At 68.5% G+C, this 56,418-nt stretch carries 52 protein-coding genes and 1 pseudogene (1 of these 53 only partly in view); 30 read left to right on the forward strand and 23 right to left on the reverse strand.

The genetic code is table 11. From position 1 onward, the window contains the following. Nucleotides 1–111: 111 nt before the first annotated feature. Nucleotides 112–1,149 (reverse strand): NAD-dependent epimerase/dehydratase family protein, encoded by a 1,038-nt coding sequence (locus tag AB0P03_RS10485; protein ID WP_363628434.1) that lies wholly within the window; start codon nucleotides 1,147–1,149, stop codon nucleotides 112–114. Nucleotides 1,150–1,458: 309 nt separating this feature from the next. Between AB0P03_RS10485 and AB0P03_RS10490 the strand changes: the two genes are divergently transcribed. The 5 genes from AB0P03_RS10490 to AB0P03_RS10510 are packed head-to-tail and all read left to right on the forward strand — an operon-like array spanning nucleotide 1,459 to nucleotide 5,304. Then, nucleotides 1,459–1,602 (forward strand): hypothetical protein, encoded by a 144-nt coding sequence (locus AB0P03_RS10490; protein ID WP_363628435.1) that lies wholly within the window; start codon nucleotides 1,459–1,461, stop codon nucleotides 1,600–1,602. Between the two features lie 16 nt (nucleotides 1,603–1,618). Then, nucleotides 1,619–2,758 (forward strand): cupin domain-containing protein, encoded by a 1,140-nt coding sequence (locus tag AB0P03_RS10495; RefSeq protein ID WP_363628437.1) that lies wholly within the window; start codon nucleotides 1,619–1,621, stop codon nucleotides 2,756–2,758. A 46-nt stretch (nucleotides 2,759–2,804) separates the two neighbouring features. Then, nucleotides 2,805–3,650, forward strand: a complete 846-nt coding sequence (locus AB0P03_RS10500) for an aldo/keto reductase (RefSeq protein WP_363628438.1) — start codon at nucleotides 2,805–2,807, stop codon at nucleotides 3,648–3,650. Further along, on the forward strand, nucleotides 3,631–4,473 hold the full coding sequence (locus AB0P03_RS10505) for a hypothetical protein (protein WP_363628439.1): 843 nt from the start codon (nucleotides 3,631–3,633) through the stop codon (nucleotides 4,471–4,473). The genes AB0P03_RS10500 and AB0P03_RS10505 overlap by 20 nt, the downstream gene beginning before the upstream one ends. Nucleotides 4,474–4,476: 3 nt before the next feature. Then, the gene (locus AB0P03_RS10510) at nucleotides 4,477–5,304 is read left to right on the forward strand and encodes a hypothetical protein (RefSeq protein WP_363628441.1); all 828 of its coding nucleotides are present in this window, start codon (nucleotides 4,477–4,479) and stop codon (nucleotides 5,302–5,304) included. A 16-nt stretch (nucleotides 5,305–5,320) separates the two neighbouring features. On the opposite strand, the gene AB0P03_RS10515 is transcribed toward AB0P03_RS10510, so the two are convergent. Next, nucleotides 5,321–6,034 carry an SDR family NAD(P)-dependent oxidoreductase gene (locus AB0P03_RS10515; RefSeq protein WP_363628442.1) on the reverse strand — a complete coding sequence of 238 codons (714 nt, stop codon included), beginning with the start codon at nucleotides 6,032–6,034 and terminating at the stop codon, nucleotides 5,321–5,323. Further along, the gene (locus AB0P03_RS10520) at nucleotides 6,031–7,329 is read right to left on the reverse strand and encodes a hypothetical protein (protein ID WP_363628444.1); all 1,299 of its coding nucleotides are present in this window, start codon (nucleotides 7,327–7,329) and stop codon (nucleotides 6,031–6,033) included. Before AB0P03_RS10520 ends, AB0P03_RS10515 begins: the two co-directional genes overlap by 4 nt. 454 nt (nucleotides 7,330–7,783) lie before the next feature. On the opposite strand from AB0P03_RS10520, the gene AB0P03_RS10525 reads away from it, so the two are divergent. The 9 genes from AB0P03_RS10525 to AB0P03_RS10565 are packed head-to-tail and all read left to right on the forward strand — an operon-like array spanning nucleotide 7,784 to nucleotide 16,301. Next, nucleotides 7,784–8,719 (forward strand): NAD-dependent epimerase/dehydratase family protein, encoded by a 936-nt coding sequence (locus tag AB0P03_RS10525; RefSeq protein ID WP_363628446.1) that lies wholly within the window; start codon nucleotides 7,784–7,786, stop codon nucleotides 8,717–8,719. Then, the gene (locus AB0P03_RS10530) at nucleotides 8,716–9,375 is read left to right on the forward strand and encodes a phytanoyl-CoA dioxygenase family protein (RefSeq protein ID WP_363628447.1); all 660 of its coding nucleotides are present in this window, start codon (nucleotides 8,716–8,718) and stop codon (nucleotides 9,373–9,375) included. Before AB0P03_RS10525 ends, AB0P03_RS10530 begins: the two co-directional genes overlap by 4 nt. Continuing rightward, nucleotides 9,372–10,382: a glycosyltransferase family 2 protein gene (locus AB0P03_RS10535; RefSeq protein ID WP_363628449.1), complete on the forward strand. Its 1,011-nt coding sequence runs from the start codon at nucleotides 9,372–9,374 to the stop codon at nucleotides 10,380–10,382. Before AB0P03_RS10530 ends, AB0P03_RS10535 begins: the two co-directional genes overlap by 4 nt. Beyond that, the gene (locus AB0P03_RS10540) at nucleotides 10,379–11,413 is read left to right on the forward strand and encodes a hypothetical protein (RefSeq protein ID WP_363628451.1); all 1,035 of its coding nucleotides are present in this window, start codon (nucleotides 10,379–10,381) and stop codon (nucleotides 11,411–11,413) included. Before AB0P03_RS10535 ends, AB0P03_RS10540 begins: the two co-directional genes overlap by 4 nt. Before the next feature lie 15 nt (nucleotides 11,414–11,428). Then, nucleotides 11,429–12,634: a polysaccharide pyruvyl transferase family protein gene (locus AB0P03_RS10545; protein WP_363628453.1), complete on the forward strand. Its 1,206-nt coding sequence runs from the start codon at nucleotides 11,429–11,431 to the stop codon at nucleotides 12,632–12,634. Between the two features lie 25 nt (nucleotides 12,635–12,659). Then, the gene (locus AB0P03_RS10550) at nucleotides 12,660–13,691 is read left to right on the forward strand and encodes an NAD-dependent epimerase/dehydratase family protein (protein WP_363628454.1); all 1,032 of its coding nucleotides are present in this window, start codon (nucleotides 12,660–12,662) and stop codon (nucleotides 13,689–13,691) included. Then, the gene (locus tag AB0P03_RS10555) at nucleotides 13,688–14,455 is read left to right on the forward strand and encodes an HAD family hydrolase (protein ID WP_363628456.1); all 768 of its coding nucleotides are present in this window, start codon (nucleotides 13,688–13,690) and stop codon (nucleotides 14,453–14,455) included. Before AB0P03_RS10550 ends, AB0P03_RS10555 begins: the two co-directional genes overlap by 4 nt. Continuing rightward, nucleotides 14,452–15,303, forward strand: a complete 852-nt coding sequence (locus AB0P03_RS10560; protein WP_363628458.1) for a glycosyltransferase — start codon at nucleotides 14,452–14,454, stop codon at nucleotides 15,301–15,303. The genes AB0P03_RS10555 and AB0P03_RS10560 overlap by 4 nt, the downstream gene beginning before the upstream one ends. Further along, nucleotides 15,300–16,301, forward strand: coding sequence for a glycosyltransferase family 4 protein (locus AB0P03_RS10565; protein WP_363628459.1), 1,002 nt, complete (start codon nucleotides 15,300–15,302; stop codon nucleotides 16,299–16,301). The genes AB0P03_RS10560 and AB0P03_RS10565 overlap by 4 nt, the downstream gene beginning before the upstream one ends. Before the next feature lie 6 nt (nucleotides 16,302–16,307). Here the strand turns inward: AB0P03_RS10565 and AB0P03_RS10570 are convergent, their stop codons facing one another. Then, on the reverse strand, nucleotides 16,308–17,144 hold the full coding sequence (locus AB0P03_RS10570) for an RNA methyltransferase (RefSeq protein WP_363628461.1): 837 nt from the start codon (nucleotides 17,142–17,144) through the stop codon (nucleotides 16,308–16,310). A gap of 504 nt (nucleotides 17,145–17,648) precedes the next feature. Here AB0P03_RS10570 and AB0P03_RS10575 point away from each other — a divergent pair. Further along, the gene (locus tag AB0P03_RS10575) at nucleotides 17,649–18,662 is read left to right on the forward strand and encodes a hypothetical protein (RefSeq protein ID WP_363628463.1); all 1,014 of its coding nucleotides are present in this window, start codon (nucleotides 17,649–17,651) and stop codon (nucleotides 18,660–18,662) included. A gap of 104 nt (nucleotides 18,663–18,766) precedes the next feature. Here AB0P03_RS10575 and AB0P03_RS10580 read toward each other — a convergent pair whose 3' ends face one another. The 10 genes from AB0P03_RS10580 to AB0P03_RS10625 are packed head-to-tail and all read right to left on the reverse strand — an operon-like array spanning nucleotide 18,767 to nucleotide 29,437. Further along, entirely contained in the window at nucleotides 18,767–19,015 is a 249-nt protein-coding gene (locus AB0P03_RS10580; RefSeq protein ID WP_363628464.1) for a hypothetical protein, read from the reverse strand. Between the two features lie 10 nt (nucleotides 19,016–19,025). Beyond that, entirely contained in the window at nucleotides 19,026–20,057 is a 1,032-nt protein-coding gene (locus AB0P03_RS10585; protein WP_363628466.1) for a DnaB-like helicase N-terminal domain-containing protein, read from the reverse strand. Further along, nucleotides 20,054–20,887, reverse strand: coding sequence for a hypothetical protein (locus AB0P03_RS10590; protein WP_363628467.1), 834 nt, complete (start codon nucleotides 20,885–20,887; stop codon nucleotides 20,054–20,056). Before AB0P03_RS10590 ends, AB0P03_RS10585 begins: the two co-directional genes overlap by 4 nt. Further along, a complete protein-coding gene (locus AB0P03_RS10595; RefSeq protein WP_363628468.1) occupies nucleotides 20,884–21,669 on the reverse strand; it encodes a DnaB-like helicase N-terminal domain-containing protein in 786 nt (261 codons plus the stop codon). The genes AB0P03_RS10590 and AB0P03_RS10595 overlap by 4 nt, the downstream gene beginning before the upstream one ends. After that, nucleotides 21,666–23,477 (reverse strand): TraM recognition domain-containing protein, encoded by a 1,812-nt coding sequence (locus tag AB0P03_RS10600; RefSeq protein WP_363628469.1) that lies wholly within the window; start codon nucleotides 23,475–23,477, stop codon nucleotides 21,666–21,668. Before AB0P03_RS10600 ends, AB0P03_RS10595 begins: the two co-directional genes overlap by 4 nt. A gap of 1 nt (nucleotide 23,478) precedes the next feature. Further along, complete coding sequence (locus AB0P03_RS10605; RefSeq protein ID WP_363628470.1) at nucleotides 23,479–24,972, reverse strand: type VI secretion protein; 1,494 nt, start codon at nucleotides 24,970–24,972, stop codon at nucleotides 23,479–23,481. Next, nucleotides 24,972–26,513, reverse strand: a complete 1,542-nt coding sequence (locus AB0P03_RS10610) for an SCO6880 family protein (protein WP_363628472.1) — start codon at nucleotides 26,511–26,513, stop codon at nucleotides 24,972–24,974. The genes AB0P03_RS10605 and AB0P03_RS10610 overlap by 1 nt, the downstream gene beginning before the upstream one ends. Continuing rightward, a complete protein-coding gene (locus AB0P03_RS10615) occupies nucleotides 26,510–28,330 on the reverse strand; it encodes a conjugal transfer protein TrbL family protein (RefSeq protein ID WP_363628474.1) in 1,821 nt (606 codons plus the stop codon). The genes AB0P03_RS10610 and AB0P03_RS10615 overlap by 4 nt, the downstream gene beginning before the upstream one ends. A 34-nt stretch (nucleotides 28,331–28,364) precedes the next feature. Further along, nucleotides 28,365–29,111: a hypothetical protein gene (locus AB0P03_RS10620; RefSeq protein WP_363628476.1), complete on the reverse strand. Its 747-nt coding sequence runs from the start codon at nucleotides 29,109–29,111 to the stop codon at nucleotides 28,365–28,367. Between the two features lie 8 nt (nucleotides 29,112–29,119). After that, complete coding sequence (locus tag AB0P03_RS10625; protein WP_363628477.1) at nucleotides 29,120–29,437, reverse strand: hypothetical protein; 318 nt, start codon at nucleotides 29,435–29,437, stop codon at nucleotides 29,120–29,122. A gap of 306 nt (nucleotides 29,438–29,743) precedes the next feature. Between AB0P03_RS10625 and AB0P03_RS10630 the strand changes: the two genes are divergently transcribed. The 4 genes from AB0P03_RS10630 (at nucleotide 29,744) to AB0P03_RS10645 (ending at nucleotide 33,250) form a co-directional block, all read left to right on the forward strand. Continuing rightward, a complete protein-coding gene (locus tag AB0P03_RS10630) occupies nucleotides 29,744–30,187 on the forward strand; it encodes a helix-turn-helix domain-containing protein (RefSeq protein WP_363628478.1) in 444 nt (147 codons plus the stop codon). A gap of 638 nt (nucleotides 30,188–30,825) precedes the next feature. Beyond that, nucleotides 30,826–31,860: a C40 family peptidase gene (locus AB0P03_RS10635; protein ID WP_363628479.1), complete on the forward strand. Its 1,035-nt coding sequence runs from the start codon at nucleotides 30,826–30,828 to the stop codon at nucleotides 31,858–31,860. 148 nt (nucleotides 31,861–32,008) lie between these two features. Next, entirely contained in the window at nucleotides 32,009–32,224 is a 216-nt protein-coding gene (locus AB0P03_RS10640) for a hypothetical protein (RefSeq protein WP_363628480.1), read from the forward strand. A gap of 657 nt (nucleotides 32,225–32,881) precedes the next feature. Continuing rightward, a complete protein-coding gene (locus tag AB0P03_RS10645) occupies nucleotides 32,882–33,250 on the forward strand; it encodes a helix-turn-helix domain-containing protein (protein ID WP_363628482.1) in 369 nt (122 codons plus the stop codon). A gap of 447 nt (nucleotides 33,251–33,697) precedes the next feature. Here AB0P03_RS10645 and AB0P03_RS10650 read toward each other — a convergent pair whose 3' ends face one another. Genes AB0P03_RS10650 through AB0P03_RS10660 form a run of 3 tightly spaced genes read right to left on the reverse strand, consistent with a single transcriptional unit; the run spans nucleotide 33,698 to nucleotide 38,849 of the window. Continuing rightward, the gene (locus tag AB0P03_RS10650; RefSeq protein ID WP_363628484.1) at nucleotides 33,698–34,510 is read right to left on the reverse strand and encodes a hypothetical protein; all 813 of its coding nucleotides are present in this window, start codon (nucleotides 34,508–34,510) and stop codon (nucleotides 33,698–33,700) included. 26 nt (nucleotides 34,511–34,536) lie between these two features. Further along, nucleotides 34,537–36,669 carry a PQQ-binding-like beta-propeller repeat protein gene (locus AB0P03_RS10655; protein ID WP_363628486.1) on the reverse strand — a complete coding sequence of 711 codons (2,133 nt, stop codon included), beginning with the start codon at nucleotides 36,667–36,669 and terminating at the stop codon, nucleotides 34,537–34,539. Continuing rightward, nucleotides 36,666–38,849 (reverse strand): protein kinase, encoded by a 2,184-nt coding sequence (locus AB0P03_RS10660; protein WP_363628487.1) that lies wholly within the window; start codon nucleotides 38,847–38,849, stop codon nucleotides 36,666–36,668. Before AB0P03_RS10660 ends, AB0P03_RS10655 begins: the two co-directional genes overlap by 4 nt. A 517-nt stretch (nucleotides 38,850–39,366) precedes the next feature. Between AB0P03_RS10660 and AB0P03_RS10665 the strand changes: the two genes are divergently transcribed. After that, the gene (locus AB0P03_RS10665; protein WP_363628488.1) at nucleotides 39,367–39,978 is read left to right on the forward strand and encodes a hypothetical protein; all 612 of its coding nucleotides are present in this window, start codon (nucleotides 39,367–39,369) and stop codon (nucleotides 39,976–39,978) included. Between the two features lie 145 nt (nucleotides 39,979–40,123). Here the strand turns inward: AB0P03_RS10665 and AB0P03_RS10670 are convergent, their stop codons facing one another. After that, on the reverse strand, nucleotides 40,124–40,444 hold the full coding sequence (locus AB0P03_RS10670) for a hypothetical protein (RefSeq protein WP_363628490.1): 321 nt from the start codon (nucleotides 40,442–40,444) through the stop codon (nucleotides 40,124–40,126). A gap of 113 nt (nucleotides 40,445–40,557) precedes the next feature. Here AB0P03_RS10670 and AB0P03_RS10675 point away from each other — a divergent pair, with 113 nt between their 5' ends. After that, nucleotides 40,558–40,698: a hypothetical protein gene (locus AB0P03_RS10675; protein ID WP_363628492.1), complete on the forward strand. Its 141-nt coding sequence runs from the start codon at nucleotides 40,558–40,560 to the stop codon at nucleotides 40,696–40,698. Between the two features lie 100 nt (nucleotides 40,699–40,798). Here the strand turns inward: AB0P03_RS10675 and AB0P03_RS10680 are convergent, their stop codons facing one another. The 3 genes from AB0P03_RS10680 to AB0P03_RS10690 all read right to left on the reverse strand — a co-directional run bounded on the left by AB0P03_RS10680 (nucleotide 40,799) and on the right by AB0P03_RS10690 (nucleotide 41,606). Continuing rightward, nucleotides 40,799–41,020, reverse strand: coding sequence for a hypothetical protein (locus AB0P03_RS10680; protein ID WP_363628493.1), 222 nt, complete (start codon nucleotides 41,018–41,020; stop codon nucleotides 40,799–40,801). A 143-nt stretch (nucleotides 41,021–41,163) separates the two neighbouring features. Beyond that, the gene (locus AB0P03_RS10685; RefSeq protein WP_363628495.1) at nucleotides 41,164–41,394 is read right to left on the reverse strand and encodes a hypothetical protein; all 231 of its coding nucleotides are present in this window, start codon (nucleotides 41,392–41,394) and stop codon (nucleotides 41,164–41,166) included. Beyond that, entirely contained in the window at nucleotides 41,391–41,606 is a 216-nt protein-coding gene (locus AB0P03_RS10690) for a helix-turn-helix domain-containing protein (protein ID WP_363628497.1), read from the reverse strand. Before AB0P03_RS10690 ends, AB0P03_RS10685 begins: the two co-directional genes overlap by 4 nt. A 244-nt stretch (nucleotides 41,607–41,850) precedes the next feature. Here AB0P03_RS10690 and AB0P03_RS10695 point away from each other — a divergent pair, with 244 nt between their 5' ends. From AB0P03_RS10695 to AB0P03_RS10705, 3 genes are all read left to right on the forward strand, one after another. Continuing rightward, nucleotides 41,851–42,468 carry a helix-turn-helix transcriptional regulator gene (locus AB0P03_RS10695; protein ID WP_363628499.1) on the forward strand — a complete coding sequence of 206 codons (618 nt, stop codon included), beginning with the start codon at nucleotides 41,851–41,853 and terminating at the stop codon, nucleotides 42,466–42,468. Nucleotides 42,469–42,609: 141 nt separating this feature from the next. Continuing rightward, complete coding sequence (locus tag AB0P03_RS10700; RefSeq protein ID WP_363628501.1) at nucleotides 42,610–43,131, forward strand: hypothetical protein; 522 nt, start codon at nucleotides 42,610–42,612, stop codon at nucleotides 43,129–43,131. A 187-nt stretch (nucleotides 43,132–43,318) separates the two neighbouring features. Then, entirely contained in the window at nucleotides 43,319–44,596 is a 1,278-nt protein-coding gene (locus AB0P03_RS10705) for a tyrosine-type recombinase/integrase (protein ID WP_363628502.1), read from the forward strand. A gap of 817 nt (nucleotides 44,597–45,413) precedes the next feature. Here the strand turns inward: AB0P03_RS10705 and AB0P03_RS10710 are convergent. Beyond that, nucleotides 45,414–45,793: pseudogene (locus tag AB0P03_RS10710) on the reverse strand (flavoprotein); the annotation flags it as partial. 337 nt (nucleotides 45,794–46,130) lie between these two features. Here AB0P03_RS10710 and AB0P03_RS10715 point away from each other — a divergent pair. The 5 genes from AB0P03_RS10715 (at nucleotide 46,131) to AB0P03_RS10735 (ending at nucleotide 53,287) form a co-directional block, all read left to right on the forward strand. Further along, complete coding sequence (locus tag AB0P03_RS10715; protein WP_363628504.1) at nucleotides 46,131–46,766, forward strand: hypothetical protein; 636 nt, start codon at nucleotides 46,131–46,133, stop codon at nucleotides 46,764–46,766. A gap of 37 nt (nucleotides 46,767–46,803) precedes the next feature. After that, nucleotides 46,804–47,898 (forward strand): XRE family transcriptional regulator, encoded by a 1,095-nt coding sequence (locus tag AB0P03_RS10720; protein ID WP_363628631.1) that lies wholly within the window; start codon nucleotides 46,804–46,806, stop codon nucleotides 47,896–47,898. A gap of 276 nt (nucleotides 47,899–48,174) precedes the next feature. Beyond that, on the forward strand, nucleotides 48,175–50,022 hold the full coding sequence (locus AB0P03_RS10725) for an AAA family ATPase (protein ID WP_363628506.1): 1,848 nt from the start codon (nucleotides 48,175–48,177) through the stop codon (nucleotides 50,020–50,022). Continuing rightward, nucleotides 50,012–51,727 carry an ATP-dependent helicase gene (locus AB0P03_RS10730; protein WP_363628508.1) on the forward strand — a complete coding sequence of 572 codons (1,716 nt, stop codon included), beginning with the start codon at nucleotides 50,012–50,014 and terminating at the stop codon, nucleotides 51,725–51,727. The genes AB0P03_RS10725 and AB0P03_RS10730 overlap by 11 nt, the downstream gene beginning before the upstream one ends. A 132-nt stretch (nucleotides 51,728–51,859) precedes the next feature. Beyond that, nucleotides 51,860–53,287: a hypothetical protein gene (locus AB0P03_RS10735; protein ID WP_363628509.1), complete on the forward strand. Its 1,428-nt coding sequence runs from the start codon at nucleotides 51,860–51,862 to the stop codon at nucleotides 53,285–53,287. Nucleotides 53,288–53,626: 339 nt separating this feature from the next. On the opposite strand, the gene AB0P03_RS10740 is transcribed toward AB0P03_RS10735, so the two are convergent. Further along, nucleotides 53,627–54,976: an HNH endonuclease gene (locus AB0P03_RS10740; RefSeq protein ID WP_363628633.1), complete on the reverse strand. Its 1,350-nt coding sequence runs from the start codon at nucleotides 54,974–54,976 to the stop codon at nucleotides 53,627–53,629. Nucleotides 54,977–55,382: 406 nt separating this feature from the next. On the opposite strand from AB0P03_RS10740, the gene AB0P03_RS10745 reads away from it, so the two are divergent. Then, on the forward strand, nucleotides 55,383–56,418 hold the 5' portion of the coding sequence (locus AB0P03_RS10745) for a hypothetical protein (RefSeq protein ID WP_363628511.1). Its footprint extends 68 nt past the window's final position; only the first 1,036 of its 1,104 coding nucleotides appear in the window; its start codon is at nucleotides 55,383–55,385; its stop codon lies off the right edge, out of view.

Genomic DNA, 56,418 nt, shown 5'->3' on the forward strand with positions numbered 1-56,418 from the left:
TTGTCCCCCCCATCCCGTTTCTGTGTCCCTTTTTTTCCCACCCCCCCCCCGCCCTTTGGGGTGGGGGGGCCGGGCGCCGCCGCCGGTCCACCCCACCCCCTTATGCGTCGGTCAGCGCGGCAAAGCGGCTGCTGCCAGGATCTCCCGTTCGCGCTGCGCGTCGATTCCGTGGGCCGCCGCGCGCGGGTGCGGAACCGGCACGTTGCCGGCCTGGAGCCACTCCCAGGTGTCCCGCACCGTCTCCTCCAACGGGCGGCACCGGAACCCGGCGACATACGCCGATTCGGAGTCGACCAGCCAGACGCCCTCGTTCGTCCGCCAGAGCGGCAGCTCCGTCCACTGCCGGACGCCATGGTCCAGCAGCAGCCCGTCCGGCACCCACCGCAGTTCGCCCCGCCTGCCCGTGACCTCCACGCACGTCTCAAGGAAGCTGCCCATCGTGTCCCGCCCGATCGGCGCGGTCACGTTGTGGACCCCGCCCCCAGGGCGCTCCGCGACCTCGACCGCGAAGTGTGCGATATCGCGAACGTCGACAGGCTGGATCCCCTTGCCCACCGACCCAGGAGCCAGGATCTGCCCGCCGCGCTCGGCACGCCGAAGCCACCACGGCAGCCGCCCGACGTACTCGCCGGGTCCGAGGATCACCCCGGGACGCAGCAGCCACGACCGCTGCTCACCGAACGCCGCGAGCACCGCCCGCTCACCGCCGGCCTTCTGGCGTCCGTAGTAGAGATTCGGGCCCAGCCAGCCCTCCGGATCCCTGCCGTACTCGCTCCCAGCGTCCGCAGGACCGTCCATCAGCGGATCGCCCACCACGAGCGGGGAATCCGGCCACCCCGCGTATACCGACACCGTCGAGATGTAGACGTAGCGCTCGGTGGCACCCTCAAGCGCCCTCGCCCCCGCGAGTACCACCTTCGGCGGCTGCTCCGCCGCGGACGTGTCGATCACCGCGTCCCACGGGCCCTGCTCCGCCAGCCGCTTCAAGTCCTCGACCGACGTCCGGTCACCGGTCACCTGCCGCACACCCGGCAGCACCACACCGGACCGCCCCCGGTTGAACGTCGTCACGCTCCAGCCGCGTCCCAACGCCTCCTCCACCACGGCTTTGCCCAGAAACCAGCCGCCACCGATCACCAGAATGTCCATGGCCGAGATCCTGCCCGTAAGCGGCCCCCGTTGGCCACTCCGCCAACTCCAAGCCCCGGAGAAGCCGCAGCTCGCCGCCGTGATCGGCGACAGGATGGCACCCCGATGGCACCCCTGTGTGGACGGAGCGCCGAGATGACAGGCGGCAGACATGGCCCTGTCACGAACCGCTCGGAAGACTGGGGCGCTCAGCCACCCCGGGTGCCGCACTCACCGATCCTCGTCACTGGCACCGGACCCGGTGCCCGTGGGTGGCTGTCGCCCCTTCCGATCCCCGGAAGGCGGAGCACGAGGAGGAGAGGAGTCCCGATGGAGAGCACCGCGCCTGCGGTCCAGCCGGAGCAGGAGGGCGGCGGCCTGCTGGTCGCTGTCCGCAACATCCGGGCCGCACGGTCCCGGGCCGACGTGCCGTCCGACAACACCGGCGGCCGGTCCGACCAGAACGACACCTGAGAAGGGCGCCCACGAGATGCCTGAGACCGCCTCGTGGGCGGTGCGCCTGGGCGGGGACCAGTTCCTCGCCCAGGCGCTCCACCGCTCCTACGCCGTCGTCCCCGCCGAGGAGGCCGATCCCGGTCGGCTCCTGTCCTGGGACGACCTGAACTCGATCCTCGCCACCCACCGCATCGAGGCGCCCCGGATGCGGCTGTCGCTGGACGGGCAGACCGTTCCCGTCGGCCGGTACTCAACCCCCGCCACCAACCGGCGCGGGGCGGCCTGGACTCGGCTGCACCCGGCTGACCTCCATGCCCGGCTCGCCGAGGGCGCTTCTCTCGTCGTGGACGCGATTGACGAGATCCACCCGCCGATCCGCGCAGCCGCCGACGACCTGGAACGCTTCATCGGCACGCCCGTGCAGACCAACGCCTACGCCTCCTGGACCGAGCGGGAGGGCTTCGGCCGGCATTGGGATGATCACGACGTGGTCGTGGTCCAGCAGTACGGGGCCAAGCGCTGGCGGCTGTGGGAGCCGACCAGGCCGGTGCCCACCTACCGCGACGTCGACACGCCGGAGGAGCCCGAAGGCGAGCCCGTCGCCGACCTCGTCCTCCACCCCGGCGACGTCCTCTACCTGCCGCGCGGATGGTGGCACAGCGTCACCGCCGACCAGGGCACCGAATCGCTCCACCTCACCTTCGGGCTCGTCGCCCAGACCGGCGCCACCCTGCTCGAATGGCTGGCGGACGAGCTGCACGAGAGCACCGCCGTACGGGCGGACATCCCGCTCCACGCCACCGCGGAGGCCAAGGCCGCTTACCAAAGCGACCTGCGCACTGCGGTGCTCACCGCGCTGTCCGCCCCCGGCCTGATCGACCGCTGGGCCCGCTCCACCGGCACCACCCACCGCGGCCGGCCCGCACCGTCCCTGCCCTACGTGAGCGCCCTTCCAGCCGACCGGGAGATCGCGGTGCGGATCACCGCCCCGCGCGCCAGCCTCACCACCGATCCGGCCGCCGGGACCGTCACCTTGTCCGCCACCGGCACCGCGTGGGACTTCACCGAACGCGCCGCCCCGCCCTCCGGATCCTGCTCACCGGGAAGCGCGCCAGCATCGGCGAACTCGCCGACGCAGCCGGCCTGGAGGTCAAGGAGGTGGCCGGCCTGCTGACCGTCCTCCTCCACGGCCAGGCCCTCGCCGTCGTCAAGGCCGCGAGGTGAGCCCGGTCCTCGGCTTGGGGACCTACCGGGTGCGCGCCGCCGCCGACGCGGCGCGCACCGCCCTCACGGCCGGAGCGCAGTGGATCGACACCGCACCCAACTACGGCCACGGCCGCGCGCACTGCGGCCTTGCCCCCGTCCTCGCCGAATACCCGGAAGCCAAGGTGACGACGAAGACCGGCTTCCACTCGGACGGCCGCCACAGCCTCGCCCCCGCGGACGTCCGCGCCCAGACCGAGGAGTCCATCGCCGTCCTCGGCCGCGCCGACCTCATGTTCGTCCACAACCCAGAGCGGACCGACCGCGACCGGCGGGAGCTACACCACGCCGTCCGCGCCGCGTTCGCCGTCCTGGAGGAGTTCGCGCACGCCGGCCGCATCGGCGGGTACGGCGTCGCCACCTGGTCCGGCTTCACCGATCAGGCGTTCACCGTCGCCGAGCTGGCCGGGCTCGCCCGCGACGCCGCCGGGTCAGCGGACCACCACCTGGCCGGTGTGCAGATGCCGGTCAGTCTCGTCATGGTCGAGCCCCTCGCCCAGGCCCTCGACGGCACCGGCCCGCTCGTCCACGCACGCGACGCCGGACTCGCCACCTTCGCGTCCGCGCCCCTGCACGGAGGCGAGCTGCCCGGCCTGATGACACCCGAACTGGTGAACCTCATCAGCCCCGGAGCGACCCCGCACGCCGCTGCGTACCAGCTCATTGGCACCTGCCCGGCGCTGGACGTCGTCCTCACCTCGACCAGCAGCCGCCGGCACTGGGAGGATGCCAGGGATGCCCTCGCCCAACCGATCCCCGAACAGCGACTCCGGATGGTACTCGATGTCCTTTCAGCCGGATGACGACACCCGGCACGACCTGACCCACGCACACGGCAGGGCCGCCGAGTTCCTCGGCCTCGCGTGCACCGGGCCAGTCGTCTTCGGCACCTCCGGTACCACCATCGGCCGCCGAACCGGCGACCAGTGGCTCCGCGTCTCCAGAAGCAGCCGCAAACGGGCGCCCCGACCGACCGGCCAGGGCGCCCTCGGTGCCGAGCAGTTCGTCCCTGCCAAGGTTCCGCGTCCCCGGCTCCACACCACCCTGGACTGGACCGACGCCGCGTGGTTCTATCAGGCCGACGTCTTCGACCTCGTAGGCCCGGCGATATCCCCGACACCGGACCTCCGCAACGACCCCCACCTGGACGCCGCCTGGTGGACCACGCTCAAGGAGGCGCTCACCGGCATCGCACCCGCGCCCGGCACGAAGACCACCCCGCGCCAGAGCTGGATCGACGACGCTTTTCCCAAGTACCTCGGCATCCCTGCCCCGGCGAACGTCGAGCGGACCACCGGCCACGGCGACCTCCAGTGGGCCAACCTGACCGCCGCCCCGCTCAAGCTCCTCGACTGGGAACGCTGGGGCCTCGTACCGGTCGGCTACGACTCCGCCGTCCTCTGGGTCAACAGCCTCCTCGTCCCCGACGTCGCCGACCGCGTCCACGCCGAGTTCGCCGACATCCTCGGCACCCCCGCCGGACGCCTCGGCCAGCTCGTCGCCATCGCCGAGATGCTCCAGGCCGTCGACCGCGGGTACTACCCGGAGCTGGCTCCCCTCCTCATCAACCAGGCACGGGAGCTGACCGGGGTCACCCTGCCGCAGGGCTCCGGCCTCGTCCGGTAAACCGTGGATCTCCGGCGGGAGCCCGTCCAGCACATCCTGGACCAGGTTGAGCAGCGCCTCGACACGGTGCTTGACCGGGCCGGTCTCGTCCGCAAGCGCCGGTCGGTCGGGGCGGGCACCGACCGGGGCACCTGGGTCCGGATCGAACGCCGTCCGTGGACGAGGGCCCGCGAGCAGGGCTGGGCCGGCACCGAAGCCGCCGCCGCGCTGAGGGGTGTCGCGATGCCCCGCTGGGTGGGCTCGGCCTCCTGGCACGACCTGGACGACGAAGCCGTCTGGCGGGCGGACGAGACCTCACTGCTTCCCGGCGGCCCGGTCGGCACTGCCGTCCTGGCTGCCGACCCCGGTCTTCCGGATACCTGGTGGCACGCCCTGAACACCTCCTTGGACGCACTCACCGCGCAGCCCACGGGCAGGGTGGCGACGCCGGACACCGAGCCGATCACCCAGCAGCTGGTCGACCGGGTGATCCGCACCGCCTTCCCTCTGGCCGTGAACACGCAGGTACTTTCGTGCTCCGCGGCGCACGCCGATCTGAACTGGGCGAACGTCACCGGCCCCGCGTTCAGCCTGTTCGACTGGGAGAACTGGGGGCTCGCGCCGCGCGGCCTGGACTCCGCATCGCTGCTGGCCGCTTCCCTGGCCGTCCCGGCGCTCGCCGACCGTGTGCGCCGGGAGCGCCGGGCGGATCTCGAAAGCCGGGACGGCCAGGTGACGCGCCTGTTCGTACTCGCGAAGATCGCGGGGCCGCACGCCCACCCGGACGACCCCCGGGTAGCACCGGCCCGAGCCGAGGCAGAACAACTCCACCACGCGCTCCAGAATTCGTGACGGCCGTCCCGGCCTGTCACCAGTCGAGCGGCTCGCGCTCGTAGAAGAGTCCACCGGTGGGGCCGTCGTCGGGGAGAGTGGCGAGCCAGAACGGGGTGTCGGCCGCCTCCTCCGGGGTGCGGTCGGTCTCGCCGTAAGCCATGCGGGTGTTGGTCCGGCCGGGGGATGCGGCGTTGACGAGGATGCCGGTGTCAGCGAGTTCGGCGGCGAGGATCTGGGTGAGCGCGTTGAGACCGGCCTTGGAGACGCGGTAACTCACGTTTCCGGTGCCCATGTTGGTCTGGGAGCCGAGGTGGCTGGTGATGTTGACGATGCGGCCGTATCCGTTCTTGCGCATCTCCGGTACGGCTGCGGCTGCGAGTCGCCAGGCGCCGAGCAGGTTGGTGTCGATGCTCGCGCGGACCCGTTCGAAGTCGGGGGCAGCAGCGGCCTGGCCGCGGTCGACGGCGACACCGGCGTTGTTGACCAGGACGTCGAGGCGTCCGAGCGGGGCGGCTGTGTCGGCGACGGCGCGGGCGACGCTCGCCGGGTCGGTGACGTCCAGTTGGTGGGAGTGGACGACGAGCCCCCCGTTGGCGAGGGCGGTCTCCGCCTCGCGGCCGGCGAGGCGGTCGCGTACGCCGATGACGACGTGCATGCCGTGCTCGGCGAGCCGGGCGGCGATGGCGAGGCCGATGCCGCGGTTCGCGCCGGAGACGAGCGCGACGCGCTGTTCGGGGTGTGTGGTCATGCGGACAGTGTGGCGAGGAGCCGGTCGAGGCGCTCGGTTTTCGGATCCTTCCTGGCCATCGGGAGTTCGGCTCGGGCCGCGAGCGCTCGGGCCGTGTTGCGGTGCGACGGCGCGGTGGCGGCCAACTCGACGGCGGTTTCCAGGAGGTGGACGGCGTGGTCGGCGTTTCCGAGGGCGGTGTGGGTGCGGGCGCTCTGGATCGTGTAGGTGGCCATGTCGCGAGCCTTGGCGGAGGGCATGAGATCCAGCGCGGTGGTGAAGTAGGCCTCGGCGTGCCATGGGAGGCGCAGGTCCGCGTAGCAGGTGGCGGTCTGGGCGTAGAAGTCCGCTGTGTCGAAGTAGCCGGTCCAGGCCGGGTCATCGTCGGTGACGGCGGAGCGGGCCATCTGGGCTTCAGCTTCGGACAGCAGGCGTTCGCAGGCGGTTCGGTTGTTGCAAGCGGCTTCGGCGCGGGCTTGTCGCAGCAGCAGCATGGCCCGAGTTCTGGGGGTGACGTCACCGGAGCCCTCGACGGCGGCGCTTGCTAGCGCGAGCGCGACGCCGGGGAGGCCGTGGTCGTAGCACTGGAGACTGAGAGATTTGAGGATGTTGGCACCCAACGCCCGGTCATCGGCGCTGTGGGCGGCCCGCAGTCCGGTGGTCCAGTAGCGCTGGGCGGCGCTATCGAGTCCGGCGTCGAAGCTGGCGAAGCCGGCGAGTCGGGCGAGTTCGGCGTTGAGGCGAAGGAGACGCCTGCCGACCTTCTCGGTGTAGGACGACTCCTTGAGGAGGTCAGTGACCGTGGCCAGCTCGGTGTGGAGGAGGCAGCGAGCTCGTTGTCCGCCGAGTGCGGCCTCCAGCCGTCGCAGCCGAGGGAGCCCGCCCTCCAGGTCTTCGAGGAGTCGCTCGTCAACCTGCCCGCCGGCCAGCGCGACAGCCAGAGCGCCGGGCTCCTGGGTAAGCCACTGGCTGGCGAGAAGAGTGAGTGCCTGCCCGCCGAGCTTCATGAATCCGCGCCGGTCGGGCATCGCGTGCTCCAGGGTGTCGTCCAGTGCGTCGAGCGTGCCCGCCACGGTCCAGGGGAAACCCGTGCGAACCTGCCCGCCGTCCGGGAGCCACTTCGGCCAACCGAGCCGGTGCACCTCGCCCAGCCGCACGCCGAGCGCCGCAGCGAGGGCCTCCTGACTCTCGGCATCCGGCTCGACACCCCAGTTCTCCCACTTCCACGCCTTGCGGCGGTCGGCCGACCGCTTGGTGGAGTTGGCGACGATGTCGACGAGGTCCTGGAGGGTCCAGCCCTGCTCGTCCCGGACCACGCTGAGCGGGTGAACCAGCCGTGTACCTGTGTGTAAGCCGTTTGATCGGCCCATCGGCAACTCCCCCATGTGTTCACCGAATTGTAGCCGGTTGGCGACTGTGCGCTGATGGTACTCCCGAGACAGCTGAGGTCGGAATACGACACGGAGACGACAAAACCTCTCTTCACAAGGGCAGTTGGGCGGGAGTTAGCTAGTGCTCCCCCTTGAGGGTGCCCGGCCGCTGATCTGCGGCGGGGCACCCGGGGTGCGGCGGGGGACCACCTGATGACCCGGCCGCGCAGCGAGAAGACGTCACGACGACGGACCACTCGCGCCGATCGCGGAGAACACGGCACGCCAGCCGTGCCCGCATGCCCGCACACCGATTCGCCCGCCACGCCATCGCACCGCCGGGCGAGGCCGGCCTGCCCAACACTCCTTGAGGAACCTCATGCCAAAAAGGACCGCCGTCGTGACCGGCGGAGCCGGATTCATCGGATCCCACCTGTGCGACGCGCTGACCCACTCCGGGTTCGCCGTCATCTGCGTGGACAACTTCCTGACCGGCAGCCGCGACAACATCGAGCACCTGCTCGGCACCGAGAACTTCACGCTGATCGAACAGGATGCCAACGACAAACTGGCCGTCGCCGACGAGGTGGACGTGGTGTTCCACCTCGCCTCCCCGGCCTCCCCTGCCGATTACCTGCGCCACCCCATCCCGACCCTGTCGGTCGGCTCCATCGGCACGCTGAACGCACTGGAGCTGGCCAGGGAACGTGGGGCCCGGTTCGTCCTCGCCTCCACCTCCGAGGTGTACGGCGACCCGCACCAGCACCCGCAGACCGAGTCGTACTGGGGCAACGTCAACCCGATCGGCCCGCGCAGCGTCTACGACGAGGCCAAGCGCTTCGCGGAGGCCGCCACCGCCGCCTACCGCCGCGAGTACGGCACCGACACCGCGATCGTGCGGATCTTCAACACCTTCGGCCCGCGGATGCGCACCGACGACGGCCGCGCGGTGCCGGCCTTCGTCACCCGGGCCCTGGCCGGGCAGCCGCTCCGGGTGTCCGGGGACGGCCACCAGAGCCGCTCGCTGTGCTACGTGGAAGACACGGTGGCCGGGCTGCTGGTGGTTGCCGCGAGCGACCACCCGGGCCCGGTCAACCTTGGAACCGAGGACGAGCGCACGGTGCTGGCCCTCGCCCACCTGGTCCTGGACCTCACCGGTTCCGCCGCGGAGATCGAGTTCATCGCCCTGCCCGAGGACGACCCGGTGCGCCGACGACCGGACACCACCGTGGCCCGTGAGGTGTTCGGCTGGGTGCCACGGACGGCGATCGAGGACGGCCTGGCTGCCACCGTCGCCTGGTTCACCCAACAGCTCGCCGCCGGGGCCGCCCGGTGAGCGCGCCGACCGCTGCCGGCCTCGGCCGCCTGTGGGCGCACGGGTACGAGGTCGTCCCGGCCGTAGTCACCGATCCGCTGCTGGAGCGGTTGCGCACCGAGGCCGACGCCCTGGTGGCCGCCTTCGAGGGCGGCCACCGCGGCGAGGACTTCTGGCACTTCACCCGCGAGGGCGAGAGCATGCCGGTGCTCTACCGCGTCCACAACCTCCAGCGGCAGCCGGGCGCCCCGCTCGCGGCCGGGCTGTTCGCCACCGGCCCGCTGCACCACCTCGCCGAGAGCCTCCTGGGCTGCCCGGCGCGGGCCCGGGTCACCGCCATGATCGTCAAGATGCCGCACGTGGCCGCCGCCGTCCCCTGGCATCGCGACCGCACCGACGCCGAACCCGGCCGCGCCATCAACCTCAGCCTGTTCCTGGACGACTCGGACGCCTCCAACGGAGCCCTGGAGTTCGTGCCCGGCAGTCATCTGCTGGCCGACGACGCCGACGTGGAGCAGGCCCGCGAGGCCGGGCCCGTGCTGACGGTCGGCGCGCGGGCCGGCGACGTGGCAGTGCACGACGTGCGGGCCGTCCACGCCTCGCGCCCCAACACCACCGCGCGGCCCCGCCGCAGCCTCGTCATCGAGTTCGTCCCCGCCGACACGGAGGCACCATGACCAGCACCGCTCCCGAACCCCGCCGCCCGAAGGTCGCCACCGTCACGGTCGGCACCAACGAGGCGCGCTGGCTGACCGCCTGCCTGTCTACCGTTCTCGCCAGCCACACCCCCGACCTCGACCTCACCGTCTGGTACGTCGACAACGCCTCCACCGACGGAAGTCTCGCGCTGGTCCGCGACGACTTCCCCGCGGTGCAGATCATCGAGAACGACGCCAACCTCGGCTTCGCCCGCGCCAACAACGTCGGCATGCGCGCCGCCCTGGCCGACGGCGCCGACTACGTGTTCCTCGTCAACCCCGACACCCGGACCCCCGCCGACCTCATCCACCAGCTGACCGCCTTCATGGAGCAGTGGCCCGCGTACGGCATCTGCGGCCCCATGCAGTACACCTACACCGACGGCGGCACCGTTGCTCTGGACGAGCACAACGACTGGTCGCGCCTCGCGCTGAAACTGGGCGAGGCCGACGGCTTCGTGGGCGACCGCCCGAACCGGCCCTCCCCGGCCGGCCCCGCGCATGGCCGAGCCCCCGCCACCCTGGAGCACGCCTACGTCCAAGGCGCCGCCCTCTTCGTCCGCGCCGAAGTCCTGCGCACCCTCGGCCTGTTCGACCGGGTCTTCCACACCTACTACGAGGAGACCGACCTGTGCCGCCGGACCCGCTGGGCGGGCTGGCGGGTCGCCCTCAACCTGGACATGGGGATCCAGCACTACGGCGGCGGCGGAACCGGCGCGAGCACCTACCGGCGGGTGCAGATGCGCCGCAACCGGTACTACTTCCTGCTCACCGACGTCACCTGGACGTGGCCCGCGATCCTCTCCCTGGCCGGGCGGTGGCTGCGCCAGGACCTGGCGGGCCGCTCGGTCGGGGGCGACACCACCGTGGTCCGCGGGTGGGCGGAGACGGCCGCCGCCGCCTGGTGGCTGCTGCGGCTCGCCCCGACCATCGGGCGCCGCCGCCGTGCTCACCGCCGCCTGCGTGCCACAGGGGGTGCGCGGTGAGGGTGCTGTTCGCCGGGGACTTCCACTGGCAGGCTGGATCGGCGCACATGCTCGCCGAGTACGTGCGCGCCGCCCCCGCGCTGGACTGCGAAGTCGCCCTCGCCGGTCCGCTGTGCCGCCTGGACGACCAGGTCCCCGGCCTGCTGCCGGTCGTCGACGACCTCGCCTGGGGCACCCACCTGGTCCTGGTCTTCGAGGGCCGGCAGTTCCTGGACGAGCAACGGCTGGAGCTGTGCGAGCGCTTCCCGCGCGAACGCCGGATCGTCCTGGACCCGGACGCCCACTGGGGTGAGTACACCGTCCTCGGGGCCGACGACTCCGCCGGAGCCTACGGCCACCAGAAGTGGCAGCAGCTGTACCGGCAGCTGAGCGACGTCATCCTCCAGCCGCGCCTCGGCAAGCTCCCGGACGGCGCTCAGTTCTTCCCATACTTCGGGATGCCCAAGCCGGTGCACCGACCGGAGCGGGCACCGGCCGCGGCCTACGACCTCCAGTACGTCGGCGCGAATTGGTGGCGCTGGGACGCGCTCGCGGGCCTGGTCGAAGCGGCCCGGTCGACGAGGCCGCCGCTGACCCGGCTGCGGGTGGCCGGGCGCTGGTGGAGCGGCGACCCCCACCCCGAGCACCTCACCGCCACCGCCAACCGGCCCGGCTGGCTGGCCGAGCGCGGCGTGAAGGTCACCGGCCCCGTGCCCTTCGGCCAGGTCCTCACCCAGATGGCGAAGGCTGAGATCACCCCGGTCCTGGCCCGCCCCCTGCTCGCCCACCAGCACCTGCTCACCCCCCGCATGTTCGAAACCATCGCAGCCGGCACCATGCCCGCCCTACCGCCCGAACTCGCCTACACCAGCGGCCTCTACGGTGAGGAGATCGGTCCGTTCGTCCTCGGCGAGGCCCCCGCTGAGGACCTCGCACGGCTCCTGCGCGACGGCCCCGCCAACCGCCGACGCCTCGGCCGCATCCAGGACGAACTCCGCCGCGGCTTCAACTACCGGCGCGTCCTCGGCCAGCTCCTCGCTTTCACCCACTGATCCGGGAGGCCCCCTGTGCCCACGAACATCCTCATCACCGGCGTCACCAGCTGCGAGAGCCGAGGAGTCGAAGCCCTCGTCCGCTCCCTGGCCACCGAGCTGACCACCACGCCGGACACCACCATCACCATGCTTACCCAGACCCCTGACCTGGACGCCGAAGCGCTCGCGGGAAGCGGCGCCGACTGCACCGCTGACCCGTTCGTCGTCTCCCGCTCCTGGGCCACGATGCGGCCGGTCGAGACCGAGCCGCACCGCCGCGAACGCGCCGCCCGCCTCCTCAAGAACGCGGACCTGGTCCTGGCCACAGGGGGCGACCTGCACACCTCCGATTACGGCGTCTCCACCCGCTACCTCGCGGTGCTCGACCGGGCCCAGCAGCTCGGCGTCCCGACCGCGATGGTCGGCCAGTCCGTGGGCCCGTTCACCGACCCCGCCGAACAGGCCGCGTTCACCGCCACCGCCAGCCGCCTCGACCTGCTGACCGTCCGCGAGACCACCACCCTGGCCTATCTCACCGGACACCTGGCCTTGCCCGAACGTGCGGTGGTGCTCTCCGCCGACCCCGCCTTCCTCCTCGCACCGTCCGGCCCCAACCGCACCGCACAGCTGCTCGCCGACACCGGCCTGAACCCCGCCCAGGAGTACGTGTGCCTGGCGCCGAGCCGGGGCGTCACCCGCTACAGCCCGATCACCGACGCCCGGCACCTGAACGCGCTCACCCGCCTCGCCGCCACCCTGTGGCGCGTTAGGCGCCGCCCGCTGGTCCTCGTCCCGCACTGCCACGACTCCCGCGAGCACAACGACGACCGCCTCCTCGCCCGGCAGATCGCGGCCCGCCTCCCCGGCGTGCCGGTGCACGTCCTGGACGCCGACGACATCGGGGCCGCGGACTACAAGGCCGTCCTCGGCGGCGCGGAGCTGGTCATCTCCGAGCGCCTGCACGCCTCGATCGGCGCCCTGTCCAGCGGCACCCCGGCCGTCGCCCTCGGCCACTCCCCGAAGTTCGGCGGCGTCCTCGCCGACACCTACGGCCCCGCCGTTCCGGCCGACGACGTCCACCGTGACATCACCGCGTTCACCGCCGACCCGACCGCCGCCGAACACCTCGCGCGCCTGGACACCGACAAGCTCCGCGACCACCTCGCCACCCGGCTGCCCACCACGGTCGCGCTCGCCACGGCAGACATCGCCCGCGTGCGCGCCCTCCTCAACTCCTGACCCGCCCACCCGATCGGAGAACAGCATGGCCCAGCACCTGGTGACCGGCGGAGCCGGATTCATCGGCTCCCACCTCGCCGACCGCCTCCTGGCCGCCGGACACAAGGTCGTCGTCCTGGACAACCTCGACGGCGGCAAGAAGGAGAACGTCCCCGACGGCGCGACGCTCGTCGTTGGCTCCATCGCCGACCGCTCCACGGTGGACGACCTGTTCGCCGGCCACGCCTTCGACAGCGTGTTCCACCTGGCCGCGTTCGCCGCCGAGGGCATCAGCCACGCCGTCAAGGCCCACAACTACGAGGTCAACGTCCTCGGCAGCACCCACTTGATCAACGCCGCCCTGCGCACCCAGGTCCGGTACTTCTCCTACGCCTCCTCCGTCGCCGTCTACGGCACCGGCCGCGTCCCGATGTGCGAGGACGACCACCCACAGCCCGTCGACAGCTACGGCAACGCCAAGCTCACCATCGAGCGCGAACTGGCCATCACCGCGCAGATGCAGGGCCTGCCGTTCACCGCGCTACGGATGCACAACGTCTACGGCGAGCGGCAGAACATGGGCGACCCCCTGCGCAACGCGGTGGCGATCTTCCTCAACCAGATCCTTCGCGGCGAGCCGATCACCGTGTACGGCGACGGCAGCCAGCGCCGCTCCTTCACCTACGTCCACGACATCGTCGGGTGCTTCCTCGACGCCGCCGACACGTCCCGCCACTGGAACCGGGTGATCAACGTCGGCAGCCAACAGCCGTGCACCGTACTGGAGATGGCACGCGCGGCACGCGCCGCGATGGGCGTCCCGGAATACCCGATCATCCACCTGGCCACCCGCGAGGAAGTCCACGCCGCCTACACCAGCAGCGAACTAGCCCGCCTGCTGCTCGGCGCCTGGAAGGACACCCCGCTCGCCGAGGGCCTGGCCGCCACCGCCGCCTGGGCGAGGAACCACGGCCCCGTCAGCCCCCGCAGCACGCTCGCCCTCGAAGTCGTCGCCGACACCCAGCCCGAGTGGTACACCAACGCCACAGCCACCTCCCGAGAGGACGCCCAGCCGTGAACCAGGCCTTCACCCTGCCCCCGTCCGAGACCATCGCCACGGACGTCGGCGGCGTCCTCTACTACGACGAGCCGTTCGAACTCGCCTGGCTGCAAGGCGTCCTGGAACGCGCCGGCGAAGACGACCCGACGCTGACCATCGAACGCTTCACCTCCGAGATGCGGCGCTTCTACCTCCACAAGGCCGGCACCACCGCGAGTCCCGGCCTCTTCACCCCGGCCGGCGCCCACAGCTGGAACCGGGTCCGCCGCACTTGGCACGACCACGTCCAGCTGATCCCCGGCGCCTTCGATGCCCTGGACGCCCTCTACTCCGACCGTCCCGTGTGCATCGTGGCCAACCAGCCCCCCGAGTGCGAAGAGGTGTTCCGGGATATCGGGGTCGCCGACCGCCTGGCGCTGATCGCCCTCGACTCCACGATCGGCATCGCCAAACCCGACCCGGGGCTCCTCCGCTGGGCGATGGACCGGCTCGGCTGGCAGCCCACCACCACCCTGATGGTCGGCGACCGCCCCGACCACGACGCCGCCCCCGCACAGCGACTCGGCGTGCCGGCCGCCCTCGTCGCCCCGCCCACCGGTTGGACCGCCCCGCCCGGCACCGACCCGGCCCTCGTCACCGCCTACACGGCCGTACGGGCCGAACGCCAGGAGAGCCGCCAGCACCCCGCCGCGGACCACAGCCTCCACCTGCTGGACCTCGCCGACCTCGCCGAGCAGCTCACCGGCCGGCGGCGCCCCACCACGAAGGAGCTCAACAGGTGACCTTGCCCCTGACCCTGGCGGTGTGCAGCAACCGCCCCCGGCAGCTGCGGGCCGCCCTCCTCCGGTTCGGCCACCTCCTCGGCCCCGACGACCAGCTCCTGGCCGTCGTCGACACCACCGTGGACGCGGCCACCGCGCATTCGCTCGCCCAGACCACCCCCCGGGCGGCGCTGCTGTTCAACCGCGCCACGGTCGGCCTGTCCTACAGCCGCAACCTCGCGCTGAAAGAGGCACCGACCCGGCACGTCGTCTTCCTCGACGACGACATCGTCCCCGCCGCCTCCGCGGTCGAGGACCTGCGCGCCGCCCTGGAAGCGGGAGCCCACGTGGCCGGCACCCGGATCACCGCCGACCTCCAGGGCCGCCGGGCGCCCTGGTGGCTGACCGACGGCCAACTGCACTACCTCGGCTCCCACCACCCCGCCCGGCCCGCCAGCATCTGGGGCGGCTGCTTCGCCGTCGACCGCGACCACGCCCGCCTGCTCGGCATCGACTTCGACAGCCGCCTCGGCCGCGTCGGCACCAACCTCGCCTCCGCCGAGGACACCACACTGGTGCGTCAGCTCGCCGCGCTCGGCGCCACCACCACCGTCCTCCACGACACGCAGGTCCACCACCTGATCCCCACACGCCGGCTCCGAGTCGGCTACCTTCTGCGGCGTGCCTACTGGCAGGGCCGCAGCGAAGTCAGGCGGGGCACCGTCGCCACTGGCCTGCACAAGGAATGGGCGCGCAACCGCTCCGGCGGCCGGGGGCTTCGCCCCGCAGTCCTCGCCGCCCTCTACACCAGCGCGGTGCTGACCGGCATCGGCCACGAACTCCTCGACCAGGCCCGGAGACGCCCGTGAGGATCACGATGCTCAACCCGCCCTACCGGTACGGGCAGGACACCACCCAGTGGATCACCGTCCCGCCGCAGGGCTACGGCGGCATCCAATGGGTCGTCGCCACCCTCATCGACGGGCTGCTCGACGCCGGGTGCGAGATCCTCCTCGTCGGCGCGCCCGGCAGCACACCCCGGCCGGGACTGACCGTCTCCGACGCCACCACCTTCGACACCACCCTGGCCGCGCTCCGAGCGTTCGCCCCGGACGTGGTGCACGACCACACCAACGGACAGTTGCTGCCCGCCGAACCGCCTTGGCCGGCTGTCCGCACCCACCACCTCAACGGCGCGCCCGAGTACCGGGCGAACAACGTCTACCTCTCCCGAGCACAGCGCCAGGCCGCCGGCTCCGCGGACGCGCCGATCATCCGGCTGCCGGTCAACCCGGACCGCTACACCTACCGCGAGACGAAGGACGACTTCCTGCTGTTCCTCGGCCGCGTCTCCGCCCACAAGGGAGCGCGGGAGGCCGCCGCCTTCGCCCAGGCCGCCGGCCTCCCGCTGAAGCTCGCCGGACCGGCCTGGGAGCCCGACTACCTGCACGGCATCCTCACCGACTACCCCGACACCGCCGAGTACATCGGAGAGGTCGGCGGTACCCGCCGCACCGACCTCCTCGCCGCCGCCCGGGCCTTGCTTGCCCTCTCCCAACCCCTCGAAGGCCCCTGCGAAGGGGCATGGATCGAGCCCGGCGCCACGGTCGTCGCCGAGGCGGCCGTCAGTGGCACCCCCGTCATCGCCACCGACAACGGATGTCTCGCAGAGATCGCCCCGCACGTCGGACTCGCCCTGCCGGCCGACCAGTTGCCCAGCCCGGAGGAAGCCGCCACGATCCTGGCCCACCTCCCGGCCCCGGAACACCTCCGAACGACCGCCACCGAGCGGTGGGGCCACCACGTGGCCGCCGCGCGGTACCTGGAGATCTACCGCCGCGCCGCCGCGGGCGACACCTGGACCTGACCTCGATCAACGAGAACGCTTCCCGGCAGCGATCCGCTGCCGGGAAGCTTCGTACAACACCGCGGTCGCGGCGTTCGACGCGTTCAACGAACTGGCCGCCCCCGTCATCGGGATGCTCACCGTGAAATCGCACAGCTCCCGCCAGGTGCTGGACAGCCCACTCGTCTCGTTCCCGACCAGCAGCAGAACCGGCTGGGTGAGGTCGAAGTCGTAGACGTCCGCGTCACCCTTCTCGTCCGTGCCCACCAGCGCCAGCGGGCGACCGGCAGAACGCTGCTGCTCCACCCACGTCATCACCTCGGTCGACCCCGGGACGCGGATGGAGGGCAGGGAGAACAGACTGCCCGTGGTCGCCCGAACGGCCTTCGGGTCGTAGACGTCGGCGGCGTGCCCCGAGACGATCATCCCGTGCGCGCCGAAGGCGTCCGCCGACCGGATGATGCTGCCGATGTTGCCCGGAGTAGTCGGCCTGTCGAACAGTACGCCCAGGAAGTTGGGGCCGCCCTCGATCCGGCTCAGGTCGTCGGCCGGCATGCCGACCACCGCGATCACCTCCGGTGCTCCCTCGGTCTTCTCGCCGAGGTCCGCCAGCAGCTCGGGTGCCATCGCGATCCGCTCAGCCTTGACCGTCCGCAACAGCTCCTGGGCCCAACCCGACAGCTTCCGCCGGTCGTCGTACAGCAGTGAGTTGATCGGCCAGCCGTACTGGACCGCCAGCGAGATCGGCCGCACCCCTTGGACCAGGAACTCGCGGAGCTGATTCCGCTTCTTCCTGTTACCGAGCAGCGCCTCCCACTGCTGGAACCGGGCATTGCGAGAGGTGATCCGCTGAACCGCTGGCACCTGTCCTCCAAGATGAGCCGACAACGATGCGTTCCGACTTCGGCGGAGTCCGCACCAGCGCAGCAATAACCCTACACCTGGTACCAACACCTGTGCCGACAGCAGCTCCTGACAACATCTCATGTTCCAGCGCGCACCCTGAGGAGTCCGGCCGCTCTCCAGGCCCCTTACAGCTCGGCAGCGCCATCGCTGCTACATGCGATGGATCAGCCACATCATCCCGTCGATGGCGTACTGACCCACTGCGCCAGCTGCCCCGCAGACGAACCCGTACCGCACGACTCGAAGCCACCGACTGCGACTGGCCGCCTTGGTAAGCGTTCCCATCAGACCTCCATGTGAAAGCTGCCCTTCATCGGGAGCCTTGCGGCCCCGGTGTCCAGCTTCCAGCCCCGTAAGGCGCGAAGGTCAGAAGTTGCCTGGAGATGACCGCAGTTGACGCTAGTTGCGTGACATCCTTCTCCATGTCAAGCTCCATCAACTTTCGTCAACAGCGGAGGCTCGATGCCGATTCGGATGCCCGGGCAGGACAAGTTGCCCAATGGCCCGCACCGCCAGCTACTAGAAGCGGTGCACGAGCTATATAACAGTGCCGGATATCCTGGAATCCGAAAGATAAGTTCAGCCATTCGCGTCAACAATGACCTCCACGACACGATCAGCCATGAAGGAATCAGCAAGATCCTAGGAGGGGAAACACTCCCGCGACAGTGGCTTAAGCTTGATGCGCTAGTGCGGCAACTTCTCGCCTGTCACACAGAGCCAGTGGATGCCCCCGGCGAGGTCGCGCGCATCCGAGGACTATGGGTCGCAGCCATCGGCATGTCCGCACCCCACCCTTCAAACATTCAGCAACATTCAGAAGGCGCGAAAATCGTCGACTCAACTCACAAGTCAGGGGAGGTTCAGAAATTAACCCCAGATAGTTCCAACCACCTCAAGATCGACACGGTCACGATCACCATTCGACCGCCAGAGCGACGCAACTTCTTCGCCGCGGAGATCCGCCAACATCACAACCCCGACCAGGGTCAAAACTTGCATAACGAGTTCCTTGGCCTCATCAACAGCGCGGCCGAAGGATCCGGAATTAATTCGCGGGACTGGCATATGCGGTCAACAGGGGACGGAGTCATTGGAGTCATTCCCCCCGACACGCCGGAGCGCTACCTGGTAGACCACTTCACCAGGGCACTTGCGGCAGGCCTTCGTCGCCGAAACATTCGACATACCCCAGCAAGGCGAATGGGCATCGGCCTCGCAATCGGATTCGGCATAATCCGATTCGCTGATAACGGATTCACGGGCAGTCGACTTATAAATACCATCAGACTCCTCGACCATACGGAAATGAGGAGATCACGACAAGGCCTGACCCTGGCACTGGCTGATCGAGTATACGAGGACAGTATTACCGAGAACCTCACGAGCTTCCCCCGCGGGGCGTTCCAAAGGATCGCCGTCGACGCGAAAGGGATGTCGATCCCTGGATGGCTTCTCACCGATGACGAAATATAGGGACGCAGTCCCGCTGGCGGAAACCGTCTTCAACCTCCCAGGCCACCGCCACAGCGCGCCTCCGGGCGGGCCCGTGCAGGCCCGCCCGGCGCTGGTTCGGCCATCTATCTCACGCTGCGCCGTACTGCCTGATCAGCGAGACGCATGTTCTGCGCCATCAGGTCCAGTCCGGCTGCGACGTCCGCTCTGGTGACCTCCCACCAGCCGGCCCGGTCGTAGATCCACCAGGACTCCCGATACCGGGCGAAGTCGCGGATCGTCTCGCTGAGGTGCTGGGCTGTGCCGTCTGCGAGGGCGGCGTCCATGGCGGCGTGGCTAAGGTCGGCGAGCATGCCCGAGTCGATGTTGGTCATCGCGGTCCCCTCACGGCCGGATGTTCGGCTGGATGCTGGCCTGCTGGACCGGCGGCGGTTGCAGAAGCGGCGCCGGTTCCACTTGGGGGGTCGACGTGACGGTCCTGACGCCAAGGTCCACCTTCGGCTCCGGCCCGGAAGCCCTGGAGGTGACGTCGACGGCGGCGAAGTCCGCGGTGAGCTTCGTCCGGATGTCCTCGGCCATCATCTCCCCCGACAGTTCGACTGCGGCTCCGACGACGACGGCGGTGGTGGCGAGCCGGGCGAGGTAGTTGGGGCGCTCCTCGACGCTCACCTCTACCGCCGTCACCTCGTACGCCTGGGGGTCCTGCTGGTAGACCTCCCACTCGACGGTCAGCTGGTCGACCGGCTCACCCCGCTCGGCCACGACCGCGATCGCCTCGTAGACCTCGCGGCGCGGGCCCTCCTCGAACACCTCCGGGTACAGCCAGCTGACCTCGCGAACCTGCTCCGGGTGCTGGAGGAGATCCGCAAGGATGATGTCCTGACGCTCAAGACGGACCTCGACCCGGACTTCCTGGTCTCCGGCTGCCTTCACCCGGGGTTCGTACGGCGCCGGGGCCGGCTCGTTGAGCTTGGCCACCGGGGCGGCGTGCTCGGTACGCCGCATCGTCTCGGCGAGGCGGTCGAGCACCGGGTCCGGTCCGCGCAAGCCCGGGGCGGCCGTCCGAAGTCGGTCGACGTGAAGTGCGAGGTCCCGACGGACGGCGGCCTCCTGGACCATGCGGGCATAGCTCGCGATGGCCCGGGGCTGCGGCGCGGTGTCGGCGAGGCGGCGCAGGTAGTCGGCGGTGACTCCGGTGATGGCGGTGCGCTGGGCGATCAGCTCCGGCACCTGGGCGGCCGGGGCGCTCGGGTTGCTGGTGCGCGATTCGATCAGCGCGGTCAGGACGGCACGGTGGGTGGGATGGGCCATGCGGTCGGGGGCGAGGTGGGCGATGTCGTCCAAGCGCTGGCGGTCGCGGAGGGCGGCGCCGATCACGGCTTGTTCGGCGCGCAGTACAAGGTCGGGGTGAGTCATCGGGTTGTCCTCGACTTCGTACTGGTGGTGGCTTCGCGGTAGCGGCGGGCTGCGTCATCGGCGGCGGCCATCCGGGCGGCGGCGTCTTCGAGCCGTTCCAGCAGTTCCTCGTTGACGACGCGCAGCCAGGCGCCGCCGATGTCGACGGCCCACCAGTCGTCGGCGAACCTCACGTACTCGGGGATGCCGGGGCTGAGCGGCGCGGCGAGGCCGCGGGCCCGGGCGTCGTCCATCTGGGCTACGGTGAGCCGGTCGGGACTGCCGGCTTCGGCGGTGTCCGCGTGAGCTGCCAGCAGCCGGCTGGGGATGCCGGCCCAGGCATCGGCCCCGGTCCAACGTTCCTGGAGGTCCGGGGAGTCGGCGGCCCGAAACTCGGGCCCGCGGTGCCCAGTCCGGCAGGCCGTGGCGTAGACGGCGGTCGCATTGGCCACCACCGTGCGCAGCTCGACGTGCCAGTAGCGGGCCGCCTGGCCGACCTGTTGCTCCGGGGCCGCGCCGTAGATCTCTTCCCGCCAGACCTTGAGTGCCCACAGTTCTTCGATCAGCCCGGGGTGTTCGGCCCAGCAGCGTGGCAGCCTCGACTCCACGGCCAGCTCGTAGCGGTCGTGGAGCCAGGTCACCCAGTCGCAGAGGCCGCCCCAGGCCGCGATGCGCTCGGGGCCGGTCATGGTGTGCCACTCGACCAGCCGGGTACGAGGGCTCGCTTCGGCGGCGGCCGGCTGGGTACCGGTGGCCGGCCCGGTGGTGGCGCGGCTCCCGCGGGAGCGCCGAATGCGGGCGTGCGGGCGGTGCTTGACCCTGCCGATCGGCGTGATCGCGGGCTCGGTCATGACTGGTCCTGGAGGTGAGTTGGCAGGTGCGGGCTGACCTCGACGGGACGGTCCGGGAGTTCGGTGTACTGGAGACTCGTGTCCGTGCGGCTGGCGGCCGACGCAGCTTTCCAGTCGGCCATCACGAGGTGCACGGCGGCGTCGAGCGCCTCGATCGAAGTGCTCGGGGTGAGCGTGAGCCGCCGAAGGTAGGCGGGGGTGTCCATGGTGTCGGCGATCAGTTGCGCAATCCGGGGCGACAGCTCTTCGGTACTCCGGCGGACGTACTCCTCGACGGCGGCGGGGGTGACCGGTTCCGCGTCGGCGTGCAACGCCAGCATGGCCTCGTAGATGCCGTAGCGGACGTGGGTGGTGAAGGTGTCCACCGGCACCCACCGGCCGAAGTCATTCAGCTCCCGGGGGCGTTGGGCGAGGTAGGCGAGCACCAGGTCCTCGTGGTCCACGCGCGCCGGGCGCCAGCCGCTGAGAGCCACGAACCGGCCTTCGGTGAGCGCGCGGTGCTCGGCCCAGTCGTCCGTGGCCCAGGAGACGGGGACGACCTCCTGGTAGCCGGGGCTGAACACGGAGACCACCGGAGCTCCGGAGTGGTCCTCTCCGGCGTGGTAGAGCGCGCCGTCGATTCCACGCACCGGCCCGCTCCACCGCAGGGTGTAGTCGGTCGAGGGCGCTGGGCGGCGGAGCAGGCCCTGGCGGTGCCGCTGATCGAAGCGGGACTCCCAGCGCAGGTCGGCGTCGGTGCGCGCCTCGACGTGGTACCCGCTCCATGCGGGTCGGGGGGTCACGCGGCGGCCTCGATGGGGTCGAGTTCGCCCGCGCGGTACCGCTTCGACCACTCGTTGCTCTCCTCGTACAGCTTACGGTCGGGGCTCTCGTAGTGGCGCTGCATGCGGACCTTGGTGATGGGGGTGGTGGCGTGGATGACCAGGGCCTCGCGCTTCTCCTCGTCGAGGGTGCGGATCTCGTCCGGGGTGACGGTTTTGCGGTCCTGGAGGGTGGTCTGCATCGTGGTGCCCTGCGCGCCGCTTTGGTAGGTGGTCAGGGACTCGCGGTAGATGCCGGCCAGCTTGGAGAACTCTTCGAGTTCGTCGCCGCCAAGGCCGCCGAGGGCGATCTTGACGGTGGAGCTTCCCCAGAGCATTTCGGCCCCTTCACGTCCCCAGGTCTTGCGGGCCTGGGCCATGTTCTGGAGCACGGCGACGGTGAAGATGCCCGAGCCGCCGGCGAAGGACATGAGGTCGGGGAGGTTGGGCAGCGGGGTGACGTTGGCGACCTCGTCCAGCAGTGCTCCCAGCGGCGGGTCGAGCCGGCCGCCGGGCGACCGGTCGGCGAGGCGCTTGGCAGTGCCGAAGACCTCGGAAACGAAGGCGGAGATCAAGGGGGCGAGCGCGGTGGCCTCTTCCTTGTCCACCAGCAGGTAGATGGTGCCGTTGCTCCGCAGCCACTGCTCGATGTCGATGCCGTTGCCGACCCTGGGGACGAAGGTGGCGCGGGCCAGCGGCGAGAACAGCGGTGTCAGCGCGGTCTGCACGGTGGCGAACAGGTTCGCCCGGGTGTCGCCGGGGTTGCGGTAGAGGCCGTCGAGCATTTCGGCAACGCCCGGCTCGGCGCGGCGGGACTCGGCGAGCAGCTTGATCGGCTCCTCGACGTGGGCGTTGAAGCCCCAGCGCAGGACGTCCTCCATGCTGCGGCCGGTGATCGCTGCGGCGTGAAGCCAGCCGGCCAGCAGCGAGGTGGCGGTGGCGCCGAAGAAGCCGGCGCCGGAGGAGTCGGTGGTCTCGCTCTTGCCGATCTTGACCATGAGGTCGGCTCGCTGCATGGCCTTGCCGAAGTCCTCACAGCCGCTGGTGGGCGACCACTGCACCTGGTCCGGCCAGTCGAGCATGCCGGTCGGCACCATCGCCAGGGTCTGGCCGCGGCGGCGCCGGATCAGCGCGGTCGCGTCGAGCACGTCACCGCGGACACTGGTGATCAGCATTGGTCCGTGCCATGCCTTGATCCACGGGATGATCACCTGGCTCGTCTTGCCCTGGCGCGGGGCGGCCAGCATCAGCACCGAGTTCTCGACGGCCACCCACAGCAGCATCCCTGCCAGGGTGCGGCCGAGCGTCACCGCGACGTCAGCGGCGGCGATCCGGCTGCCCCTGAGCGAGGGCCGGACGATGGACCCGCGCTTGACCACCGCCGTGGCGGAGAGGGTCTTCGACAACTGCGAGGCGGAGGCGAAGCCGCGCACCGAACGGCTCCGCCGAAGACGGCGCAGAGCGAAGGCGCCCGCGGTGAGCATCGCGCAGGCGACGATCGCGGCGGCAACGGCGAAGCCGGCCGGACCGGGCAGGTCGGAGCGGACCTGCTCGGGCCAGGCCGCCCTCGGGTCGTCCAGGTGGTGCGGGATCTGCTTCGCGACGGCGAACGCGTCGCCGAACGGGACGGCCGGCCAGGTGGCGTGGGTGATCAGCCCGGCGACCTGGCCGGTTGCCCAGGTTCCCACGGTGACCGTGACCACGACGATGATCAGCAGGACGATCAGGTAGTCTGCGGGGCCGTCCAGCACCGGCCGCCGCGCGACCGTGGCGTTCGAGGCGGAGGCCATCTCACACAGCCATCCGCTCGTTGGTGTAGTACAACTGCCTCTCGGTCGGACTCAGAATGGTCTGGACCACATGGCTGGAGTTTCGGCCGATCTTCCAGATCGCGCGGCCGATCTGCTCACCCGACCAGCTGGCGATGTGCGCGCACTCGGTGTCGGTCAAGCCGATCACGTCGCGCGTCATAGCGAGGGGGGCGGTGTCCTGGCGCAGGCAGATCCGCACGTCGCAGCTGGAGATCAGATTGCGGGCGATGCTGACCTCTTCGCTGCCCTGGGCGCCGACCGCCTCGAAGTCCGACAGGCGATGCGTGCTCAAAACCTGGATCGTTCCCTGGGCTCGGGAGAGCCGGAGGTCCGAGTCGAGCTTGCGGATCATGGCCGGCACGCGCATCGCGCGCCACAGCTCGTCGCGGACGACCAGGCGCACGGGCCCGCCAGGCTCGTCGATCGCGGCTTGGCCCCAGCTCGACACGCAGGCGAGGGTCATGGCCACGGTCTCGTCGCCGCGGCCGTCGATCCGGGACAGGTCAACGGTCTGGATCGGCGCGCCGAAGTCGGGTCGGACCGTGGTGGGCCCGTCGAACAGGCCGGAGAGGCTGCCGCGGACCATGTTGCCGAGGGCGTCGGCGGCCGGGCGGATCATCTCCCGCAGTTCGGTGACGTCGGTGTCGCGGACGCGCAGGTCCTCGGCCATCTCCGGCAGCGGGTCGCGCAGCAGGGCCCAGACCTGCGGGATCGTCGGGTCGGCGAGGTGGCTGGCGCCGGTGGCCTGGCCGGAGGCGTGCTGGATGGCGAGGGAGAGGGCGGCTTCCTCTGTGGGCGTGAGGTTGCGGCCGAGCCGCATGACCAGCAGGGAGGAGAGCAGGGTGATCCGTCGGCGGTGGACTTCGTCCAGGCGCTCGCGCAGTTCCTCCGGGTCGGTGGGCAGGTTGCTCCCGAGCGGGCCGGCGTCCAGCGGGTTGAGCCGGTTCCGCAGGCCGGGTCCGAGTTCGACCGGCTCGACGCCGAACGCCCGGGCCAGCCCGGCGTACTCGTTCTTGATGTCCCCGAGGACGAACGATCGGACGCCGTAGGCGGCCAGGCGGGTCACCAGGGCCTTGATCGTCGCGCTCTTGCCTGTGCCGGGAACCCCGGTGATCAAGAGGTTGGGGTTGGTGATCAGCCCGCGGTGCAGCCACTCGATCGGGTGGCAGGCGAAAGCGCCACCGGACAGGCAGTCGACGCCGATGTAGGCTCCGGCCGCGGGCATGGAGGCCCCGTACAGCCAGGGGTACAGCCCCTGGACCTGGCCGGTGCTGCCCCTGAAGACCGGGACCTGCGGCATCCGCGGTGCTCGCCCGGCGAACGGGCGGGCGTGGCCGCGACGGGGCGCGACCGGTTCCCTCCGTTGCCTTGGCGCCTTCTGCGCCGGGGGCTTCGGCGCCACCGGGGCCGGGCGGCCGAGCACGTCGGTGAGGTCGAGGACGGGGAGGTCGGTGGTGGGTCGGCGACGGAACATCACGCCGCCCGCTTCTTGGGCAGGCCCATGCCGACCGGGAGCGCGCCGACGGCGAACCCGATGTCCTGGGTGAGCCACATCCGCTGGAGCTCGATGCTGCCGCTGTTGGCGTCGGCCAGGAGTTCGCTGCACGCGTCTTCGAGGTCTGCGGGGTTGGTGACGGTGACGGTGCAGTACGCGGTGTAGCGGACCATGCCGTGGCCGGCGGCGCGCTCCTGGTCCTGGGCCTCGGCGCGGCGCAGTGCCTGCTTCTCGTGCTCCGGGATGATCTGGCCGGTCTTGCTCCGCATGCTGACGGCGACCTCGCGGGCGGTGCGCTCCTGCATGATCTCCCGCTCGGCGGCGCGCGGGCTGCGGGGCTCGTAGTGGATGTTCAGCGTCCGGCGGTACTTTCCTTCGCCCAGCAGCGGCGCGAGGGCGGTCGAGTACACCTTGTTCTTCGGCCAGCTGTGGACGGAGTAGGTGACCGACACCGCGCCGTCGTGCTCGTACCTGCCGCGCCCGCTGTGGGCGGCGGACGGACCGGCCGCCGCCGGGTCCACCCCTGCCTCGAAGGGGACCTCGTCACCGCGGAGAACGGCGGCGGCGGCCGCCGCCCGGCGCTCTGCGAGCACCCGGCTGGAGTCCGGATCGAACGCGGTCCTCATGACCTCGGCCAGCTCCCGGGGGTTGAGCCAGCTCTCGACCTGGAGGTCCGCGGAAGTGATCGAGGACGTCATGGCCCGAAGGTTTCGGACCAGGACGGCGGCGGCTCCGGCGTCGCCGCCGCCGGCCGCCTTGATGGGGCTGGCAGCGCGGACGGCGGCCATCGTGATCGCGAGGTACGCCTCCCGCTGGCTGGTGGCCAGGGTGGCGGTGGACAGCAGCGACTTGGTGACATCGACCGCGACGGTGGGCGCTTCGGTGGTGACGTGGTCGCTGTGCCAGCGCTGGAGCGCGGCACCGGATTCCGGGACGATGCGCTGGAGCGCCTGAATCCGGATGATCGGATTACCCTCGGTGCACTGGGAGTTGAGCAGCGAGCCCCAGCTGGCCACCCTCTGGTCGCGCCTGCTGGAGTCGGCCAGGCCGATGCCGGGGAAGCGCACCCGGGCGACCGCCGTGTACGTGCGGTCGAGCTGGTGGTGGATCACCGCGATCGGGGCGCCGCTGCCCCCGTCGGCTTCGAGGATCGTCAGTGGGGCGAGGATGCCGGGCAGGTCCATCTTTGGCTCGTCCGTCTCGGACGCACGGGGCGCGAAGGCGCCGGAGAGGAAACGATTCTGCCCGCGGAAGCGGAGGATTTCGTAGGACACTGCGGCGACCGCCCATTCATCGACCGTGCGGCCGGCGATCCGGACGAACGCGAGTAGGAAGAGGACAAACGACAGGGGCCAGGTCACAAGGCCGGCCCGGATGTACGAGATTGCGAACGGCCAGATCAGCGCGAGGATGCCGACGCCGAGCATGGCGGCGCGCTGAAGGCTGAGGCCGAAGAGGAAGGCGACCTTCTCTTGCTGCCACCCGAAGTACGTGCGGGTGGGAGCGGTCTCGGTGCTCATGACTTGTCCCCTCCTTCGGAGTGGTCAGGGCGGGTGGTCCTGGCAGGCGGCGCGGTGGGGCGCTCGACCGGGGCGGCCTGGGCGCGGGGCCCGCTGGGGCGGTCCGCCGGGGCCAGTGCGGGCGTGGGGCGCTCGTGAGCTGGCTCTGGCGTCGGGCCGGACACGGGTCGGCTGGCCTGGAGCGGTGTGGCACCGGAGGCGGGCCGGCTCGCGGCGGCCGGGGCCTGGGCAGGCGCCGCAGAGCCGGATGCGGACGGCGCGCTCCCGGGTCCGCCGGGCTGGGCCGCCCGGAGCGGGGGTCCCGGCACGGGGCGTCCTTGAGGCGCAGGCCCGGCCGGGGAGCCCGCGCCCGCCGAGGCGCCGGTGGACGGGCCTGCGGGTACCGGGGGCATCTCGATGGTGGGCGGGTCGCTGCGCGGAGGACCGGCGACCGGCAGGTCCGGGGTGATGTCCCGGAGCGCCTGCTGGTGATCGGCTTGCGGGCTGGCCGGTCCCGCCGGTTCGACCTGCGGTTCCTGTTGGTCCGACCAGTCCGGCTCCGGCTGGTCCGGCAGCACCCCGCCAGCGGTGGGCAACGGTGCGGCAGCGTGGCGGTTGACGTACCCGGCCGGCTGCGCCGCGTAGGGGTTCGCGCCCTGCACTCCCGCGTGTCCGGCCATCTTCTCCATGCCACCGGCCAGACTGTTGGCCGCCTGCTGGGCAAGCCGGACACCGGCAGCCGCGATCACGCCGACCGGACCGGCCGCGGCAGCAGCACCGGCGCCTCCGGCCGCCGCCCCGGCACCACCGGCACCACCGGCACCACCGGCGGCAGCGCCTCCGCCCTTGCTGGCGAAGTTGCTCATCGTGCGGCTGGCGCTCTCCTGCCCGAACGAGTCCGGGGAGGCGCCGGACGCAGGACCTGCCGGGGCACTCAGCCGACCTCCGGCGAAGCCGAGCAGAGCGGCGAGACCGGCACCGCCGCCGACCTGGACGCTGGCGAACGAAAAGAACCTCGCGATGGCCGGCCATGCCAGCGCCGCGAGCATCAGGATGAGCATCCCCGACAGGGTCGTCTGGAGGTCCTTCGAGTCGCCCGCGATGTTGAAGCCGAGGGCGAAGACCAGCGCGATGACCGGCTTGAGGATGATCAGCTGGACGGTGGAGGAGACCAGCTTGGACCACCAGCTCTTGGTGGAGTCGGACACCTGCCCTGCCGCGCTGATCGGCGAGGTGGCGATCAGCACGGCGATCGCGGCGTTGCGCAGCAGCATCTCGAACCAGAGCACAAGCGTCAGCAGGATGCCGATGATGGCGATGATCAGCAGGAGCGAGGCCGCGGTCCCCGGCGTGTAGGAGACCAGTTTGGCGATCTTGTCGCTGAGCGCCTTCTCCCCGCCGAGGGAGTTGTCGACGATGTACTTGGTCAGTTCGTCGCTCGCCACGAGCGACGTGGAGGCGACGATCAGCGTGAGCATGAAGGCCAGCGCGGCCTTCCCGACGCCTACGGCGGCGGTGGCCAGTGGGCGGCCGTCGTGGGTGATCACCGTGCGGATGACCTGGACGATGACCAGCAGGGCGGCGACGAGGCCGGCGATGCCGAGGGATATCGCGTAGACGCTGCGTATGCCGTTGCTGGCGAGGTCGACGGGCGGGATCTTGACGAAGGCCGTGGCGAACGTCTTGAGCAACTCGGTCGCGGCGTCCGCGAAGCTCTTGCAGATCGACTCCCACGCGCCGCTCGCCACGTTGGTGGCGGCGTCGCCCGCGAGGCTTCCGAGGATGGTGTCGCTGGGGCCGGGGATGCAGCCGAGGGGATCGGTCAGGCCGCAGGGCATGCGGGCCCCCTGGTGGTGCTGATGACCATGATCGTTATCGCTTCAGTTCCTGCCAGCCCTTGGCCGAGGCTTGGGGGCTGCCCGGCTCGGCGATGAGGCTGGTGTAGTCGGTGGTGGAGTTGCCCGAGGGGGCGGGGATGCGCCAGTCGGTCGCCGACCAGGTGAGGTCGAGCGGGTAGACGCCCATGCGGGTCTGCATCCCGGTGCCGGGCACGCTGGTGGTGTAGGTGGCCAGCAGCAGGACCTGGACGCTGTCGGGACCGACCGAACGCACCTGGTACTCGACGGGCGACAGGACGACGGAGGTGCCGGGCTGCAACTGGCCGCTCTTCGGCAGGCCGAGCCCCTTGCGTGTGGCGACCGGGCCCTGGGCGAGGACGTCTGCGGCGTTGGACCATGAGTCGACGGCGACGAGCCGGGCAACGGCCGCGGCGCGGTCGGGTTCAAGGGTGGAGCCGAGCTGGCGCCAGTACTCGACCGCCGCTGAAACAGCGCCTACCGTGGAATGCGGGTAGCCCACCTGAACCCCGTTGACGAGGCGCTCCCCACGGACAAGCTGGAGCGGGCCGGTCAGCCCGGGGGCGGGCGACCCGGTGGAGTCCACGCCGGTGACCGACCCCGGCGGCGGGATGGCGGCCGGCGGCGTGAACACCTTGGGCCCACGGGGCTCGTTGCTGGACTCGATGGCGACCCCGATGGCGACAAAGGCGAGCAGGCCGACGACCCCGAGGAGGAGCAGCGGCAGAATCCGGCGGCGAGGGCGGTCAAGGAACTGGTTCATGACGCGCTCTAAGCCGCAGCGCCGAAGACGGTGTTAACGACCGGGATGGCGCAGGCGGTCACGATGACGCCGCCCAGTGACCAGACCAGGCTCCTCTTCCCCTTCTCTGCGGAGTCGGGCCGGTTGCTGAGGTGGCCTATGCCCATCAGGCCGCCGGAGACCACGGCGGCGACGGCGCACGCGATCAGGGCGCCCCACTTCGCATAGCTCAGCAGGAGGTTCGCGCCCTTGCTGCCGTTGGTCGGGTCGGCCGGCGCGGGATTCTGGATATCGGCGAGGTAGTGAACGTCGGCAAGGTGGTGAACGGCTTGCAGGGCAAGGGACATACCGGGCTCCCGGAAGGCAGACGCGCCAGCGATCCCGCGGGATCGTCCTGGCCAGAAGGAGCCGCCCCTGCTATCGGGCACGGGGAGGCGAATGAGGCGGCCTTCACCTGGGTTCAGCACGTGAGGTCAGTGCAATTCACTCTGGCTAATTGGCCGTGAGCAAACGATAAGCGCTCGCGAGCCTGGCGCGTCAACCAAAGTGAATGTGACTAGGCTCACCTCGCCACTCTCTGTTTACGGTGGCTAATCAGCGTCACTGTGCGCAACGATGAGGCTTAGTCAGAAACAAGGAGTGCTACGCGCGTCATGCCAGCCGAAGAATCCGCCGAGTCCGGGTCGATCGCGAGCCGGTTGAACCACCTGTTCGCGACGGTGCACCCTGCCGACCGGGCCCCGTACACCAACCCCGAAGTCGCCCAAGCGATCAACGAGAAGGCCGGCCACCAGGTCCTCGGACCCACCTATCTATGGCAGCTGCGCAAGGGCAAGCGGACCGACCCAACGCATAGTCGCCTCACGGCGATTGCCGACTTCTTCGGAGTCTCTCCGCTCTACTTCTACGAGGAGGAGACGGCGCAGCGGACCAACGAGCAGCTCCGCCTCGCGGGCGCGCTGCGCAACGCATCAATCCGACAGATGGCGCTCGACGCGGACGGGCTCTCGGAGCGCAGCATGACGGCCATCGCTGCCATGATCCAATCGGCGCGAGCAATGGAGGGCCTGCCCGACTCCGGCGCCGCACCCGAGTGACGAGCACCACACGCTAGGCCGCCAGCCAGATCATCACAAATTCACATGGTTGGCACACTCCGAGTGCCCGTTCGCATACAGTTCTGCGAGCCGGGAGGAGTGACCGGCCGACTACCGTCGCCCGCTCCGCAAGACTGCCTCCCGATCAGGGAGGCTTCTTCATGAGCGCGTCGCAGCTCTGCGGCAATCGACAACTGGACCAGGACTTCCCTTCGCGAGTACCTCGACAGTCGCCAGCAGCAGCCACTCCGTCGGCACCGACCGAAGCGCCGCCGAAGCACCCGCTTGCGGCGGTGAGCACCCGAGCCCGCACGGGTGGGGCGGAGAGTGTCGCCGAGGCTGCCCTGCGCCTGGCATTCCCGGACCTGAGGCCCGCCGCCCTCCAGCACCTGTTCGGCCGCTTCGGCGCCTAATCCCCCCACGCACACCTGGCCGCCACATGGCGACCGAGCCCCCGACCGGCGCCTTCGCCTGGGCGAGCCATGTGCAACGTAATTCACTTTGGCTAACTAGTGGCACTGATCACTCTCACTCTGGTTGACCAGAGTGGCTCACATCGGCCTATGGTTCGACTCAATCCAATTAGCTGATGTGAACCGACCGCGCTCCGTCCGGTGCTGCGGTCTCAGAGGTGGCACGTGAAGAAGGCAGCCCATCTGGCGCTCACCGGCGTCCTGGCACCCTTCGGGGTGGTCCTTGGCATCGCGCTCTCCGGCGGAGGAACCGCCTCCGCCACTCCCGCCGTCCCCGGTGCGAGCGGCGGGCTGGGATGCTTCAAACCGGTCGCGCCCGGGAAGGTCGCTGCGGACGGACAGCAACTGACCACCGAGCAGATCAACAACGGCCAGATCATCTATCAGGTCTCGGTCCAGCTCCAGCTGCCGCCCCAGGCCGCGGTGGTCGCGATCACGACCGCCTTGCAGGAGTCGACGCTTCGGAACCTCAGCTCCGGGGACCTGGACTCGATCGGCTTGTTCCAGCAACGTCCGTCGCAGGGCTGGGGCTCACCTGCACAGATCATGGACCCCGTCTACAGCGCGACCAAGTTCTATGCCGCACTGGTGAAGGTTCCGCTGTGGGATATCCTGCCGGTCACCGTGGCCGCCCAGCGAGTGCAGCAGAGCGCGTTCCCGTCCGCCTACGCGAAGTGGGAGAGCACCGCTCAGCAGCTGGTGGCCACCTACAGCGGGAATGCCACGAACTGCTCGCTCGGCAACGGCGACGGCCAGACAACGACCGACGCCATCAACCTCCCCGCCGGCTTCTCCCTCCCAGCCGGAACACCCGTCCAGGTCGTGACCGCGATCAAGTTCGGCATCTCGAAACTGGGGATGCCCTACCAGTGGGGCGGCACCGGCGATCCGAGCTACGACTGCTCCGGTCTAATGCTGCGCGCGTACGAGGCTGCCGGGATCAAGATCAGCAGGACGACTTTCGAGCAGGTCTTCAACGGGACGCCGGTCTACGCCGCATCGCAGCTCAAGCCAGGTGACCTCATCTTCCTGGCCGGTAGCGACGGCACGCCGACCTCGCCCGGTCATGTCGGGATGTATCTAGGGTCGAACCTTGTCCTAGACGCGCCAAGGACAGGCAAGAACATCCAGATCACGACCTTCACCGGCGGATATTGGGACAAACAGGCGGTGGCCTTTCGCCGGATCGTTCCCTCGTAGGTTGATCGTGTCGTCATCCGATCGAGTGGCCGTCGACATCGGCGACAACTCGGCCGGAGGGTGGTGCGGCAAAGTCGTCGGACCGCCACCCTTCCTGCTGGCTGCCCCGGCCTGTTGGACTGATCCCGCTCCCCCAGGAAGGACCCACATGGAACAGCCACCCGTGCTCGTCGTGCGCGACGAGCTGTGGGAGTTGCTGGCGAAGGCTGACGATCCCATGAAGACGGTGGAAGTCGAAGCAGCCCACCGCGGCCTGACCACAAGGCAGTTGTTGAACTCAATCGCACGCCAGGCCCGCATCGACGGCATACCGCGTCTTGCTCGCCCCTCGTTCGTGCCACACAGGCCGGCCGACTTCGACTAGCTCGGGCGGTGCCGGAACCACCAGCAGTGCCCTCAACCTATGAGCAGGGATCATGATCCATCATTCGTGGAGCCGGACGGTCAGCGAACTCTCCGAACGGACGGAGCTGGCGCGCAGCGCCGCAAGCCGAGCGGAAGCCGTTCGCGCCCGGCCCACCGGTGACCGCGCCAGCCAAGAGGAACTGTTCTCCGCCGTCGCCCTTAGCCGGGCGCGGGACGCCGCCCTGCTCAAGGCCGCCCGGTTCGCCCTGCGCCGCCGCGCCGCCAGCCGACCCGCACCGCTGCGGCTTCCCCGCGGGCGGATTCTTCCCAGAGCACCTGCTCCTCGCTGGTGGCGAAACGCCGCCGTCTCCTGGGACGACGCCGGGATCTGGCGGGTAATCCCGCTGCCGGGTCCGGAGTGCCTCCTCGGGCTTCCAGAGAACGACGGCCTTCTGCGCACCGGAAGCCACCATCATCCCAGGTCACATCATGTGCGTTCTGTGAGTCGATGCGTTGAGTGACTGGGCTCTGTACGTCAGCGCTGGTAGGCAGCAGGTGCGGGCTACCCGGCGGTCCGGCGCGCTGGTGAGCGCCACCCACAGGAGTGAGGCGAGGGCGGACCGGCCCCGGTGCGCAGTGGTGCTCGGTACCTTCGGCTCCTGATGAGAGGGGGCGGGTGCTGGCCAGGCGGAAGTACCGGCTGGAGCTGAGCGTTGAGCAGGCCGTGCTGGCCGAGACGTTCGGCTCGATCTGCCGGGCGGTATGGAACGTAGGGCTGGCAGGAGTACCGGCGTCGCGGCCAGTCGAGCGGCTACGTCGATCAGTGCTGGCAGATGGCGGAGCCGAAGGCCGACTTCCCCTGGTTCGCCGAGGCACCGTCGCACATTCTTCAGCAGACCCTTCGGGATCTGGAGGGTGCCTGCCGTCGACACGGCCCGTTCCGGGTTCGGTGGCGCTCGCAGCGGCGCTGGGCGCCGTCGATGCGCTACTCGGACGGCAAGCAGCTCCGGGTGGAGCGGGGTCCCCCGCAACGTGGGCCGGGTGAAGCTGTCGAAGCTCGGCTGGGTGCGGTTCCGCTGGTCAGATCGAGCAATTCACCCGTGCCCTGGTCGAGATCGAGGCCTGCCTCGCCGAGATCGTCACCACCCGCAAGGTCATCGACGGCCTCGCCCTGCCCGACCACGCACAGGCCTCCGAGGAGCCCACCACCGTCTACCAGCGCGTCGTGACCGCCTCCAACGAGCACCCAGGGCGGGTCTTCCAGGTTCGCGACCTCCATGAACTCCTCGGACTGCCCACCGACGAGCCCTCGATCAACGTCACCCGCTCCCGCCAGGGACGACTCGTCCGTCAGGGACTCTTCGACCAACCCGAACGCGGCCGCTACCAGAACTCAACGTCCTCTCAGAAGCCGCTTGCTGACAGCCAACGGTTGCGTGAAGTCCCCGCGAGGAAGCGGTGGGCGAGCGTAGGTGCAGGTCCCGAGCGGGGTTCACGAGGTGGTGAGCGTGTCGAGGGCGTCTTTGGCACAGGCGATGGCGGCGGCCTCGGCGGTGTCGCTGGGAACGGCTTTGAGCTCCAGGCCGGATTGGGTGGACGCAGAGTAGGTGACAGTGACGAGCGCGTTGCGCTGGACCACTGTGAGCTCGGCCTGGCCGAAGCTGGCGCTGTGGGAGATGTAGCGCAGGGTCGCCTGGTCACCGAGGCCGGGCACGGTCCGGTTGTCGGTGACCTTAGCGCCCGCGTCGGTCTTCTGGTTGGTGGTCAGCATCCGCTGGTAGATGGACGCTGCCTGGGGGTTCAGCATGACGGTGACACCGGCGATGGCGTCCTTGCTCGTCCAAGACCCGAGTGACATGGTTACAGGTTCGATGCGCTCCGGCGCGGTGCAGGTTGCTCCCTTGATATAGCGCTCGACGGTCTCCGGGCGCAGGAGCGCACAGCTGTCGACCAGCGCCGTGTAGGGCGCGGCGGCCGGGGCGGAGGAGGGCAGCCCGCTAGGGACGGCAGCCGCAGTGGTTGGGGCGGAAGAGAGGGGCCCGCCGGAGCCGGTTGCCGCAGTGGTCGGGGCGGAGGTCGGCGCCGGGTTGACGAGGTTGGCCACCAGGCTCAGTGCGAGGCCGGCGGCTCCGGCTCCGGCGGTGAGGCCGCCGAGCAGCCAGGACCACCGTCGGGTGGGGCCGGCGGGGCGCAGGTCCGCCGGGTCGGGGAGGGTGGCCGGGGTGGGCTGCTCCGGGAGGACATGGGTGGGCGCGACGGTTTGCGGTGGCTCCGGAGGGGGCGGGGTGTCCTCGGTGTCTGCCATCTTGTGGTGAACCTTTCGCGGGAGGGTCAGCTGCTGGGCAGGTGGTAGGCGGTGAGGGTGGTCCCGTAGCTGATCAGCAGGGTCGATTCCTGGAGCAGGACCTTCGGGTCGCCTGGCTGCCGGGCGAAGGTCTGCTGCCACTGGGGGGTGCCGCCGGTCGCGGTGAGCGCCCGCAGGGTGATTCCGCCGGCGGCGGCGGGTGTGGTGAGGAGGACCAGCTTCCCGGTGGCGCCCCGGACGGTAGCGGGGCCTTGGGGTGACTGCCAGGTCCAGGCGGTACGCCCGGTGTGCAGCTCGGTGCCGGACACGCTTTGCGGCCCGCCCAGGACGAGCACCCCGGCGGCGTCCGCGCTCCCGATGACGGAGCCGCTGTGCTGTCCGCCCCAGAGCCGGGTGCCCTGGGCGGAGTCGAAGGCCGCCGTGTTGACCCGCTCGTCCAAGGCGGTCACGATTCCGGGCGGCAGACAGGTGACCACGTCCTGGTGGAGCGACAGCGAGCCCTGGTAGGACTCGAAGTACAACGTCGCGCGGGCCTGCGGAAGGCCGGTGGGCCGGCTCCAGACGCTGGCGCCATCCTGGCCGTCCACCGAGGCCAGGGCCATATCCGAGGTCAAGGCGTACAGCCGGCTGCCGGTCGGCGGCGCATACAGGTCCAGGGCGTCGAGCGACCAGCGCTGCCGCCCGGTCGCGCGGTCGATCGCCGTGAAGTGGTAGGCGCCGCTCGTGACCGTGACCTGATCCGGGGGGAGCATCACGACCAGCAGGCCTGCCGCGGCCGTGCTCTGGAGGTGGAAGGTGTTGCCGAGCGTGGCGTTGGTCCAGAGCTGGCCCCCGTCGGTCGCGTCGTAGGCGTGCAGCGTGCTGTCCTTGCCGGTGACCAGCAGCAGGCCGGGCAGCGGCAGGGCCACGGACTGCGCGCCGGGAACGGTTTCGGCCCCACGCCAGAGCGTCGTGCCGTTGCGGGCGTCGCGCGCCTGCACCACGCCGGCCGAGTCCACGGTCCACACCCGGCTGCCGTCGCCAACCGAGAGAATGCCGGTCTGCGCGTCGCTGCTCCACAGCGTCCGCCCGTCGGTGCGGGCGTAGCCGACCACTCCGGTGCGGTCCGCACACACCGCCGCTGCCGGCCCGCAGCTGACAGGAGCCATGCCGGTCCGCGGGAGCGTGACCGACCAGGCCGTCGGGGGTGTGCCGTCGGCCGGGTCAGGCCACAAGGCCCGGGTGGCGCCTCCTGCGGCGGCCGTGGCCAGCAGGGTCCCGCCGAGGACGAGCAGGCGGCGCCGGGTGCCGTTCGGGTCTCTCAGCGCCTGGGCCAAGTGCCGCTCGCGTTGGCGTACCGTTCGCTCGGCCTCGCCCATCCAGTCGGTGCCGACCGCCGGACCGTATCGGAAGGCTGCGGCGAGTTCGGCCGGTGCGGGCCGCCGGGCCGGGTCCCGATCCAGGCAGCGCACCAGCAGCCCCACCAGGTCCGACGGTACTCCGTCGAGGTCCGGGGTCTCCTCGGCGGACCGGTAGATCAGCGCCGCCGCAGGCCCCTCGCCGAAGGGTGGGCGGCCGGTGGCGGCGAAGGCCAGGACGGCGCCGAGCGAGAACAGGTCGCTGGAGGGGGTAAGGTCCTCGCCCGCCGCGTGTTCGGGGGACATGAATCCGGGGGTGCCGATGGTCTCACCGCTCACGGTGGGCTGCGCGTCGGCCGTCGGTTTGCTGATGCCGAAATCGATCACCCTCGGGCCGTCCCGGGTGATCAGGATGTTCGAGGGCTTCAGGTCGCGGTGGATGATCCGGGCGCGGTGGATCGCGGTCAGCGCCTCTACCAGCCCCGCCCCCAGCACCTGTAGCGCGGGCCCGGTGAGGGGGCCGTGCCGTGCCACGGCCTCGTGCAGGGATGGGCCGACGACGAACTCGGTCGCCAGCCAGGGAAGTTCCGCTTCGGTGTCGGCATCCACCAACGCCACGGTGTAGGCCCCGTTGACTGCCCTGGCCGCCGCCACCTCCTGGGTGAACCTGCGCCGGAAATCGGCGTCGGCCGCGTACTGCTGCTGCACGGTCTTCACCGCGATGGGGCGTCCGCTGTCGGTGGTGGCCAGGTAGACATTGCCCATGCCGCCCGCGCCAAGTCGCCGCAGCACGCGGTACGGGCCGATGCTCCGCGTGCTCATGCACCGTCTGCCCGAAAGGCTCGCAGGGTGGTGGCGGACCCGCAGAAGAGCGTTCCGCCCCTGGCTGCGGTGGTCCACCAGCCTTCGTCGGAGGCGGCCTTCGCCACCCAGCGGATCGCGCCGTCGGCGGCGTCCAGGACGGCTGCGCCGGACGATCCGTCGAGCAGGGGTACCCCGAAGAAGCCGTCTCCGGCTGACGGCGCCCGGAAGCCCGGGTCCGCGTTCACCCCGGTCGTCGCCTTCACGGTGGTGTGCCACAACCCCTTGCCCGTCGTGACGTCCAGACAGTAGGCGGTGCCCTGAGCCCCGGAGAGAAGCAGCCGGCCTGCCCCGAGCGCGCAGCCGAAGACCCCCTGAGGAACTGCGGGAGCCGCCCAGCGCTGCTTCCCGGTGGCCGGGTCCAGGGCGGCGACCGCGACACCCTGGACGACCAGCAGCAGCTCGCCGGTACGCAGCAGCCGCGAGGGTAGCCCGGTATTCCCCGGCACAACGCCGGTGGCCTGCCAGTGGGACGCACCGGTGCGCAGGTCCACCGCTTGGATGACGCCGTTGTCCTCGTAGTAGCAGCGGCCGTCGGCGACCAGGCCCATCGAGCTGCCGGAACCGCTCATCCTCTCCTCCATGTGGCGGGCCGAGCTCACCGCCAGGACCTGGGTGATCTCCTGCTGCCACAGCACCGCCCCGCTGCTCAGCTCGGCCCCGGTCACGACCCCGCCGCCGCTGAGTGAGGTCTGGCGTGCGAGCACCACCGTCTGGCTGTCCGCGCCGAAGACTCGCAGGCTCATCGCGGCGTAGTCGCGCTGCGCGGCGGGCACGGTGAGTAGGCTCTGTTGGCTCTCGCCCCCGGCGTTCAGCCACACCAGGTTCGCGAAGTCCATGGACGTCCCGTAGATCAGGTCGTTCTGCACCTGGAAGAACTGCACGTCCTGCCGGGACCAGACCCGACGACCCGACGCCCCGTCGAAGCTGGCTGCGGCCTGCCCCTCGTTCCACCACACCGGGGTGGCACCGAGCATGGACAGCTGGTGAAGGATCGTCAGACCGTCGATCGGAGTGCTCCACAGTGGCGCCGGAGCGGAGGGCGGCGTGCCGGAGCCTGCCGCTGTCGCTCCCCACGCGTCTACGGCCTTGCCCACCGTCCGGGCGCCAGGGGTGAGCAGCAGCGGCACGCCGACGGCGGTGGCCACGCTCGCGCCGAGCCCGGCGCCGAGCCCGAACAGGCCGCGGCGGCTGAGGGACTGCCATGTCCGCACCGGTAAAGCGGGCGGATCGGCCTGGGGGGCGCCCAGATCGGCCTCGGCCTGCCATTCCCGGACGTCGAGGTCGGCGAGCAGCCCCGGGCTCAGCAGCGCCGCCGGATCGGCAGGGGCCAGTGCGCCCAGCACGGCCGTCGCGGTGGGCCGTCGAACGGGGTCCTTGGCCAGACAGGAGGCCACCAAGGGGAGCAGCGTGGGGGGCACTCCGGAGAGGTCCGGTTCCTCGTAGACGACCCTCCGGTTGACCTGTGCGGGCTCACCGTCACCGAACGGCGTGCGGCCGGTGAGTGCGTACACCAGCAGGCAGCCGAGCGAGAACACGTCGGCCGCGGCGGTGGTGGTTGAGTCGGCGACGATGCGTTCGGGGGCGACGTAGCCAGGTGTGCCGCACACCATGCCGGTCCGGGTCAGGTGCGCGGCGTCGAAAGCGCGGCTGATTCCGAAGTCGATGACGCGCGGACCGTCCCGTGCGATGAGCACATTGCCCGGCTTAAGATCGCGGTGCACCACCCCCACCGCGTGGATCGCGGCCAGCGCCTCGGCGAGAGCGGCGCCCAGGGCCCGTGCTCCCGCCTCGCCGAGGGTGCCGAACCGCAGTACCACCTCGCCGAGGTCCGGCGCGGGTAAGTAGGACGTGGCCATCCAGGGCCGACGACCGCGCGGTTCCGCATCGACTACGGGCGGCGTGTGAAAACCGGTCACCCGGCGCGCGGCCTCAACCTCCTGCTGGAAGCGGCGGTGGAACTGCGGGTCCTCGGTGTACTCAGCCCTGATCACCTTCACCGCGAGCAATCTCAACCCGGGCGAACGGGCGAGGTACACCTCCCCCATCCCGCCTGTGCCCAGTAGTCGCAGCAACTGATGCGGGCCCACGAATACAGCCTGCTGTACCCGCGTGCCCTTGGCGTTTCTGTCGGCCGCCACCAGGCCTCCCCAGAGTGTTGCCGTCATCACAGACAGACACAGTGACACGTGCAACTCATCCGGCGGTTCCCTTTCGCACAATCGGCTGCCGTCCCACCGACGGCCGGGCGTGCTGCCGGCGGTCGCCTGGGCCCCGAACTGGTCTGGCACTAGCCCGATGGCATCACCAGCGGCAAATCCGCCCCAGAGTGCCCGCGCGCTGTGCATCCCCTACTGCGTTGCCGAAGAACCCGAACTGCTGCAGGCGGTCCTCACTAATGTCCACGGCGGCCGCAGCCAGGCCACCGTCGATGTGGTCAGTCAGGTGACGGTGGCCGGCGACAGGTCGCCCGAGCTGCCGAAGAACTGCTCCAGCGCGGGCACGAAGTCGCCGGCGGCTTCGGCAGCATGCGAGCGGGCGGCGAGGAGCTTCGGCCCCGAGCCGCCCCTGCCCTGCTTGGCCTGCCGCTCTCAACTCTGCTGCACCTGCTTCGGAAAGTCCCTGACACGTGGCTGCCCACCCATGAAAGATGTCCGTATGGCAGACAGCGCAGCGCTCTTCGGTCTGATCGGCGTGGCCGGGGGAGCCGTACTGGGAGCGGGGGCCACCATCTTCTCGTCGGCCCTCCAGACCAGAACAGCGGAACGTATCCGACGACGCTCCCGTGCCGAGGAGGAGATGCGTCGGCTCATTGCCTTGCGCAAAAGCACCCGGGAGGCGTTGAAGTACCTGTCGGACACGGTGGAAAGCCTGGAGTCTGGCCAGCCAGCCTCCAGGGACGACTTCATGGCCGGCTGGCAAGTGCAACGAAGCGCCGTCACGGATGCGGCAGAGATGACGACGATCGACGGATTCGGCCTCGCGCTCTCTCCCGGTACCGAGGAGGCTATGCGCGGGCGGCAGCGCTCACGCCAACGGAGGTGGCTTCACCGACGCCAGCGGAGCCCATTTCAAGGTCTCCCAGGCATCGTCACCTCACTGGACATGACCGGATCCGCTGTCGGTGAAGCGCTCCGTACCCAGAACCTCGGCACCGCCTTGGGCCCGGAGGACCTGCGGCGGCTACGAGAGCTGGTGACTCGTGCGGAAGAGGGCCGTTCGGCACTACTGGCCACCCTCCTCGACCGGATGGAAAACCTGCAGGACTGACTCTACGTAGGACCGGCTGCTCGGACAGACGCCGCCACGGTATCCAGAGGCCTCCTGAAAATCTCGCTGGAGGAGGGGTTATCCCGGGGCCGGGGGACTCCTCCTGTCGGCTATGCGGCGGCGGGGGGCGAGGACCGTCGGCTGGTCACGAGGCGCTGTCCGTGTCGGACGCCTCGTCCGTCGAGGGCGCGCGCCGTTCGCGGGCTGCGCGGCCGAGGGTCTGCTCCACGTCCGCGACTTCGCCGGGGCCGTAAGCTGTGCGGATTCCGGAGTTGGACATGCCGGCGGCGGCGAGGTCGGAGAGCTTGTAGGGGCGCGGGCGGGTGAACTCCCGGCCGTAGGCGATCAGTCGGCGGATCTCGCCCTCGGCCTGCTCCTTGCGGTAGCGCGCGATGCCGATCGCGGTCAGCAGCGGTTCGTTCTCCTCCCAGTCCGCGTCCGCGGCGGCCTCAAGGTTGTGGATCATCTCCTCCCGCTGGGCGTGGACGGAGTGGCACACGTCGTTGTAGACATCTCCAGCAGCCCCGCCGCCCGCAGCTCCGTCTGAGTGGCAAGACCAGCTGGAAGGCGCAGACATGGTTGCACCCCGGCCTTGGGGTGCGGGTCCGGGCGGGCCTGGAGGAGGAGTTCCGACAGGCCAACCGTGACCGCCACGCGGTGTGGGAGCGGTCCAGGGCGTACGGCGCCGCGGTGGCGGAGTTGCTGGACCACGCTGGCTGACCTGACCGGCGACGGCGCCGGCCACCGGTTCGTCTCGCGTAGACAGGCAGAAGGCCGGGGCCTCACCGTGAACGGTGAGGCCCCGGCCTTCTGCCTGTCTTCACTCCCTGGCCAGCGTCCCCCTATCGGTGGTGGTCCACTCGTCGCGTTCATCCTGACCGTCCGAGGGCCGCCACTGGACGTGAACGGCTCCGGGGCGCACGTCGATGATCACTCCGCGTAGGTACTGGCCGGAGCCATCCTTGGTCGTCGCCATCCAGTGCCAGCCTATCCAGGTGGTGGGGGGCTGCTTGGCGTAGCGGTCGTGGGTGATGTTGTTCATGCTGAACTCCTGCGATGGTCGGGGGCGGTTCCGGCGCCGTTCTGTCGGGATGAGCGGCTCCGGTCACGGTGGGCGGGGCGGGAGCGGACATCCGCCTGGGCCGGTCGGCCGGTGAGCGGGGACGCTGGCCTGCCGCCGTTGCGTCACCGTGCTTCCCCGTTCCATCCGCGACTGTCGCGCACCAAACCCGCCGAGGCCCAGAGCTTGACGTCGGACGGCCGGTAGCGCCGAAGGCCGTCAGGGGTCTCGATGTACTTGGGGCCGGTGCCTGCACCACTCAGTTCCCGCAGGTCCGCGCTCGTGATGCCGAGGTAAATCGCCGCGTCGTCCGCGGACCACCACGGGCGGCGAGTCGCGCCGAGCTGTCGCTTCATCGCCCGCCCCCCGTGTCGGAGGAGCGGGTTTCCAACCACTGCCGCACGTCCCGCGGGTCGTACCGCCTGTGGCGCCCGACCTTGTAGCTCCGCGGTCCGGTGCCCTTCCAGTTCATCTGGTAGATCGACTGCGTCGGCACACCCAGGAAGTCCGCGAGTTCCTGCAAGGTCCACAACCTGTCCGTACTCATGAGCACCCACATTCCGTTCATGTGTCATTTCGACAATTTCACTTGTCATTTGGACAACCGAGATGAGCATCGAACAGCGCTACCTGGCTTGTCAATACGACAGAACAAGTTGTCGTTTCGACATCTTTGGCGCAGGCCATCCTTGCCCCCGGCAATCCACTGCGGGAGTTTGTCGATTCGACAAGAGCAGGCGCCTGGCAAGTTGTCGATTGCGCGATCGAGAGGCGATGAGTAGAGTTGCCGATACGACAAGCAAGGAGGCCAGATGTCGAGCAACTCGGCCCCGTCGACCCTGTCGGTGAGCGACGCGGTAGCTCTTCGGGTGAAGGAGGCTCGAAATCGACGCGGGTGGACCATGAAGCAACTAGCGGCCGCCTGCCACGAGGCTGGCGCGACCAAGCTGACGGCCCCCGTCCTGGCCAACATCGAGACGGGCCGACGCGACGCGAACGGCGTTCGACGGCGCGAGTTGTCGATCGACGAAGTCGTGGCCCTCGCAGTGGCGTTGGGCATTTCGCCGATCCATCTGCTCGGCCTTCCGGACGAGGCCGAGCCGGGCACAAAGGTCTTACTGACTCCCGAAGTGGCGATCGGTGACGGCGAGTTGCTGCTGGAGTGGTTCTGCGGACAGAAGGCTTTGCCCCAGGGCGACGCCAGGCAGTTCTACTCGACGGCCATCCAGCGGATGCCGGCCGGCGACAGCCAGCAGGCACTCGCCGACTTCACCAGTTCGGTGCTCCAGGACCGGGCCGCCGCAATGACCGCAGCCTTCAACTCGGAGATGGCAGCGACGCTGGCGAAGATCAACGCTGCGGTTCAGTCGGGCGCAAGCCCGGAAGAACTCGCTGCCCTACTCAAACCGGACGACTCCGGCTCGGAGTAGGGCCGCCACACCACCAGGCGTTCGGCACCGCCGCGACGCCAGTTCAGCGAACCCGATTGCGCGACCGACCGGTCCCGCACCCGCACGGGCAGAAAAGAGGCGATCTTATGGCATGCACCCATCAAAGATTGGCAGAAGACCATGCTCCACGCTCGGATCGAGGACCGCGGTAAGCACGCGGACTACCTGCTGGCCGTCGAACGCGCTCGCGCGGCCGGCCGCACCCCGCCAGCCCGCTACCGCGTCCGCTGGCGCGACGAGTCGGGCACTTCCCATAGCCTGAGCGTGCCGAACCCGCACCTCGCGGCGGCCGTGCGGGCCGATATCGCCCACGGCCGGGCACCGCTAACGCTCGGCGACATAGTAGATCGCTGGTCGTCTCTGCCGGTATGGTCTGCCCGGCCGGGGGCGCCGAGGTTCCCCAACCGCAGGCCGCTCGACCGGCACGTGCTGCCTCGCCTTGGCAGCAGGCTCGCCATCACGATTGCCCGAGCCGATGTCGAGCGCCTGATGTCGACCCTGCGCGCCGAAGGCCAGCTAGGCGTCGCCACGATCAACAACGTCCTCGCAGCACTCAAGCGTGCCTTGGAACTCGGCGTCCGCTACGGGCACTTGCCCAGCAATCCCGCGCTCGGCGTTCGGCCGATCCCGCGGCCGGCCTGATCTCCGGCCCAACGCCCCAGCCTCCGGCCCTTACGCTTCCACACCACGCCGCCGTCACCACCCACGCCGCGTGCGGACCACCGATAAACCATGCAACCCGAAATGCGGCAGAAGCCGCACATTCGAACGGGCAGAAAGAAGGAGTTATCACCATGGACCAAATCGCAATGAAGCACGGTGAAAACACATGTCTGAGCCTTACGATCGCTGGCACAAGTCGCGCCCGGCCGCCGGGGAAAAGAAGTGCACGGCCCACAAAAAGGTAGCGTCGAGCAGTCACGGCCAAGGCAAGCGCTGGCTAGCTCGGTGGCGGGACCACGATGGGAAGCAGCTCAGCGAGAGCTTCGACAAGTACGACGATGCCAAGCAGCACTTGGCAAAGATCGAGACGAGCGTCACTGAGGGCACCTACATCGCCAAGGATAAGGGCGCTACTCTCATCAAAAGTCTGGCGGAGCAGTGGCTGACAGACCTTGTCTTTCGGAATCCTCGAACCGAGCCGCAGTACATCGCGCGCGTGAATCGCTACATCATCGAACCGCTGGGGCACATAAAGATCAAGGACCTGATTCCTTCGCGCATCGTCTCGTGGATCAAGGGAATGCTTCGCACCATCGGAGAGACGTACGCCGGCCTGATTTTTAGCCATTTCAACTCCATCATCACGATGGCAGTTGACGACGGCCTAATCCTGAAGAATCCCTGCGCCTCACGCTCGGTCCAGCGTGTCAAGCCGAGGCGTCAGCGCAAGACACCAAAGGAACTTCCCGTGGATTGGGAAGACTCCGAAGGCATCAAGCAGAACCTTCCGGACCGATACAAGGTCACGGTCGACTGCGGCCGCGGCATCGGGATGCGACAGGGCGAGATATTCGCGTTCAGCCCCGACGATGTCAACTGGCTCCATAAGGAGAAGGTCGTTCACATCCGTCGCCAGATTGCACATGACCGCGGCGTGATGGTATTTGCCCCTCCAAAGGGCGGCGGCGAGGACGACCCGAAGGACCGGATGGTTCCAATCGGAGACGATCTGGCGTTCCTTCTTGCCGAGCACATCCGCCTTTTCCCTCCGGTTGATATCACACTCCCATGGATCGAAAAAAATGGTCCGCCGGTAACGGTGAAGCTGTTCTTCACGTCTCGCGAGCACAAGCCAATCAATAAAAACTACTACAACTGGCTCTGGAAAGCGGCCCTTGAGGAGATCGGGCTAATTCAGGCGCTGAACGACAAACCGGTCGGCCGCGGCCGGCTGTGGGAAAAGTGCCGGGACAAGATGATGCACTCACTCAGGCACCTGTTCGCATCTGAGGCCCTGAACGAGGGAGTCGACATCTACACATTGGCCGATCTCCTTGGCCACGAAGACCCTGCCTTCACGCTCCGCAGGTACGTCCACCGGGTGGCGCGGTCGTTCAGCAAGGCTCGCGAGGCGATCGGCCGGCGCTACAAGCACGCCGCGTAGCATCGGCACCTGCGACGGCCTGGCGATCGTCGCGCCTTCCAGATCGGTGGCGCTGCGTAGCGGCGGGTGCGGATGGCCGACGCGATGCGCTCATCGCTTCTCAGTGTCTCTCGACACGGCTCATCCGTTGAGGCCGCCGGGTGTGCACTGGTTGTGAAATGATCTTCCGCACGACCCCTATTTTCGCAGGTCAGAGGCATGTTCGAGCACTACTACGACCCATAGGACCCCCCCTGACCTGCGGAAACGTCTGGCGAGGGGTCGGCTGCAATACCTCTCGGGCTCGCGATGTGAAATGAGTGTGAAATGAGCACGGGTAGATCGAACTCGCGATGATCACCCCACTGCCCTTGCCAGCACTGGGCAGCACGCCATCTCGTTACTTTCAGTAGTCATCGTTCGCGGCTGCTGACCCAGCGGGTTCGATCTCTTACCCGCACTGCCACCCCCGCAGGCGAAGCGCCACCCGTGCTCCCCAAGCAGCGGAGCCTGCCGTAGTCGCCGCCCTAGGGTCGCTCCGGTCCGACAGACGGTCGATGGCGATTTCGGCCGGCGCGGAGGTCAACAACGCCGCCAAGGCCCGGCGGTCAGCCGGGTGAACCACCAAGGGGACCGGTGATGCGGGACAGCAGCATGGAAAGCGCGTAGTAGAGCCACGCCCCAGCCGGTGATCTGGACCATGCGCAGGACGGGCAGCCGGCGCCCTCGGACGAACAGGAGCGGCCTGCCGACGAAACGCTGCGAGTGATCAGCTGAGGTGCAGCGGGAGCTCCACAGCAACCGCCGTCCTGTTCCTGATGGCATCGGGCTGGCCCTAGAGACCGGCACCCCCGCAGACGCCAGCCTCAGGGAGGGTGAGTTCGACGCAGTGGCAGCGTCGTGGCCGCCGGCAAGGTGGGCAGTGACGGAGCGGACCTGCTCGTAGCCGGTCATGGCGAGGAAGGTCGGGGCGAGGCCGTAGGACTTCATGCCGATCAGATGGACGTCCTTCTCAGGGTGGGAGTGGGAGAGCTCGGCGCCGCCGTGCGGGTGGAAGGTGCCACAGCAGTGCTGGTTGGGGTCGATCAGCGGGGCGAGGGCGGCGGGGGCCTGGAGGCTGTCGTCGAAGGCAAGGCGCAATTCGGTACGGAAGGACAGGCCGGGGCGGAGGCCGGTGAGTACAAGGATCTCGTCCAGGCACTCGGCGCGGGTGCCGTCAGAGGTCAGGGTCAGTGTGCCGTCGGTGGCCCGTGCTTCCAGATCCGCAGGCCGGGATCTTTCTGAGTCGGGCCGTTGACCCAGACGAACGTGCACAGCCTGTGGTCGAGTCAGCGGTGGCGAACCTCAAGGATGCACTTGGCCATGCCACCTGGTCTTCGACCCGGCTCGCGCGGCACGCCAGCCAGTCGCTCGCGCTCGCCCTGCTCACCCGGCATGAAGGACTCACGAGCTGGGATGACAGATACGAACTGATGTGCGATGATGATCGAGGTTTCATAAACGCCCCCTCAGATGAGGTATGGTTTATGAAACCTACGGTTGTCTGGAGGGGTCCTTGCAGAACCTCAGTGCTGAGTGGTGCGTGGAGCGTCTCGCCCAGCTCGGTTTCACGATCGACCTGTTCCACGAGGCGTTCGATGCAGCTGGCGATGAGGCCCGCCGGTGCACCGACTTCGACGCGCCGGCGATGCGAGGCACCACTTTCTGGAGCCGCGCCAATCGCTTCATCGGTGAGAGGAAGGCGGAGGAGGGGTGGGAGTACACAACGCGGGACAGCATCCTGCGCACGATCCACCCGTCCCGGAGCCACGCGATTACCGCGATGAGCGCGTCCGGCGGGGTTGGAGATCTGGAGGCGACCGTCCGCTCCAAGAACCCGAAGGGGCCGAAGATGGCCCGCATCGTGGAGCGCAACGGGCAGTTCGCGCTCATGAGCCGCGACGAGATCCTGTACGGCCGCGAGCTGGACGACATTCCCACCTGGTGCTTGCTCTACAAGCGGGAGAAGGGCAGGCTCCTGGCCGAGCTGTCTCTGCCGATCAAGATGAACGGCAAGCTCGTCGACGAGTGGCTGGAGCGGATCCCGCTGGATCTGCCCGACCTGGGCGACCCGGGGGTGGACGTCGCCCTGCTTGACGGGCCTGGAGACGACAGTGGCCCCGAGGTCATGGTGGAACTGCTGGGGGGTTAACAGGCATTACCTGGGTACAACATGGGAGTTGAGGAAAGTGTTCACCCCTGAACGGCTGGTTCTCGCGCGCAAGCGCCGGCGGATGACGCTGGCGGCCCTGGCACGGGAGTCGGGAGTCTCGGCGCAGAGCATTACCGCGTTTGAGAACCACCGCAAACTGCCGTCGGAGGAGTCGCTCTCCTCGCTCGCCCAGGCCCTGCGGTACCCGTTGTCCTTCTTCGAGGCGTCGGCGCCCGGCGAGATGCTGCCCGACATGGTGAGCTTCCGGGCGCCGTCGAAGATGAGCGCGTTGGAGCGCGACAGCGCGCTCAGCTCGGGGACGGTGGCGGCCACGCTGAACACGTGGCTGGAGGAGCGTTTCAAGCTGCCGAAGCCCAACGTCCCCACCTACCCGCACCTGGGACCGGAACAGGCCGCAGAGCAACTCAGGGCGTACTGGGGGCTGGGCGAGGACCCAGTACCGAATCTGGTGCACCTGCTGGAGGCCAACGGTGTCCGGGTGTTCTCGCTGGCGCCGGACTGCCTGGACGCGGACGCCTTCTCCACCATCAAGTCAGGCACACCGTTTGTCTTCCTGAACACCCGTAAGACCGGTGAACGAGGCCGCTTCGACGCCGCCCACGAGCTCGGTCACCTCGTCCTGCATTGCGAGCACCGCATCCCCCATGGGCGTGACTCCGAGGGCGAGGCGAACGACTTCGCCTCTGCCTTTCTCATGCCCAAGGCGGGGATCACCGCGCAGCGGCTCAACAACGCCTCGGTGGAGCGGATCCTGAGCGCCAAGCGCCGCTGGGGTGTGTCCGCGATGGCTCTGACCTACCGCCTGCGCAAGCTCGACCTACTGTCCGAGTGGCGCTACAACCAGGCGATGAAGCAACTGGCAAGCATGGGATACCGCACCGCCGAACCCGGATCCTCCATGGTCCGTGAGAGCAGTCAGCTGCTGGCCAAGGTCTTCGAGGCGCTACGCAAGCCGCCGACCAGCATGTCGCCGACCGACGTAGCCGCGCAGATGAACATCTTCCATGAGGAACTAAACGACTACGTCTTTGGCTTGGTACCCGTCACTGTCAACGGAGGCGGTGAGTGTTCCGCTCCGGTCCGGCCAGCACTCAGGCTGATCAAGGGATAGCCGCCCGCAGTGCTGGCGACACCGTCTCGTCCCGCCCCTGGTGAGCTGGTCAGGGAGCCCACCGGTGCAACTCAGGGGACAGCTGACCTCCCATCAGGGAAGCCTTCGTCTGCGGTTTCCGGGGCAGGAAGCCGCGTCCAGGCGAGAGACGTCTGCCTGGCGACTTTACCCAGTAGGCTTTGTGCACCTTCGGCGCACCGCTGCGTGTCTGCGAATGTTGCCGTAGCACGGGAACACGGTTCGGGGCCGTCCGCGCCCTGGAGAGCGGGGCGGTGCGTGCAGGTCAGACGAGTCCAGTTGCAGAACTTCCGCGGCGTCAAGCAAGGCACTGTCCTCCTGGACGGCCACTGCCTGCTGGCTGGGTCCAACAGTGCGGGCAAGTCGACTATCTGCGAAGCGCTGGACTTGGTCCTTGGGCCCGAGCGGATGGCCAGGCGCCCGGTGATCGACGAGTACGACTTTTACGGTGCGCAGTACCAGGAGCGTGAGGGAGAGCTGCCCGAGGTCCGGGTAGAGGTCGTTCTCACCGACCTGTCGGAGGTTGCCCAGCGGCGGTTCGGCAGTCACCTGCGTCTTTGGTCGCGTCAGACCAACGACTTTCTCGACCTCGACACGAACGGGCTCAACGAGGCCGGTACAGGCGAGTGGTGCCTGCCAGTCATCTTCTGCGGTCGCTACGACCCGCAGGAGGACGATTTCGCCGGGGGGACCTTCTTTGCCCACCCTGAGAACCTGGCGGACGAGCCAGCCGGTGACGAGGCGGCAGCACCCGGAGCCAACCTGAAGCCGTTTACCCGTACCGATAAGAGGCACTGCGGCTTCCTGTACCTGCGGCCCAACCGGACCGGCAACCGGGCACTCACTTTCCAGCGCGGCTCGCTGCTAGACACCATCGTCCGCCTGGAGGCTGAGCTGGCCGGCCCCTTGTGGGAAAGCACTCTGCGCAACCTGGATCAGGTCACCATCGCCGCTGCGGACTCCGGGTTCGACAAGATCCGGACCGAGATCCACGAACGGATCAACCGGTTCGTAGCCCTGGGCGACAATCCCGACCCGGTGGACTTCCGCGCCTCGGAGATCACGAGGGAGCACCTGCGCGAGGTCCTCCGTCTGTTCATTGCGACACAGCCCAGCACTCACTCGGTGCCGTTCAACCGGCTCAGCACAGGATCCTTGAACCTCCTCGTGTTCGCTCTGCTCACTTACATCGCCGAGCTCAAGGGCGACAAGTCGGTGATCTTCGCGATCGAGGAGCCGGAGATCGCCCTCCCCCCTCACGCCCAGCGGCGCCTGGTGGACTTCGTCCTGAAGCACATGGGCCAGGTCATCGTCACCTCCCACTCGCCTTACGTCATCGAGAAGTTCGAAGCCTCCCGGACCGTGGTGATCACCCGCGATCGACAGGGCGCGCTGGCCAGCAGGGGCATCACACTCCCGCCGGACTTCAAGCCGAGCAAGTACCGCGTCTACCGCCGGCAGTTCGCCGAAGCAGTCCTGGCCCGCGCTGTGCTGGTGGTCGAAGGCGCCACAGAGGCGGCACTGTTCCCAGCCGTGTCGGACGTTCTGGAGGCTGACCCGGCGGTGTCCGACTACGTTCACATCGACCTTGCCGGCGTGACCGTATTCGACGCCCAAAACGATGTCAGCGTGCCGTTGTTCGCCCCGGTGTTCAAGGCGTTGAACAAGCCGGTCTACGGCTTCCACGACCAGCCGACCGCGCCTTTCAAGCCAGCACTCGTCGCCAAGACCGCCGACTTCACGCACTACACAGAACTCGCGTACAGGAGCGTCGAGAAGCTCTTGGTCGCAGAAGTATCCGTGGATATTCAGCGGAGCTTTCTCTCGGCTGTCGCCCAGCGTGACGACTACCCCAGCGGGTGTGCACGCCCAGCGGCTGGAGCCAGCGACGAGGAGGTACGCTGCCTGACCTTAGAAGTGCTGGTGGCCCGCAAGGCAGATGGGTACGGCGCCTTGCTCATCGCCGAGTGTAAGAGCCGCAGCGACGTGCCGGCAGTTCTGGCCGATTTCCTGCTCGCCATCGACAGCGACCTGCGCTCCGCTGACCGCACCGAAAGCGCGGGCGACGAGGATGAATCGCCGGCGGGCGTGCTCGATGAGGATTGACGAGGTCAGGCAGGAGATCCTCGACTGTGCTGGCCATCTTGTCATCGTCGGTGGGCCCGGCTGTGGTAAGACCTCGATCGCGCTACTCAAGGCTCGTAAGGTCCTCGATACCCTCGAGGCCGAGCAGCGCGTGCTGTTCCTGAGCTTCTCGAGGGCCGCGGTGCGCCAGATCACCGACCGTATGGCCGACGTGTTCGATCGCATCGGACGAGAGAGGCTGGAGGTCAAGACCTTCCATGCTTCGTTCCTCGAGATTGTCCGAAGCCACGGACGGCTGTTGACCGGCCAGCCCTCCAGGTTCATCGCCCCCGACCGCGAGCGGCTGCTGAAAGCAGACTTCGATGGGGACTGGAAGGTCGAACGGCGCAGGCTCGCCGCTGAAGAGGGCAGGTACGTCTTCGACCTGCTCGCAGGCGTGACGGCGGATCTGCTGGAGCGCAGCGCGTTCGTGCGGGCCCTATACAGCAGCATCTACCCGCTGATCATCGTCGATGAGTTCCAGGACACCAACACCGACCAGTGGCGCGTGGTGAAGGCTCTGAGCGCCACCTCCACCGTGATCTGTCTCGCCGACCCCGACCAGCGAATCTTCGGCCACCTGGACGGGGTCGAGGAGGGCCGACTCGACGAGGCGGTCGAGTGCCTCCAGCCGACACTCTTCGACCTGTCGAAGGACAACTATCGGAGCCCAGCAGGAGGGTTGCTCGACTTCGCCAACGCTGTCCTGCGCAACGTGCCGCATCGCAAGGCTGAAGGCATCTTCACATCGACCTACACCCCGGGCTGGGGTGTCCCCGGGCCTGTGGTCGTCCACCAGGGCGTCATCGCCATGCGCAAACACTTGGCCGAGCAGCTGGGCCGGACACCTACTATCGCCGTCCTCGCCAGCGTGAACTCCATCCTCTGGCCCGTCTCCGAGGCTTTGTCGACAGAGCGACGGGCAGAGGGGCGGACGATCCCCGCCGTCGACCACGCACTCCAATGGGATCCCGAGTTGTCCGCTGCCGCGGGCTACGCGGTCGCCTCCATCATGGAGTGGCCGGGCCTGACGCGAACCTCGGCTATCGCGAACACAGTACGGAGCGTCGCCGACTTCTATCGCGAGAAGCTCGCCAACGGCACCGTCGGCGCCCGCAACAAGATCAAGACGTTGGAGAACGGCCTGACAGCCTTGGTCGAAGGTAGGCCCATCAGGTCGAAGAGCGTGAAGGCGCTCGCTGCGGCCTACGACACCGGCCTCTCGTTCATCGGGCAACCTGTGACGGATTGGACGACCGCTCGTGCCCGGCTAACCGGGGCCGCGGAACTCAACGAAGTCCTCAAGCATGCCCGGCTTCTACGTCTACTGAACGCCACCGACGCCCTCGCCTGGGCTCTGACCGACTCGTGGGACGGAACAGTCTCCTACAACGGTGCCGTCGGAGCAGTACGCGCCGTCCTCAGTGCAGAAGCCCTGACCGCCTCAGCGCAACCCGTAGAGCCCGTGTCCCTGATGAGCATGCACCGCTCGAAGGGCAAGGAGTTCGACGGAGTCGTCATCTACGAAGGCCCTTACGCAGGCCGTCTTCTCGACCCGGATTGGGAAGCGGAGCGGGTCCTGGCGCAACGACGACTCCTGCGCGTCGCCATCACCAGAGCGCGCTCAGTTGTCCTCTTCGTGCGGCCTCAAGGCGGCCAGGCCCTGTGCGGCACCCGTACACCATAACCAAGTCTGCGCCAAGACTGTGGCCCGCCATCCTCGCCACAGCAGCCCAACTGGCCATTCAGTCGATTCACACGCGAACATGCCATGGACCATGTACGCTCAGTAATTCATGACAAGGGCGAGGTGGGGGTCATGTACTTCAGCGAGCGGTTTAATATCGATTACTCGAGTGAGTTCGACTGGTTCAATCCGATCCTTGAGCGGGACACGCTCCTCTTCGTTGATCCGTTCCTAATGTTTTGTGATGAGATTGGCGAATGGCGACAGGCTCACGATGAAATCGTGGGATATTTCCAGAGCGCCTTCATCATTCTAGCCAAGAGTCAATTGAAGCCCAGTCATCAGTATTATCGTCGAACGCTATCGCTTATGGAGTTCCCCGAACCGCGAGAGTTCCGACTTGGATTTGCGAGCAAGACTGCAGATGGGGCGGGGTCGGGGCCCGAACTGGCGAAGCGGGTCGTTGCGGCGATGGCTGAGGCGGTGAGGCGAGGACTTGAGGACATTCGCCACTTTGAGGAGCTGGGCGTCCTCGTAAAGGGGATCAACCGCGACCGAATCTCCGACATCACCTGCAACTTGCTGAAGCCTCGTCTGATCAAGTACACGCAAGATATCTGCCACTCTCTCGGCGTTCCGATGAGTATGGTGAAAATCAAGCACAGCCGCTACGACGAGATGCGCCAGCGTTGGATGACAGCAGAGCATCTGGTACCCGTCGATCCAGAAAACGGGAAGCCGATCCTCCTCGTCCCGAAGCGCTTCTTGCGCGAGCTCCCAACGCTCTCCTCGGACAGCTGGGGAGACTTCCTTGACACCTCGTTGAGGGATGACCTCAACATGCGCATCTCAGAGAAGGTGAACAAGGACGATATTATTGCCGTAGCGCGCAAGGATCCTGCGGCTCTGCGGAGTTGGATTCGCCAGATGGAGGAACAGGGATCCAGTCCTTACGACGTCGACAATGACCCTCAGCTCTATTTTAAGTGGCAGGAAGTCGCCAAGAGGGTGGCAGCCGAGGAGCCGATCTCCGGGCCGCCTGGGATCGAATCTTCAACTGATCTCCTGGATTTTGCCCACAAAGCCGTCGACAACTTCCGGCACTGGGTCGAGCATAAGGGTGGATGGCGAGTCTTCTGGAAGGATGAAGAGCCTCCCAAGGCAATCCCCGAGCCCAACATGCAGCTACTCTTCCTCGGTGTCCTGGACAACTACTGCAAGCAAGCAGGTGTGATCTTGGATCGAGAGGTCGAGACCGGCAGAGGTCCGGTTGATTTCACGTTCACCTCAGCGGGGAATATCCGCATCCTCTTGGAGATGAAGAAGCTCACTCACGGCCAGTTCTGGAACGGACTCCGAACCCAAACCCCGATCTACATGGAAAGTCAGCAGATCTCTCATGCGATTTTCCTGGCCGTCAAGGACTCCGAGACACGCCCCATGCAGGAACGCTGGCGCAAGCTCGACGAAGAGGCTGAGGTTGTCAGCGCCGAGAACGCGTGCATCATCGAGATCGAAAGGGTTGATATCCTGCCAAAGGACTCTGCCAGCAAGGCTTGACCTCTGATCAACGGCGTGCCGCTGGGCAACCGGGCCGGCCACGCAAGCGGCCCAAATCCCTTCTCAGCGACAAGGGTTACGACAGTCGTCGGGTCCGCCGGCAACTGAGCAGGCGTCTGATCCCGCCCGTTATCTCCAGGCGGGGCCAGCCCGACATCTGCGGCCTCGGCAAGCTCCACTACGTCATCGAGCAGACCTTCGCCTTGCTCCCCCAGTCCAAGCGCCTCGCCACCCGCTAAGAACGGCACCTGGACCTCCACGAGTCCTCGGCTCCCTCGCGTGTGCCCTCATCTGCTGGAGGAAGCCCAACAAGCCGACGCCGTGATCGTGCTATGAGCTCTACGTGGAGGCGATTCGATAGCGGGGAGACTTCTTTCCTAGCCGCCACTCCATGACTGTTCGGTCACCCTTGGCAAGGTTGCAGTCCTGGCAGGCCGGCGCCAGATTTCCGATCCCGTCATCTCCGCCTCGGGCGATCGGAATCACATGCTCCTGGTGGAGGGGGCCGGACTTCTCACCGCAGTAGGCGCAGGCCTTCCCAAACCGGTCCCACAAGCGCACGAGGTCGCGTTCGGTCACTCGGTACCGCTTGGCGTTGGCCAACATGGCTCGGCGTTGGTGATTGCTGCGGCGCTTCGCGGAACGTACCTTTTCCGGATTTGCCTCAAAGTAAGAACGCCGAGAGCAATAAGGCGAACAGAAAAAGCGATGTGCGGTAGACGGGGGCATCAACTCACCACAATAAGCGCATGGTCGCGACCGGAGAGCCGTTCCAACCTTACGGTTGTACTGCGCCTTCAGATAGCAAGTCTGGCCACAGAACCTGGCAGTTGCTGATCGGTGGTGCATACTCCCGCCGCACCACTCGCAGGAGTGATCCCTGGACTTCGGCGTATAGTTAGCGTGATACCAGCAGCTGCGGCTGCAATATTTGCGGAGGCCATGCTCCTCAACTTCAATGGGTTGCCTGCAGATCGCACATTGTCGTTGTCGTTTTGCCGTTCTTCGCGCAGCTTTTCGCCGTCCCATCTGGGCCAAGTTGTTCGTGACTACCTGGCATTCGGGTGAACAATAGAGCGCGAGAGACCCTCTTTCGATCGGGACGGGCAGGGCGCAACCTTGGCAGGAAAGCGGCTCTGACCGCACCTTCGGTCTTTTAAGATCTCGGCACGGTTGGCACTCTCGCGGCTTGCGCCCCTGCTGTGTGCCAGGATGCTCGAAGCTGTTGGTGCAGCTCTTACACTGCAGGGTCAATGAGGTCGGCCTTGCTGCAGCGCGTCTCTGGCGCCGCCTCTCTAGCCGCTCCTCGTGCGACATAGCCGGCCGACGGGGATCGTGGCCCTGGGCCTTGTAACGGCACTGCTGGCAGCAGTACTTTGCGTAGGATTTAAGGTGGTCAATCCCAGTTCCGCACTCCTCGCACCTTCTGACACCTCGCTGTTGCCGCAGTTCCTTCATGCGGGCCGCGTGAAGGCTGCTGGACCGGCGGGCAGCTACAGCGGCCCGGTGCTCCTCAGAACAGTAGCGGGGAGGTGCACCAGGACGACTCGGGCGCTCAAACAGGACGTCACATTCCTGGCATGTGAGCATGGCCGGTCGTCGCGCTTCAAGCACGCAGGCATCTGAGCAATACTTGGCGAGCCCATGCCGATGGCTGATGTCCGCGCTGCACACAGCACATCTCCTCATGGCTTCAACCTCATCTGTCCCGGCACCGCAGCAGTTACTGAGGTGCAAGGTAAGATGCGGCACTGACAATGGCAGTCGGTTCTGGTCACCAACAAACACTGAAGTCCGATCGGGCTTCGATACGTGTCAGATCGCACTCCAGTCCGATGAGGGCTCGACGCGTACCGCAGAGCTCAGACTGAACTCCTGGTCATCCGGCCACCCTTGACTGGGGAAATGTCCCATCGTGTGGTCTAGCCGGTCACGTGGCGGTCGTGGTGGGGAGCGTGGAGGACATGCTTGGGGTGCTGGCGCGAAGTGATCAATCGTTTTTAAGCCAGACAGCTACCGCCCTCGATGCCTCCCCAGCCTGGACCCCCGCACGCGCACCAACGAACCGCACCAGGGGGCTCGATAGCGTCGATTCATGTCACGAACCGAACCCAGCCGTGCCGACCGGGAGCTGATGCAGCAGGCGGCTGCCGACGGCCACCCGATCAGCGCCACTCAGCTCGAACGTTGGCGAAACCGCGGACTCATGCCCCGCTCGCAGCAGCTCCGGCGAGCCCGCAGTGGATCTGAGCGGGTCTATCCCGCTGGCACGGAGGCCCTTGTCCGTTCTCTAGCCCGCCATTCAGCGTGGGGCCGCTCCCACCACACCGTGGCTCTGCTGGCCTACTTCGACAATGCAGCCGTCCCGGAAGTGGCACTCAGAACCGCGCTGGCCTACGCCTACTTCCTGCCGCGCACCAAGCGTGAGACGGCAGTTGCGGACCGGATCGACAAGGAGGCCGCCAGGATGCCGATCGGGGATGACGCTGCTGAGGCGCTCGACTTCGACCATGCCGAGGCCGAGGCTCATCTGGAACTGGGGCAAGGTGGGCGGGCGATTCGCCAGATGCGGGCCAATCTCCGGCGTCTTCCCGACCTCCAGAACGCCTCGCGCGAGGACGTTGAGGCGCGCCTACACGGGGTGTGCACCGCACTCAACCGGCTGAGGCTCGACGAGGAAGACCTCGACATGATGGAAGACCTGGCGGCGGCGCTGAACTTCGAGGTCTTCGACTCGCCCGACGGCTGGGTGAAGGCTGATGCGCTCGCTGTTTGGGACTGGGCGGCGGTCTCGCACGCCTCTCAGATTGCCGAGCAGGTCGAGACCTCCGCCGAGGAGCGGTTGAACCTCTTGTTCAGCACGGGAAGGGGCGACCTGGACAACCTGCGCGACGAGGTACGCGAGCACTTCGACCAGCTCTGGGCCCGCGCTACCTGGTGGCGGCAGTCGGTCTCCCCGCTCCACGAACCGTCGATGGTGCGCGGCGCTGCCGCGATGCTGGTGGAGTGGATGAGTGCCCGCCAAGTACATCCGCCTGGCTCTGTCCTCGCCGAACGCTACTTCACCGAGAGCCTGGCCCCGCTCATGTTCGCCTGCCACTTGGCGGACCTCCGGCGGGCCGCGCGACGAG

This window comes from Kitasatospora sp. NPDC088779 (assembly GCF_040685395.1).
GTDB lineage: Bacteria > Actinomycetota > Actinomycetes > Streptomycetales > Streptomycetaceae > Kitasatospora.

What these genes read in the sequence shown, in the direction of transcription:
- AB0P03_RS10690 (WP_363628497.1), bottom strand. Translation starts at nt 41,606, where the DNA reads ATGAACGGAATGTGGGTGCTCATGAGTACGGACAGGTTGTGGACCTTG.
- AB0P03_RS10685 (WP_363628495.1), bottom strand. Translation starts at nt 41,394, where the DNA reads ATGAAGCGACAGCTCGGCGCGACTCGCCGCCCGTGGTGGTCCGCGGAC.
- AB0P03_RS10640 (WP_363628480.1), top strand. Translation starts at nt 32,009, where the DNA reads ATGGAACAGCCACCCGTGCTCGTCGTGCGCGACGAGCTGTGGGAGTTG.
- AB0P03_RS10490 (WP_363628435.1), top strand. Translation starts at nt 1,459, where the DNA reads ATGGAGAGCACCGCGCCTGCGGTCCAGCCGGAGCAGGAGGGCGGCGGC.
- AB0P03_RS10630 (WP_363628478.1), top strand. Translation starts at nt 29,744, where the DNA reads ATGCCAGCCGAAGAATCCGCCGAGTCCGGGTCGATCGCGAGCCGGTTG.
- AB0P03_RS10605 (WP_363628470.1), bottom strand. Translation starts at nt 24,972, where the DNA reads ATGTTCCGTCGCCGACCCACCACCGACCTCCCCGTCCTCGACCTCACC.
- AB0P03_RS10665 (WP_363628488.1), top strand. Translation starts at nt 39,367, where the DNA reads ATGGCAGACAGCGCAGCGCTCTTCGGTCTGATCGGCGTGGCCGGGGGA.
- AB0P03_RS10705 (WP_363628502.1), top strand. Translation starts at nt 43,319, where the DNA reads ATGTCTGAGCCTTACGATCGCTGGCACAAGTCGCGCCCGGCCGCCGGG.
- AB0P03_RS10600 (WP_363628469.1), bottom strand. Translation starts at nt 23,477, where the DNA reads ATGGCCTCCGCCTCGAACGCCACGGTCGCGCGGCGGCCGGTGCTGGAC.
- AB0P03_RS10620 (WP_363628476.1), bottom strand. Translation starts at nt 29,111, where the DNA reads ATGAACCAGTTCCTTGACCGCCCTCGCCGCCGGATTCTGCCGCTGCTC.
- AB0P03_RS10740 (WP_363628633.1), bottom strand. Translation starts at nt 54,976, where the DNA reads ATGAGGAGATGTGCTGTGTGCAGCGCGGACATCAGCCATCGGCATGGG.
- AB0P03_RS10550 (WP_363628454.1), top strand. Translation starts at nt 12,660, where the DNA reads ATGGCCCAGCACCTGGTGACCGGCGGAGCCGGATTCATCGGCTCCCAC.
- AB0P03_RS10485 (WP_363628434.1), bottom strand. Translation starts at nt 1,149, where the DNA reads ATGGACATTCTGGTGATCGGTGGCGGCTGGTTTCTGGGCAAAGCCGTG.
- AB0P03_RS10670 (WP_363628490.1), bottom strand. Translation starts at nt 40,444, where the DNA reads ATGATCCACAACCTTGAGGCCGCCGCGGACGCGGACTGGGAGGAGAAC.
- AB0P03_RS10615 (WP_363628474.1), bottom strand. Translation starts at nt 28,330, where the DNA reads ATGCCCTGCGGCCTGACCGATCCCCTCGGCTGCATCCCCGGCCCCAGC.
- AB0P03_RS10585 (WP_363628466.1), bottom strand. Translation starts at nt 20,057, where the DNA reads ATGACTCACCCCGACCTTGTACTGCGCGCCGAACAAGCCGTGATCGGC.
- AB0P03_RS10575 (WP_363628463.1), top strand. Translation starts at nt 17,649, where the DNA reads ATGCCGATTCGGATGCCCGGGCAGGACAAGTTGCCCAATGGCCCGCAC.
- AB0P03_RS10695 (WP_363628499.1), top strand. Translation starts at nt 41,851, where the DNA reads ATGTCGAGCAACTCGGCCCCGTCGACCCTGTCGGTGAGCGACGCGGTA.
- AB0P03_RS10655 (WP_363628486.1), bottom strand. Translation starts at nt 36,669, where the DNA reads ATGAGCACGCGGAGCATCGGCCCGTACCGCGTGCTGCGGCGACTTGGC.
- AB0P03_RS10680 (WP_363628493.1), bottom strand. Translation starts at nt 41,020, where the DNA reads ATGAACAACATCACCCACGACCGCTACGCCAAGCAGCCCCCCACCACC.
- AB0P03_RS10505 (WP_363628439.1), top strand. Translation starts at nt 3,631, where the DNA reads ATGTCCTTTCAGCCGGATGACGACACCCGGCACGACCTGACCCACGCA.
- AB0P03_RS10515 (WP_363628442.1), bottom strand. Translation starts at nt 6,034, where the DNA reads ATGACCACACACCCCGAACAGCGCGTCGCGCTCGTCTCCGGCGCGAAC.
- AB0P03_RS10625 (WP_363628477.1), bottom strand. Translation starts at nt 29,437, where the DNA reads ATGTCCCTTGCCCTGCAAGCCGTTCACCACCTTGCCGACGTTCACTAC.
- AB0P03_RS10700 (WP_363628501.1), top strand. Translation starts at nt 42,610, where the DNA reads ATGCTCCACGCTCGGATCGAGGACCGCGGTAAGCACGCGGACTACCTG.
- AB0P03_RS10735 (WP_363628509.1), top strand. Translation starts at nt 51,860, where the DNA reads ATGTACTTCAGCGAGCGGTTTAATATCGATTACTCGAGTGAGTTCGAC.
- AB0P03_RS10590 (WP_363628467.1), bottom strand. Translation starts at nt 20,887, where the DNA reads ATGACCGAGCCCGCGATCACGCCGATCGGCAGGGTCAAGCACCGCCCG.
- AB0P03_RS10580 (WP_363628464.1), bottom strand. Translation starts at nt 19,015, where the DNA reads ATGACCAACATCGACTCGGGCATGCTCGCCGACCTTAGCCACGCCGCC.
- AB0P03_RS10535 (WP_363628449.1), top strand. Translation starts at nt 9,372, where the DNA reads ATGACCAGCACCGCTCCCGAACCCCGCCGCCCGAAGGTCGCCACCGTC.
- AB0P03_RS10610 (WP_363628472.1), bottom strand. Translation starts at nt 26,513, where the DNA reads ATGAGCACCGAGACCGCTCCCACCCGCACGTACTTCGGGTGGCAGCAA.
- AB0P03_RS10730 (WP_363628508.1), top strand. Translation starts at nt 50,012, where the DNA reads ATGAGGATTGACGAGGTCAGGCAGGAGATCCTCGACTGTGCTGGCCAT.
- AB0P03_RS10650 (WP_363628484.1), bottom strand. Translation starts at nt 34,510, where the DNA reads ATGGCAGACACCGAGGACACCCCGCCCCCTCCGGAGCCACCGCAAACC.
- AB0P03_RS10495 (WP_363628437.1), top strand. Translation starts at nt 1,619, where the DNA reads ATGCCTGAGACCGCCTCGTGGGCGGTGCGCCTGGGCGGGGACCAGTTC.